Origin of the sequence: Pantoea sp. SJZ147 (assembly GCF_007828605.1) — a bacterium.
Taxonomy (GTDB): Bacteria; Pseudomonadota; Gammaproteobacteria; order Enterobacterales; family Enterobacteriaceae; genus Pantoea; species Pantoea allii.
The window spans coordinates 288,778-332,870 of sequence record NZ_VIVB01000004.1 but is presented as its reverse complement, the minus strand read 5'-3'; the positions used below and the strand labels follow the sequence as shown (position 1 = coordinate 332,870).

The window sequence follows — 44,093 nt, the reverse complement described above, 5'->3', positions numbered from 1 at the left end:
GCGAAGAGAACGAAGTTATCCGCGGGAGCTGCGAATAAGATCCCGGAAATATGCCGATAAAAAAAAGGCTGGTCACCTTAAGTGACCAGCATTAGGCCTTGGCCGGGTTTCCCTTATAACAGCGGTTTGTCACCGCGTTGCCACCACTTCAGCATTAAGCGTTCCAGGACATGCCCCGCGCTATGAGTCAGGCGATCAATCCTTGAACGGCGGCGCACATAGTTAACCCCGAGCACGGTAAATTTATCCATATGCTGAATAATAAGGTCGTCACTGGTAGAGATACGATCGACCAGGCCCAGCGTCAGGGCCTGGCGTCCGTACCAGTGCTCACCGGTTGCCACCTTGTCAATATCCAGTGACGGGCGCATTTCGTGCACGAACTGCTTAAACAGCAGATGCGTTTCATTCAGATCCTGCTGGAACTTTTCCCGCCCTTCTTCCGTGTTTTCACCAAACAGCGTCAGAGTGCGTTTATACTGACCCGCCGTATGTAGCTCAACATCAATGTCGTTACGCTTAAGCAGACGGTTAAAGTTGGGGATTTGCGCCACGACGCCAATCGAGCCGATGACCGCAAAAGGGGCGGAAACGATCTGGCTGGCAACACAAGCCATCATGTATCCTCCGCTGGCGGCCACTTTGTCAACGGCCGCGGTGAGGTTTAAGCCGGCATCCCGCAGGCGTTGCAGTTGCGACGCCGCCAGACCATAACCGTGTACCATGCCACCCGGGCTTTCCAGCCGTATTAGCACTTCATCACCCGGCTGAGCAACGGCGAGTACCGCAGACACTTCTTCACGTAATGACTTAACTTCGCTGGCATCGATACTGCCATTAAAGTCCAGAACGTAAAGCGTGGGTTTAGTGGTTTCCTGGTTGCCCTGCTTCGCTGCGCGTTTCTCTGCTTTGGCCTTTTGTTTTTCGGCCTTTTTATTGTTTTTTAACCACAGCTTTTGAGCCTGAGGTTTCATTTTCTCAAGCTGCAGCTCTTCTTTCATTTTGGTGTAGTCATCACCCAGTCGCGTCAGGCGGAGTTGCCCACTCTGATGACGTTTGCGCTGTGCGGCGTTAACAACAATCATTACGATAGCTGCAATGGCAATCACCACCGTCACCGCTTTTGCTAAAAACAGTCCATAACTCAAAAGAAGATCCATCGTGTCGCCTTATTAAACAGAGGATTACTGACAAACGGTTAGTTTAACTGGTTTATCCAGACCCGTCGCCTGAAATGCCAGCACCTGGCACAGAATGTACTTATTGCCAATTGCGTCATGGCATGAATTGAGGCATAAAGCGTGAAACCCTCACGTTGCGGGAGGCTCCCAACATGCACTATCAACCTAAAAATGATCTACTCGCGAATCGCCTGATTCTTGTCACCGGTGCTTCTGACGGCATTGGCCGGGAAGCGGCCCTGACCTACGCTCGCTATGGGGCTGAAGTCATCTTACTGGGCCGTAGCGCGGAAAAGCTGCAGCACACCAAAGAGGCGATTGGCCAGTTAAATCAGCGCCCGGCGCACGCGGTGGTATTTGATTTGTCTGATGCAACGCCAGAGCAGTGCCATCAACTGGCCGGGCAACTGGCGCAACAGTTTTCGCATCTGGATGGCGTATTACATAACGCCAGCATTTTAGGGGAAATCATGCCGCTGGCGGACCTTGATCCGCAGGTTTGGCAACAGGTCATGAAGATTAACGTCGATGCGACCTTTTTCCTCACCCAGGCCCTGCTACCGCTGCTGTTGAAATCAGAAAGTGGATCGCTGGTCTTCACCACCTCCAGCGTGGGCCGAACCGGTCGTGCGGGATGGGGCGCTTATGCGGTATCAAAATTTGCGACCGAAGGCATGATGCAGGTGCTGGCAGATGAATATAAAAACCACGCGTTACGCGTCAACTGTATCAATCCCGGCGGCACGCGCACAAAAATGCGTGCCAGTGCGTTTCCGCAGGAAGATGCCAGTAAACTTAAAACGCCTGCCGATATTATGCCGCTCTACCTCTATTTAATGGGTGACGACAGTCGCCGTAAAACCGGTATGAGCTTTGATGCTCAGCCGGGCAGAAAACCTGGAGCAGCTGAATAATGACGGACGAACGCCACCAGCAACGTCAGCAACGCTTAAAGGAACAGGTGGATGCCCGCATTGCCGCAGCCAGTGAAGTCAGAGGTATCCTGATGGTATTTACCGGCAATGGCAAAGGCAAAACCACCGCCGCTTTTGGCACCGCGTTACGCGCCTGTGGACATGGCAAGCGCGCCGCGGCCATCCAGTTTATCAAGGGTGAGTGGCCGAATGGCGAGCGCAACATGCTGGAACAGCACGGTGTTGCGTTTCAGGTGATGGCCACCGGCTTTACCTGGGAGACACAAAATCGCCAGACCGATACCGATGCCTGCCTTGCCGTCTGGCAGCATGCGAAGCGCATGCTGTGTGATAGCAGCCTGGATCTGGTGATTCTTGATGAAATCACCTACATGGTCAGTATGGATTATCTGCCCCTTGACGAGCTGGTCACTGCCCTAAAACAGCGCCCTGCTCAGCAAAGCGTGATTATTACCGGCCGTGGATGCCATCGCACCCTGCTGGATATGGCTGATACCGTCACGGAAATGCGGCCAGTGAAACATGCTTTTGACGCCGGTATTCAGGCCCAGCAGGGAATAGACTGGTAATCTTATTACATGCTATTCAGCAACGGTCGGACGGGGTGCCTGTCTGACCTGCATCTTTTCGGCATAAATCTGTAAACCTGATCGTCAGCCTGTCACCCGATCGTTACATGAGCCTCTTGCCCAATACCGTTAAACCCTCGTCCGTCGCACCTCAGAATTCCGCTTGCCACGAGCGCGCTGCTGGGTCGGTTTCGGCAAAAATGCGATCTCTGACGCGCCTGTTTACCCCAACCTGTCGGCCATAAACGTAAATTTTCGATTACACTTCACGCGCCCTTTCCAGTTCCGTTACCTGAAATTGACCGCCATGATTTACATCAGTCATTGATCACAATCACATAATGCCCGGTGAACGGCCGCAAAAACCGATCGGGATCACTCTTCCATGTTAAAAAAATGATAAAAAAAATTTAGCTTTAATATCATCTCTTTGTGCATGGTTAATCAAAACAAGAGGTTAACCATTAACACGCTAAGTAAATCCATAAATTATTATCTTGTTCGATAACAATTGAATAACTTTTGCCAATGAGAGGGCTGTTATTTTGCTGACCATACTGGGCTTTACGATGGTTGTTTGTTTCATGTACCTGATCATGACCAAACGCATGTCAGCGCTGATAGCGCTAATTCTTATTCCCACCCTGTTCGCTTTGCTGGGTGGTTTCTACCAGGGGCTGGGTGCCATGATGCTGGATGGGGTGAAAACCCTGGCACCTACAGGCGTCATGCTCACCTTCTCGATTCTCTATTTCGGCCTGATGATTGATGCTGGCCTGTTTGATCCACTGGTGCGTTTTATTCTTAAAATCGTGCGGGGCGATCCGCTTAAGGTGCTGGTTGGTACGGCGGTACTGACGCTGCTGGTCTCACTGGATGGTGACAGCTCAACCACCTATATGATTGCTATTGCCGCGTTCCTTCCCCTCTACCGTAAGCTGGGCATGAATGTGCTGGCGATGACCTGTCTGGTTAACCTTGCCAGTGGCATCATGAATCTCTCTCCCTGGGGCGGACCAACGGCACGTGCCGCTGCCGCGTTGCGAATTGACGCGCTCGACATTTTCATACCGATGTTGCCTGCCATTTTTATCGCCTGTGTTGCCCTTGTGGGCCTGGCCTTCATGTTTGGCTTGCAGGAGCGTAAACGCCTGGGCGTGATGAGCATCAGCGACCATCATCTGGATAATATTGAGTTGGGGCTGGGTGATGCTGAAGAGTGTGCAGCCAATCGTCGGCCTAAAATGTTCTGGCCAAACTTTGTTCTGACTACGGTGCTGCTGGTCCTGTTGGTTGTTGGTGCCATGCCCATTCAGATCCTGTTTATGCTGGCCTTCGCGATTGCGGTGATGCTGAACTATCCAACGCTGGAAGAACAAAAGGCCCGTATTGGTTCCCATGCCAGTAATGTGCTGGCCGTGACGGCGCTGATTTTCGCTGCAGGTATCTTTACCGGTATCCTTTCGGGAACCGGTATGGTGGATGCCATGGCGAAAAGCCTGTTGGCCTTTATTCCACACAGTTTTGGCCCCTATCTCGCCGTGTTTACCGCCTTAATCAGTCTGCCTTTTACCTTTTTTATGTCTAACGATGCCTTCTATTTTGGCATCCTGCCGGTGATTGCCCAAACGGCGGCCAGCTACGGTATTTCCGCAGAGGAAATTGCCCGGGCCTCCATTGTGGGTCAGCCTTTCCATTTACTGAGCCCGCTGGTTCCGTCGGTCTATCTTCTGGTCGGTCTGGCGAAGGTGGATATCGGTGACCACCAGCGTTTTGCCATTAAGTGGGGAATTTTAATCAGCCTGGTGCTGATGGCCGGTGGGTTAATTACCGGTGCGTTTCCGCTGTTTCACCGGTAAGCCGTTGTCACCTGAACAGTGAGAAAACACAAAAGCCGCAACGATGATCGTTGCGGCTTTTTTAATGAATCTGTTCTGACGTGCAAACCGATATCAGGTTGCGTTACGCTTACTGCCGGGATTACGGCGGGCAGGTCTGCCACTGGTCTGACTGTGGCGCTTCACGGCCCGACGGATCTGATTGGCCTTGGTACGGCGACGGTCTTTCTCGACAGCCAGTTTGGTGACGGTTTCATCATCCATCCCCACCATGTTACGCAGATAATTGACCGCAGACAGATCAAGCTCCATCCAGCCACCGCGTGGAATGCCTTTTGGCAACGTGATATCGCCATAACGAACACGCATCAGTCGGCTCACCTGGACGCCCACGGCTTCCCACAAGCGACGAACTTCACGGTTCCGTCCTTCGGTCAGCGTCACGTTGTACCACTGGTTGATACCTTCACCACCGGCAAAGCGCAGCGTTTTGAATGCGGCGGGGCCATCTTCAAGCTGCACGCCTTTGCTGAGCTGCCGAATTTTGTCGTCATCAACCTGACCAAATACGCGCACCGCATATTCGCGTTCCACTTCACGGCTGGGATGCATCAGGCGGTTAGCCAGTTCGCCATCTGTGGTAAACAGCATCAACCCGCAGGTATTGACGTCAAGACGACCCACGGCAATCCAGCGCGAACCGCGCAACCGTGGCAGTCGATCAAAGACCGTTGGACGCCCTTCCGGATCGCTGCGTGTGCAGAGTTCACCTTCAGGTTTGTAATAGGCCAGTACGCGGCAGACTTCCGTTGCAGATTCCGCAATAGAAACCAAATGACCGTCAATACGGATCTTCAGGGCTTTGCTGTTTTCGATGCGATCGCCAAGCGTGGCCAGCTTACCGTCAACGCTAACGCGTCCGGCAGCGATCATCGTTTCAATTTCACGACGCGAACCGTGACCGGCGCGCGCTAAGACTTTTTGTAACTTTTCGCTCATGGAGCTACCTCATTGTCGCCTTCCCAGGCGTCGGATGGATTAGGAATTAAACCTTAAAAATCAATGGGTTATATTTTCCTGTTGGCCCCATTATACAGGATGTCCCTCGTAATGTAACCCGTATTATGGCGTTGCCCTGATACGCACCGCGGGCAGGCAGCTATCCTGATGGAATCCACCTTCTGCAGCGCTGGCGCGCATTCGTCTGGCAACAGGCCCTGCCAGATATCAGCGGCAGGCATAATTATAATAATGAACGCGCTGTACTTAAAGAATCGAGATTATCCTCGCCATCAACAGGACATGTTGTGAAGCACAAAGCATCAGGAAACGCTTTATAGCTTCACGTTTCATCAATTTTATCTGCCTTATTGTGGTGAAATGGCGCACTGATGACCGATAAATTGCCTCAACAGCAAAAAGTAACGCTTTGTTACTTAATTCAAGTTAATGTTTCACCGGCAGCAGTTTTAGATAATGTTGCCGTTAACCCTTCTTAGAGAATTCGCATTAAAAAGATTTGTATTTAATGATTTCTACGCTATAGGTTTATCGCGAAACATTAAAAGCCGAGTAAAAGTGTCGTAAGCAGCGCAAATATAGTGGTGAGAAAAGTTTATTTTTACAGGCGGAATGTCATTTGAGTTAATTTAAAAATACAGAAAACCACACTTAAGCCAAATATTTATTTTTTTAATCATCCGCAGGGTGAGCTTTGCACATTGACCGCACTTTACCGCCTCTTTCCGTCGCATCTTTACTCGATATTTCATAGAGTAACCAACAATAAAGTTGTACAAGAAAAAATATGTTGTACAATTTTAATTATTGCGGGATACTGTGCGAAATAATGCCATCTGACCGACTCACTTTTGGTCAGACCGCTGTGCCGATATTCGCTCTCTCATTACAATAAATTTACATTAAAAAAAATGGACTGGCGGCAATCTCAGCCGATAACCATTATACGACCTTTTTAGCAGCCCTAATCTAATAAGCATACAGACGACGCAACGTTTCAAACGGCGCTGTATGAAAAAGCCGCTAACTGGTTGTTATTAAATATATATACACCGGCGCATCAGGAATATTTGCGTTAATATGGCTCACGATGAGCTTTAATTTGCATGTCTTGAATCTTTACCAGGGATTTTACTGACATGCTCACCTGAAGACACCACTATGCAAAAACAGTTTGTGTGCGCAGCGTTATTGACGCTGGCTCTGAGCGGTTGTTCTGTGGGCCATACTGAGTACAGCCGTACGGCGATGCAGCACGTTGATATGAGCGTGACAGGCATCCCTACCATTCTTGGTTTAGGTACATTAGGCACCAGCATTCCTTTAACGCCCGACTACAGCCTGACCGCCGCTCACGTGGCAAAATTCGCTGTGCAGCGCGTGAAGTCTTATCACCCTTATTGCGATCTCGCGATTATTTATCATAAGAATCCGCCAAATACGCTAACTCAATTCCGCAGCACCGATATTGGCGATGCGGTAAAAATGTATGGATACAGCTATATTTCGGCGCTGCCCGTTGAGTCTAAAGGGGTAAATCTGGCGCGCACGGCGATACGTAATACCTGGAATAAAAGCCCGTGTATTGCGATGGCCTCTAATGCGGGAGTCGTCCAGGGCATGTCCGGCGGCGGCGTCTATAACAGCGACGATACGTTGGGTGGGGTTATCGTAGGTTACTCAGATGCAATTAAAAATGGCCGTAGCGGGAAAGTGATTTTAAAAGATGTTTCACTTTATATCCCTTACGGCCAGTTTAAAAACTGGTTACAGGCGACGATTCCCGTCACCCGTAAAACCTGAGTGGGTTACAGAAAAGGTTTCACATCTCCCACACCTTCACGGACGACTTCAGGTGCATCACTGGTGAGATCAATGACGGTGGTGGGCTGCTGTCCAAGCGTGCCACCGTCGATAATCAGATCGACCTGCTTGCCAATACGCTGTTGAATATCTTCCGGATCAGATTCCGTGAAGTCATTACCCGGCAGAATTAACGACGTCGACATCATGGGTTCGTTCAGCACCTCAAGCAGGGCAAGTGCTACCGGATTCGACGGTACGCGTAATCCAATCGTTTTACGCTTTTCATTCATCAAACGACGCGGCACTTCTTTCGTCGCCTTAAGAATAAACGTGTAATTACCCGGCGTGTTATTTTTAAGCAGACGGAAAGCGCTGTTACCCACCTGAGAATAAACAGACAGTTCAGATAAATCACGGCACATCAGCGTGAAATTATGATGACCGTCCAGCTGACGAATGCGACAAATTCGCTCCATCGCCCCTTTCTCTTCCAGCCGACAACCCAGGGCATAGCCGGAATCCGTTGGGTAAACAATCACGCCGCCTTTATTCAGGTACTCTACGGCCTGGTTAATCAGGCGCGGTTGTGGATTATCTGGATGAATATGAAACAGTTGACTCATAGAAACCTCTTATCCCCTTTCCGTACATTCCACTGCGGGTGCCAGTGCGGGAAAACGTTCCCAGACCGGTTCTACCGCCGCAGGTAGCCACAATTTGCGGCCCAGTTCAATCCACGGGCAGGGTTGATGAAAATCAGAACCTTGCGATGCAGCCAGATTGTTATCTCTGGCATATTGCGCTAACTGCGTGCGCTCAGCGGGTGCCTGCTGACATTGTGCGACCTCGATCGCATCCCCGCCAGCAGCGCTAAAACTGGCAATCAGGCGCTTTAGCCATTTTGCCGACAATCCGTAGCGTCCCGGATGTGCCAGCACGGCACAGCCACCAGAATGGTGAATCGCATCAATGGCTTGATTAATTGTACACCATTGCGGTGGGACGTAGCCGGTTTTGCCCCGCGCCAGATAATTTTTAAACACCTGCGCCATGTTATTCGCTTTGCCCAGATCGACCAGATAGCGGGCAAAATGGCCGCGCGTAATCATTCCCCCCTCGGCTAAGCGCTGCGCCCCTGCCAGCGCGTCGGGGATCTGCGCTTTATCCAGCCGTTCAGCAATGCGCTGTGCGCGCTCCAGTCGCGCCGTATACTGACCCGCAAGGAACTGGGTCATCACCGGATGTTGGATGTCGATGTTTAACCCGACAATATGAATTTCATGGTTTTCCCACAGCGTTGAAATCTCAACACCGGCTAAAATTTTTATGGGCAGTTGCTGATTCAGTACGGCCTGCTGCGCCTCAGGGATACCCGCGACGGTGTCGTGATCGGTAATTGCCAGCACCCCGACGCGCATGTCTACTGCGCGCTCAACCAGTGCCTGCGGCGACAACAATCCATCGGAAGCCCGCGTGTGACTATGAAGATCGTAAAGCGGAAAACGGGCGATATCGCTCAAAACAACTCCTGCTGGCTACTGATCGGGTCAGCATAATAACGATTTTATCGGCCACTGAAAAAGTGTATTGACATTTTTGTCACGAACCAGTTAACTAGTACACAAGTTCACCGCAGACGGGTATTTGATCATGAAAACTGTAATTACGCTTTTAATGGGTTGGTGGCGCAATGTTTCCCAGTACGGGCGACGTTGTCGTGCACACCTTGCGTAAACACTGTGCAGATACCTGAGCCCGCCTCCAAGCGGGCTTTTTTTTGGACGATATTCAGAGAAATCATCATGCTTAATGCAAAACCGACAGTGAAGTTAATTACCGGCAGCGCGCCCTATCGGGAAGATCCCGCCGCCGTTTTTCATCAGTTATGCGGCGCTCGCCCGGCGACACTGCTGCTTGAATCCGCAGATATCGACAGTAAAGAAAACTTAAAAAGCCTGATGATTGTTGACAGCGCCCTGCGCATCAGCGCATTAGGAAACCGTGTCACTTTACAGGCCCTGTCTGACAATGGCCGTGCGCTGCTGCCGCTGCTGGATGACGCTCTGCCCTCTGAAATCATCAATGAACCTCGCCCTGACGGGCGTGTTCTGACATTTACCCCTGTGCAGGATCAGCAGGATGAAGACTCACGCTTACGCGCCCTGTCGGTGTTTGACGCACTGCGTCTGATTCCACAGTTGGTGAATTCCCCAAGCGAAGAGCGCGAAGCCGTGTTTGTCGGCGGCCTGTTTGCCTACGATCTGGTGGCAGGCTTTGAAGATTTACCAGAACTCAGCAGTGAGCAACGCTGTCCCGACTACTGCTTTTACCTGGCGGAAACGCTGCTGGTGCTGGATCACCAGGCGCGCAGCGCACGTCTGCAGGCCAGCCTGTTCTCGCCTTCTACCCACGAATTTCAACGTCTGCAACGACGCATTGAACAGTTGCATGGACAGATGTTACAACCTGCACCGGCGCTGCCCGTTCAGCCTGTCGAAACGATGACGCTGACCGTCAGCCAGAGCGATGAAGAGTATTGCGCGGTAGTGCGTAAGATGCAGGAGGCCATTCGCATTGGTGAAATCTTCCAGGTTGTGCCATCACGCCGCTTTTCGCTGCCCTGTCCCTCTGCGCTCGCCGCTTATGACACGCTGAAACGCAGCAATCCAAGCCCGTATATGTTCTTTATGCAGGATCAGGATTTTTCACTGTTTGGTGCCTCGCCCGAAAGCTCGTTGAAGTACGAGGCTGCGTCTCGTCAGATTGAAATTTACCCCATTGCCGGCACCCGACCACGCGGTCGGCACGCTGACGGTTCGCTGGATCGCGATCTCGACAGCCGTATCGAGTTAGAAATGCGCACGGACCACAAAGAACTGGCCGAGCACCTGATGCTCGTCGATCTGGCGCGCAATGATTTAGCCCGTATCTGCCGTCCCGGAAGTCGTTATGTTGCCGACCTGACGAAAGTTGACCGCTATTCCTTTGTAATGCATCTGGTCTCGCGGGTTGTGGGCACGCTGCGCGATGACCTGGACGTGCTACATGCCTATCGCGCCTGCATGAATATGGGCACCCTGAGCGGTGCGCCTAAAGTCCGGGCGATGCAGCTGATTGCAGACGCAGAGGGCACACGACGCGGGATCTACGGTGGCGCTGTGGGCTATTTCACCGCCAACGGTGATTTAGATACCTGCATCGTAATCCGCTCAGCCTATGTAGAAGATGGCGTAGCCACCGTGCAGGCCGGAGCCGGTGTGGTGCTGGATTCGGACCCTCAGGCTGAAGCAGATGAAAGCCGTAACAAAGCCCGCGCCGTATTGCGCGCGATTGCCACTGCTCACCACTGCAAGGAGATTTTCTGATGGCTGACATCCTGCTGCTGGATAACATCGACTCATTTACCTACAACCTGGTCGATCAGCTTCGTACCTTCGGGCACAACGTGGTGGTGTACCGTAATAACATGCCGACATCGCTGTTGATCGATCGACTGCAAAGCATGAATAATCCGGTGCTGATGCTGTCCCCGGGGCCCGGCGCGCCAAAAGAGGCGGGCTGTATGCCAGAGCTGCTGCGCGCGATGCGCGGAAAGCTGCCGATTATCGGCATTTGCCTGGGTCATCAGGCGATTGTGGAAACCTATGGCGGTCATGTCGGTCAGGCCGGCGAAATTCTGCATGGCAAAGCCTCTGCCATTCGTCACGATGGTGAAGCGATGTTTGCCGGGCTCAGCAATCCCCTTCCCGTTGCCCGTTATCATTCGCTGGTTGGCAGTAACACGCCGGACGAATTAACGGTGAATGCCAGTTACAACGGCATGGTCATGGCGGTCCGCCACGAAAAAGATCGTGTGTGCGGATTCCAGTTCCATCCCGAATCCATTTTAACCACTCAGGGCGCGCGTCTGCTTGAACAGACACTGGCCTGGGCGCTGGCGAAGTAACAGGGAGAAAAGTATGAATACGATTCTGGAAAAACTTTACCAGTCGCAGATCCTGACTCAACACGAGAGTCATCAACTGTTCAGCGCCATTATTACTGGTCAGCTTGAACCGACTCAACTGGCAGCGGTTCTGATTGCTATGAAGGTGCGTGGCGAAAACCCCGAAGAAATCGCCGGAGCTGCCAGTGCCTTACTGGAAGATGCCAAACCCTTTCCACGCCCGGATTACGCCTTTGCCGATATTGTTGGCACCGGCGGCGATGGCAGTAACAGCATTAACATCTCGACCGCCAGCGCCTTTGTCGCAGCAACCTGCGGGCTGAAAGTCGCGAAACACGGCAACCGCAGCGTATCAAGCAAATCAGGATCGTCTGACCTGCTGGCTGCGTTCGGTATCAATCTGGATATGCCTGCCGAGCTGGCACGTAAAGCGCTGGACGATCTGAATGTCTGTTTCCTGTTTGCACCGCAGTACCACACGGGTTTTCGCCATGCCATGCCGGTGCGCCAGCAGTTGAAAACCCGCACGGTATTTAACGTGCTCGGGCCGCTGATTAATCCTGCCCGCCCGCCGCTGGCCGTGATTGGGGTTTACAGCCCTGAACTGGTGCTGCCCATTGCGCAAACCCTGAAAGTGCTGGGCTACCAGCGCGCAGCGGTCGTGCATGGTGGCGGAATGGATGAGGTGGCGCTACACGATGTCACCCATGTGGCTGAGTTGCGTGAAGGTGAGATTACCCGCTATCAGCTCGGCCCGGAAGATTTCGGCTTTGGCTTCCATCCTAAAGAGGCTCTGGCAGGCGGCACGCCGGAAGAAAACCGTGACATTCTTACACGTTTACTCCAGGGTAATGGCGAGCAGGCCCATGAGGAGGCGGTTGCCGTAAATGTGGCGATGCTGCTCAAAGTGTTTGGTAATGAAGATCTCCGTGAAAATGCACAGCGTGCGCTCAATGCCATCCGTAGTGGTCAGGCCTATGAGCGCGTGGTGGCTCTGGCATCAAGAGGATAATCATGCAGGGTACAGTGTTAGATAAAATCGTGAAAGACAAAGCCATTTGGGTTGAGGCACGTAAGCAGCAGCAACCCCTGGAGAGTTTCCAGCAGCGCATTACGCTTTCCAACCGTAGTTTTTATGACGCACTGCAGGGCACCCGCACTGCCTTTATTCTGGAATGCAAAAAAGCCTCTCCATCCAAAGGGCTGATTCGTGATGATTTTGATCCCGAGATGATAGCCGGGGTTTATCGCCACTATGCATCTGCGGTTTCCGTGTTGACCGATGAGAAATATTTTCAGGGTGACTTCGCCTTTTTACCTGTCGTCAGTGCGGCCATAACGCAGCCTGTGCTGTGCAAAGACTTTATTATCGATCCTTATCAAATCTATCTGGCACGTTACTATCAGGCCGATGCCATCCTGCTGATGCTGTCAGTGGTGGATGACGAGCAGTATCGTCAGCTTGCTGCGGTTGCGCACAGTCTACAGATGGGCGTGCTGACCGAAGTCAGTAACGAACAGGAGCTGGAACGCGCCATTGCGTTGGAAGCGAAAGTGGTGGGCATTAATAACCGCGATTTACGTGACCTGTCGATTGATCTGAATCGGACACGCGAACTGGCACCGCGTCTGGGCCAGGGCATCACCGTCATCAGCGAGTCAGGCATTAACAACTATCGTGATGTCCGTGAATTAAGTCATTTCGCCAATGGTTTCCTTATTGGCTCTGCATTAATGGAAGAAGACGATCTTCATGCGGCAGTGCGTCGTGTCACCCTGGGCAGCAACAAAGTCTGTGGTTTGACCCGTCCTGAAGATGCCTGCGCCGCCTGTGATGCGGGCGCCCTTTTTGGTGGGTTAATCTTTGTCGAGGGTTCGCCGCGTCAGGTTGATACCGATAAAGCGCGGGCGGTCATCGCAGGCGCGCCGTTGAAGTATGTCGGTGTGTTCCGCAATGCAGCAATAAGTGACATTGTCACTAAAGTCACTGCGCTACAGCTCAGCGCCGTGCAGTTACACGGTGATGAAGACCCCGCCTATGTATCTGCGCTTTATCAGGCCTTGCCTGAACAGGTACAAATCTGGAAAGCGCTGAGTATCCAACATGCCCTGCCTGAGCGTAACTGGCCCCATGTGGATCGTTATGTCTTTGATAATGGCAACGGCGGCTCGGGCCAGACGTTTGACTGGTCACTGCTTCAGGGCCAGGACCTCAAGAATGTCATGCTGGCGGGCGGCCTGAGTGCCGATAACTGCGTGGAAGCCGCGCAGCTTGGATGTGCAGGACTGGACTTCAATTCGGGTGTGGAAAGCGAGCCAGGTATTAAAGACGCCAGCAAAATTGCCGCCGTATTCCGGACGCTTCGCGCCTACTGATTGACCGGGCCCGTGTTGTGGCGGGCCACAAAAAAGGATAGCAAAACATGACCTTACTCAATCCCTATTTTGGCGACTTCGGCGGCATGTATGTGCCGCAAATTTTGATGCCAGCGCTAAAACAGTTAGAAGAAGCCTTTGTTAGCGCGCAGAAAGATCCTGAATTTCAGGCTGAATTTACCGACCTGCTGAAAAACTATGCGGGCCGTCCCACGGCGTTAACCCTGTGCAGCAACCTGGCAAAAGGGACAAAAACCCGCCTGTATCTGAAACGCGAAGATCTGCTGCACGGCGGTGCGCACAAGACTAACCAGGTTTTAGGTCAGGCACTGCTGGCGAAACGCATGGGCAAGAATGAGATCATCGCCGAAACCGGTGCAGGTCAACATGGCGTTGCCTCTGCGCTCGCCTGTGCGTTACTGGGCATGAAATGCCGTATCTATATGGGTGCTAAAGACGTGGAGCGTCAGTCGCCGAACGTCTTCCGTATGCGCCTGATGGGTGCCGAAGTGATTCCGGTACACAGTGGTTCAGCCACGCTGAAAGATGCCTGTAATGAAGCGCTACGTGACTGGTCAGGCAGCTATGAAACCTCGCACTATATGCTGGGCACCGCTGCCGGCCCGCACCCCTTCCCGACGATTGTGCGCGAATTTCAGCGCATGATTGGTGAAGAGACCAAAAAACAGATTCTGGAAAAGGAAGGTCGCCTACCGGATGCGATTATCGCCTGTGTTGGCGGCGGTTCCAACGCCATCGGTATGTTTGCCGACTTTATTGACGAAGAAGGTGTCAAGCTGATTGGCGTTGAGCCTGCGGGACACGGTATTGAAACGGGTGAACACGGTGCGCCACTGAAGCATGGCCGCGTCGGCATTTATTTCGGTATGAAATCACCGATGATGCAGACCGACGAGGGGCAGATTGAGGAGTCGTACTCAATTTCAGCCGGGCTTGACTTCCCTTCTGTTGGCCCACAGCACGCCCATCTCAACAGCATTGGTCGGGCCGACTATGTGTCAGTCACCGACAATGAAGCGCTTGCTGCCTTTAAAAAGCTGTGCCGCGCCGAAGGCATCATTCCTGCGCTGGAGTCGGCTCATGCCCTGGCGTATGCCCTGAAGATGATTGAGGCAGAACCGGAAAAAGAGCAACTGATTGTGGTGAACCTTTCCGGTCGCGGGGATAAAGATATCTTCACCGTTCACGATATTCTGACTGCGCAGGGAGAAATCTGATGGAACGTTATGATCAACTGTTTACGCGTCTGGCGGCGAAGAAAGAAGGCGCACTGGTGCCCTTCGTCACGCTGGGCGATCCTTCACCCGCGCTGTCATTACGGATTATTGATGCGCTGGTAGAAGGTGGGGCTGACGCGCTTGAACTGGGCATTCCTTTTTCCGATCCGTTAGCGGATGGGCCAACCATCCAAAGCGCCACGCTACGGGCATTTGCGGCCGGTACCACGACGGCACAGTGCTTTGAAATGCTGGCAGCTATACGTCATAAATATCCTGAATTACCGATTGGCTTACTGATGTATGCCAACCTTGTATTCAGCAACGGTATTGATGAGTTCTATGCGCGTTGTGCCCAGGCTGGAGTTGACTCAGTGCTTGTGGCAGATGTGCCTGTGGAAGAATCAGCGCCGTTCCGCCAGGCTGCGATGCGACATGGCATTGCGCCAATTTTCATTTGCCCACCTAACGCCAGCGATGAGCTGCTACGTGAGATTGCCTCTCACGGGCGCGGTTATACCTATCTGTTATCCCGTGCCGGCGTCACCGGGACTGAGAAGCGGGCCAGCCTGCCGCTGGATCACCTGATTGCAAAGCTACGTGAATATCACGCCGCGCCACCGCTACAGGGCTTTGGGATTTCCGAACCCTCACAGGTCAAAGAATCGCTCGCGGCGGGGACTGCCGGTGCGATTTCCGGCTCGGCTGTGGTCAAAATTATTGAGCAGCATCAGGCCGAACCCGAGGTGATGCTGGATGCCCTGAAAACCTTCATTGGTAACCTGAAAGCCGCTACCCGCTAATCGCCTTCATGCCTTACCGTCCGGTAAGGCATGATTTCCCTGTTTTTTTTCATTACCGGTTTGCTAATTTCGGATTTCCTGCACCACAATTAACAGGCGCCGTTATGGTAACGTCGCATCCAATTTGTGACAGGGAGAGAAGCAATGAAATGGTTTAAAGTGCTGGCAAGTGCCATGGTCGCGGCTGTTGTTGCATTAACACTGAGCGCCTGTGCGCCAACGCCAACTAAAGAAGGCACCGGCGGTTATATTGATGACACTGTCATCACGACCAAAGTGAAAGCAGAACTGTTAAAAGATGAGTCGCTGAAATCGACTGAAATTAACGTTGAAACCTTTAAGGGTAAAGTGCAGCTCAGCGGTTTTGTCAGCTCGCCGCAGATGGCTAACCATGCAGTACAGGTTACCCGCAGCGTGGCCGGCGTAAGATCCGTCGTCAATAACATGCAAATTAAATAACGCCGTATCCATCACACGAAGGGCCACTTTTCAGTGGCCCTTTTTTTATCAGAAGCGGTAACCTGCCCCGAAGAAGAATACCCAGGGATCAACGCGCATATGGATGTTCTGCTGCTGATCGCCGGCTTTGAATTTCACGTCAGTATCAATATCCATGTACCACAGAGACGCGTTCAGCATCCAGTCACGGTTGATCTGATAATCCAGCCCGACCTGACCGGCTACGCCCCACGAATTTTTCAGACTCAGATCGCTTAAGCCCGCATCACGTCCGGTCTGGTTAAAATCCGCATCATAAAAGGTGGTGTAGTTCACCCCCACGCCGACATAGGGACGGACCTTACTCTGGCTGTCAAAAAAGTAGTACTGTGCCATCAACGTAGGCGGCAGCTGTCTTACCGTCGCCAGGGTGCCGGTTGGGCCAAGCCCCACTTTATGACGAAACGGCGTGGCGGCCAGAAGCTCGACGCCAATATTGTCAGTAGCCATATAGGTAAAGGTTAGGCCCAGCTGGGTGTCATTGCTGGCGCTAAAGGACCCCATTCCCAGCACATTGTCCGAACCTTCGGTGGGGCGAACGGTAGCACTCCCTGCACGCACAAAGAAATCGCCAGCCTGATGGGCCAGCGCAAATTGCGGTAACGCAAGCGCCAGCAGCATGGCGCATTTAGCCAGTTTCATGTTCACTCCTGTGAGAAATTAAATGCCTGCACTGAATTATTTTTGCCCGCACAGATTTAGCGCGATTCTTTGGTAAATGCATCTAAATCAACTTAGAAAAATGATTTAAAAAACAATGAATTGATTCAAGTCAATTTTACACCTGCTGCTGCAGGCTAAATATCTCTTGCCGAAATAATATCGCCGCATTACTTTGCTCTTCTTTCCTGACTATTTTGGTTCGATGCCTTAGAGGTGGCGGGCGATCAAATGAGCGAAAATATCAATCCTTGTATTAGCTGTGGTGCCTGCTGTGCCCACTTTCGTGTCTCTTTTTACTGGGCTGAAGCCGATGATGCCGGCGGTCTGGTGCCCACAGAACTCACCGAGCCGTTGAGTCTGTTGATGCGGAATATGCGCGGAACGAACGATCGCTCACCGCGCTGCGTCGCCCTTAAAGGCGATATTGGCGGCTGCGTTTCCTGCGGTATTTATGAGAACCGGCCCTCACCCTGTCGTGAGTTTGACATGTCCGGGGAACAGGGTGTCTGGAATGAAGGTTGCGATCGGGCCAGAGCACGGTATGGCCTCCCCGCACTTTTTCACCCATCTTTACCTGTTATGACAGAAAGTTATCCGGTTGCGGGTGCCAGCGAGCCCCCAGAACATGTACAATCGCCGGGTTAATTAACCCGGTTCTTTCAAGGAGAGTACATGTCTATCACGGCAAGCTCGTTATACCGTGACACTGGAAATTTTTTTCGTCATCAATTGTTCACCCTGGTGTTAATGTCGCTGTTGACCGCGTTTGTGACGGTCATGCTGTTGCATGTTTTAACGCCCGGTGAAGATCAAATGGCGATCTTGCAACAAGGCGAGATAAGCAGTACGTCGCTGTTTGACCTGGTGCAGAGTATGACACCCGAACAGCAACAGGTGCTGCTCCGCGCCTCTGCAGCCGGGACGTTCGCGGGCCTGGTGGGGAATACGCTGCTGTTAGGCGGTATGCTCTGCCTGATTCCGTTAGTCTCTTCAGGCCAGCGTGTCAGTGCACTGCGTGCGATAGGCGCTGCCGCGCCCTTGCTGCCGAAGTTACTGCTGCTGACTTTTTTAGTCACCTTAGTGGCGCAGCTGGGTTTTATGGTGTTGGTGGTGCCCGGCGTATTGCTGACTATTGTGCTATCACTGTCGCCGATTATTCTGGCCAGTGAAAAACTCGGTGTTATCGCCTCGATGCGCGCCAGCATGCGGATGGCATGGAAAAACGTGAAGCTGATTGCCCCTGCCATTATCCTGTGGTTACTGGCGAAGCTTGCCGTAATGTTTTTCTTTACCTCATTGACGGTATTACCTATAAACGTTTCAACGGTCATTTTCACCGCTATAGGTAACCTGGTTTCCACTCTGTTAGTGATTTATTTGTACCGGCTTTATATGCTGTTACGTTGATTGTCCGTGCGCCGCCCGGCGCACTGGCTGGAAAGGCAGCCTTAACTGGAATGACTATGAAGCAGCTACTCGACTTTCTTCCCCTTGTTGTTTTCTTTATTTTTTACAAGTTGTACGACATTTTCGTGGCGTCGGGCGCACTGATTGTCGCAACCGGTCTGGCACTGGTGGCGAGCTGGGTGCTGTATCGCAAGCTCGAAAAAATGACCATCTTTACCTTCGTTCTGGTGGCGGTATTCGGCACCCTGACGCTGGTTTTCCATAATGATGAGTTTATCAAATGGAAAGTCACGGTTATTTACACCCTGTTTGCGCTGGCGTTACTGTTTAGCCAGTGGTTTATGCAGCAGCCGTTAATTCAGACCATGCTGGGTAAAGAGCTGGAGCTGCCTGAGCACGTCTGGCGTAAACTCAACATTGCCTGGGCACTGTTCTTCTTGATTTGTGGTCTGGCGAACATATATGTTGCATTTTGGTTACCCCAGTCATTCTGGGTTAACTTTAAAGTGTTTGGACTGACCGGCCTTACGCTGCTTTTCACGCTCCTGAGCGGCGTCTATATCTGGCGTAAGATGCCGCAACAAGAACAAAAATAATCCTGTTGCCCGTGTTAGCGGGCAGCGTTTCTCTTACGATGACATAAGAAACCAGAGCAATGGACGATAAACATAAATTGCCCCAGGGCGAAATGGTGATGCGCACCCTGGCCATGCCAGCGGATACCAATGCCAACGGCGATATCTTTGGTGGCTGGTTAATGTCACAAATGGATATGGGTGGCGCGATTCAGGCTAAAGAGATTGCCGAAGGCCGTGTTGTTACCGTTCGCGTCGATGGCATGACGTTTTTAAAACCCGTCGCGGTGGGCGATGTCGTCAGTTGCTATGCGCAATGTATTCGAACCGGCAACAGTTCGATGACGATCAACGTTCAGGTGTGGATTAAGAAAGTCTCTTCTGAACCGATTGGGCAGACCTACTGTGCCACCGAAGCAGTGTTTATTTATGTCGCTGTCGATAACGAAGGACAGCCTCGCCAACTGCCCGCAGGACGGGATAATCAGTCATTCCCTTCCTGATTAAACGATGCATCTACAATCCCGCTAACAGCCCGTTCGCGGTGAGCGCTTGTCACGTGTAGATCGCTCACCGCTGCATCACTTTCGCCCCCGGCGTCACTCGATGCTGGCCCCGCCATTAATTTTGAACACAATATTCATCGTCAAACCGCTGCCCGGCTTACCACTTTGATAACGCCACGTCCGCATAGCCTGTTTAACGGTGCGCTCAAACATGTTACGCGGCTCAGCAGAAAGAATGTCGATATTATCGACCCGACCATCGCTATCCACGTCAAATTTCACCCTGACGCGTCCTTCGATACGTAATGCCGCAGCCCGAGGCGGATAAGACGGCTTACTGATATTAAGCGCTTTAGGCCCGGTGGATACGCTCTGCGTCGGTGCTGCCGACGGCGTACTTTTCGGGGCCGTTGTGGGTTTACTTTGCGTTGCAGGCGCATCCTGCTTAAACGGGTTCGCCTGCGGCTTCACGTCCTGACGCGGTTTAACTTCGCGTTTTGGCTGTTCGTGCCTGGGCTCTGGCTTAGGTTTCGGCTTAGGTTTAGGTTGCGGTTTGGGGATCGGCACGGGCACGGGCTTCGGCGGCTCTGGTGCGGGTTGAGGCTCCGGCACGGGCTCCGGTTCTGGCTGGGGTTCCGGTTGCGGCTCGGGTTGAGCGACTGCAGGTTCAGGCTGAACGTCCGGTGCAACCATGGTCACGCTAATCGGCTGTGATGCCTTGGGCAACTCAATGGTCTGATGAAAAGACGCATAGAGAATCCCGCCAATGACTGCACCGTGCAGCGCAACAGACAAGATCATAGCAACAGGCGAGCGTTTAGGTAAGGGCATAGTCAGCGTGGTCATAACAATCGCAGTAATGAAATGAAGCCCCGATTTTAAATGCAAATAGCAATCAGTTTCAATAACCTCCTTATGATGCGGCTAAAAAAGCCTATTTAGCCCAATATGCTGCGTAGGTCATTGACGCAAGGTTTCGTTTGCACTCTACTTAACTATCACTTACCGTGTTGCAAAATTTAAGAGTTAATGGGAGCGCCCAATTGCTTTACGTCATTTATGCTGAAGATAACGCCGATTCTCTGGAAAAACGCAACGCCGTGCGCCCCGCTCACCTGGCACGTCTGAAGTTGTTACATGAAGAAGGTCGGTTAATCGTTGCCGGGCCTATGCCTGCGGTGGACAGTAACGATCCTGGCGTTGCTGGGTTTACGGGCTCTACCGTGGTCGCTGAATTCCCGTCACTGGAAACGGCGCAGGCCTGGGCGGCAGACGATCCCTATATCGCCGCAGGCGTTTATAAGCAAGTCAGTGTGAAGCCCTTCAAGCGCGTTTTCTGATTCGACTCCCATGCAAAAAAGCTTCCGGGCAGCCGCTCTGAAGCTTTTTTTCGAGATGATGTTTTATGCAAGCGATCATTTTGACCCTGTTACTGGTCATCACGCTGTTAGTCGGGGCGGCGCTCTGTCTGTGGCACAAACACGGCTGGCGTAGTAAAAAACACCTGATTGTGATGCTGATTGTTCTGGCCGCCGCGGTACAGTTGATCAACGTAAAATTATTGATGACCGGGCAGTAGATTTATCAGCCGCTCAACGCGGCTGAATGATTACAGATTTTGCGTGATAAACAGAATCGAGCGACGTTGCTGCTGCGCCAGTTGATGGCGAATCCCGTGAATACGTTTATAGCGACGTGACTGCCCTTCCAGCCAGCGCGAACGTCGGCGCTGTACCTGACGCAACATTCTCCAGCGGGCAACTTCGTTTCTGCTTTTTCTCATTACGTCCTCTCTGACACCAAACTCACGCGCAGGCATTATAAAGATCTCTGAGCCAATGCCAAATCGGATCTTTCATCGAAAAGCCGTTATTATTAAGGGTTTCGCTCCCCTGCATCTCCACGTAAACTTCTCAAACTCAAGCGCGAACAGGATGTCCACTTAATGACCACGTTTTACACGCTTATCAGCTGGTTGTTGTTGTTTGGTTACTGGTTGCTGATCGCCGGCATCACGCTGCGCATCCTGATGAAGCGACGGGCCGTGACCTCAGCCATGGCATGGCTGCTGATTATCTTTATTCTGCCGCTGGTGGGCATCATTGCTTATTTATCCTTTGGTGAACTGCATTTGGGGAAACGCCGTGCTGAACGGGCGCGTACCATGTGGCCGTCCACCGCCCGCTGGCTGAATGATTTAAAAAAGCGCACCGAAATTTTTGCAACGGATTACAGCGACGTTGCGCGCGCTTTATTTCAATTGTGCAATAACCGCCAGGGCATTGCGGGCGTAAAAGGTAATCAGCTACAGCTACTGACCAGTTCTGATGACGTGATGAAGGCGTTAATTCGCGATATCCAGCTGGCGCGTCATAACGTCGAGATGGTGTTCTATATCTGGAATCCGGGCGGTCTGGCGGACGAAGTGGCCGAGTCGTTAATGGCCGCATCACGCCGTGGCGTTCACTGCCGGCTCATGCTTGACTCTGCGGGGAGCGTTGCGTTTTTCAGAAGCCCGTGGGTGGGCATGATGCGTAACGCAGGCATCGACGTTGTGGAGGCGCTCCAGGTCAGCCTGCTGCGTGTATTCCTGCGCCGCATGGATTTACGTCAGCATCGTAAAATGGTGCTGATTGATAACTATATTGCCTACACGGGCAGCATGAATCTGGTTGATCCGCGCTTCTTTAAACAAGAGGCTGGCGTGGGTCAGTGGGTTGATCTGATGGCCCGAATGGAAGGTCCGGTATCGACGGCGATGGGGATTGTCTATAGCTGTGACTGGGAGATTGAAACCGGTAAACGTATTCTGCCGCCGCCGCCCGACCGCAATATCATGCCGTTTGAGCAGGAAAGTGGCCACACCGTGCAGGTTATCGCTTCCGGCCCTGGTTTTCCGGAAGACTTGATTCACCAGGCGCTGCTTACGGCAGTTTATTCAGCACGTGAGCAGTTAATCATGACCACGCCCTATCTGGTGCCGAGTGATGACCTGCTTCATGCTATCTGCACGGCGGCGTTACGCGGAGTCAACGTGAGTCTTGTGGTGCCCCTTCATAATGATTCTCTGCTGGTCGGCTGGGCAAGCCGCTCATTTTTTGGCGAGCTACTTGAGGCTGGCGTGAAGATCTATCAGTTTGAAGATGGCCTGCTGCATACCAAAAGCGTGCTGGTGGACGGTCAGTTGAGCCTGGTCGGCACCGTCAATCTGGATATGCGTAGTTTGTGGCTGAACTTTGAAATTACCCTTGCCGTGGATGATGCCGGATTTGGCAGCGATCTGGCCTGTGTGCAGGACGACTATATTGCCCGTTCGCGCCTGCTTGACGCTAAACGCTGGGCAAAACGTGCCTGGTGGCAGCGGATTGTCGAACGACTGTTTTACTTCTTTAGTCCTTTACTGTAAAACGAGCGAAATTACGAACTGCCCTTAGATAAACGGGACTGAGAATGGATCTAAACAACCGCCTGACAGAAGACGAAACGCTGGAACAGGCCTATGACATTTTTCTTGAACTGGCAGGCGACAATCTTGATCCTGCCGATATCATTCTGTTCAATCTGCAGTTTGAAGAGCGCGGTGGCGCAGAGCTGTTCGATCCGTCAGATGACTGGCAGGATCATGTGGATTTTGATTTGAATCCTGACTTTTTCTCAGAAGTGGTGATCGGTCTGGGTGAAGCGGACGGCGAGCCAATTACGGATGTCTTCGCGCGCGTACTGCTGTGTCGCGAAAAAGATCACAAGCTGTGCCATATTTTATGGCGTGAATAGCTGACAGATGGCAAATAAACGCCGGGCAAATGCCCGGCGTTTTGCTTTATAGCGGGTCCACCTTCAGGCAGGACACCGCGTGACGGAAACTGCCTTCAAGCAGCGGTCGGGTCTTCGCACACTCCGGGCCGGCAATCGGGCAACGCGTACGGAAGACGCATCCAGAGGGCGGATTAATCGGGGACGGTAATTCCCCTTCCAGAAGCTGAATCTGCTTATTTTTCTCCAGATCCGGATCGGGGATCGGCACCGCCGACATCAGCGCTTTGGTGTAAGGATGCTGCGGATTGGTGTACACCTCATCGTAAGTGCCCAGCTCAACGGCATGTCCCAGATACATCACCAATACGCGATCGGAGATATGTTTCACCACCGCCAGGTCATGGGCGATAAAGATCAGCGACAGCCCCATTTCACGCTGCAGTTGCTGTAGCAGGTTAACCACCTGCGCCTGGATAGAGACGTCCAGCGCCGACACCGGCTCATCGCAAATGATCAGCTTAGGCTCAAGTATCAAGGCGCGCGCGATGCCAATACGCTGGCACTGCCCGCCAGAGAACTCGTGAGGATAACGGTTGATCAGGTTAGGCAGGAGCCCGACCTTCATCATCATGGTCTTGACGCGATCTTTGATATCCTGGCGCGACAGCTCCGGGTGATAAGTGCGTAACGGCTCTGCGATGATATCGCCGATGGTCATACGTGGGTTTAACGAGGCCAGCGGGTCCTGAAAAATCATCTGGATATCGCTACGCGCCTTGCGCCACTCTTCCTGGCTCTGTCCCAGCAGGTTGCGTCCCAGCCAGGATACGCGGCCCTCTGTGGCCTTAACCAGGCCAATAATGGCACGCGCCAGCGTAGACTTGCCGCAACCTGATTCACCGACAACGCCCAGCGTTTCGCCCTCATACAGGCGCAGGCTGACCCCATCGACGGCCTTAAGGGTTTTTGGCGGCTGCCAGAACCACTGCTTGCCATCTTTGATATCAAAATGGACTTTCAGATCGGCGATTTCAAGTAAGACTTTTTTCTCTGCCAGGCTGCTCATACGAGTTCCTCCACCGGCTTAAAGCAGGCGCGTAAACGCCCTTCTGCAAAAGGTAACAGCGGCGGTGCTTTAGAACAGATATCCATGGCATGAGGACAGCGCGGCTGGAACGGACAGCCCTGCGGCAAACGCAGCAGGTTAGGCGGATTCCCGGGAATAGTCGTCAGGCTTTCCCCTTCTGCATCCAGCCTTGGGACGGCGTTCAGGAGGCCAATAGAGTAAGGATGGGCTGGCTGATAAAAGACATCGCGCGCACGGCCATATTCCATCGTGCGTCCAGCATACATCACCAGCACTTTGTCGCAGATCCCCGCGACCACACCCAGATCGTGGGTAATCATGATGATCGCCGTATTGAACTCGCGCTTGAGTTCATTCAGCAATGTCATAATCTGCGCCTGAACCGTCACGTCCAGTGCGGTCGTGGGTTCATCGGCAATCAGCAGCTTAGGACGACACATCAACGCCATCGCAATCATTACACGCTGGCGCATCCCGCCTGAAAACTCATGGGGATACATTTTCATGCGTTTACGCGCTTCCGGCATTTTTACCGCATCCAGCATTTTTATCGACTCTTCAAATGCCTGGGCGCTGCTCATGCCTTTATGCAGCTTCAGCACTTCCATTAACTGCTCGCCAACCCGCATATAGGGGTTCAGTGAGGTCATGGGGTCCTGAAAGATCATGGCGATTTGCTCGGCACGCAGTCTGTTCAGCTGTTTTTCAGGCAGGTTAAGGATCTCCTTACCGTTAAACAACGCCGATCCGCCGATACGACCATTGCTGGCCAGCAGCCCCATCAGCGCAAACGCGGTTTGGGATTTGCCTGAGCCCGACTCGCCCACAATGCCTAAGGTTTCCCCCGCGCGCAGTGAAAAGTTGAGATCGTTAACCGCCGTCACGTCACCATCGTGGGTGCCAAAAGTGACGCGTAAATCTTTGACATCAAGCAGCAGTTCGCTTCCCGTGCGTGCAGCCTGAGAAGGCTGAAATTCATGAATAGTCATCGGGAAACTCCTTAACGATCTTTGGGGTCGAGGGCATCACGCAGGCCATCGCCAATAAAGTTGAAACAGAACAAGGTGACAACCAGGAAAACCGCCGGGAACAGTAACAGCCACGGCGAGACTTCCATGGAGTTAGCACCATCGCTAAGCAATGCGCCCCAGCTACTCAAGGGCTCCTGGGTTCCCAGCCCCAGGAAGCTCAGGAAAGATTCAAACAGAATCATACTGGGTACCAGCAGCGAAGCGTAAACCACCACCACACCCAGTACGTTAGGGACGATATGGCGCGTCACAATTTTCCAGGTGGAAACGCCACCGACATGCGCGGCTTCGATAAACTCTTTACGTTTCAGGCTTAAGGTCTGACCACGCACGATACGCGCCATGTCCAGCCAGGAAACCATACCGATAGCGGCAAAAATAAGCAGGATATTGCGGCCAAAGAAGGTCACCAGCAGGATAACGAAGAACATGAACGGGAAGGAGTTAAGGATTTCCAGAATACGCATCATCACGGAATCCGTTTTCCCCCCGAGGTAACCGGCGATTGAACCGTACAGGGTGCCGACGATGACGGCGATCAGGGCGGCGGCAATCCCGACCATCAGGGAAATACGCCCCCCAATGGCGACGCGCACCAATAAATCGCGCCCTGATGAGTCAGTGCCGAACCAGTGACCAGAGGTCGTATCCGGCGGTGATGACATCATTCCCCAGTCTGTATCGAAATAGGAGAACTGTGACAGCATAGGCGCGAAAATCACAAACAGCGTGATGAGCATCAGCACCATCAGGCTAATTAACGCGGCACGGTTATGGATAAAACGACGTCGGGCATCCTGCCACAGGCTACGCCCTTCGACTTCCAGTTTTTCACTGAATGCATCAAGAGCTTCGCTATTTTTCTTACTTAACATCATGGCGAACTCCAGAATCAGTAGCGGATTTTCGGGTCGATTACGGCGTACAGCACATCGACAATCGCGTTAAACAGAATGGTTAATAACCCCACCAGAATGGTCAGGCTCAGCACCAGTGAGTAATCACGGTTCAGCGCACCGTTCACGAACAGCTGACCAATGCCCGGCAACCCGTAGATGGACTCAATGACCATAGAGCCGGTGATGATGCCGACAAAGGCCGGCCCCATATAAGAAATCACTGGCAACAGCGCAGGCTTCAGTGCATGACGTAATACGATACGACGCAACGGCAAACCTTTCGCACGCGCGGTACGAATAAAGTTGGAGTGCATAACTTCAATCATCGAGCCGCGGGTAATACGCGCGATACTGGCGATATAGGCGAGTGAGAGCGCCACCATCGGCAGCAGCATGTAGTTCCATTGTCCGCCGTTCCAGCCCCCGCCGGGGAGCCACTTAAGCGTGATAGCGAAAACCAGAACCAATAGCGGTGCGACCACGAAACTGGGTATCACCACGCCGGTCATTGCCACCCCCATCACAACATAATCCCACAGGCTGTTTTGTTTCAGCGCCGCGATTACGCCGGCCGTTACCCCCAGCACCACCGCCAGAATAAAGGCGGCAAGACCTAGCTTGGCAGAAACCGGAAACGCATGACCGACCAGGTAGTTCACCGAATAATCTTTGTATTTAAACGAGGGACCAAAATCGCCATGCGCCAGTTGAATAAGATAATCAACATATTGCTTGCCGATAGGATCGTTGAGGTGATATTTCGCCTCAATATTTGCCATGACCTCTGGCGAGAGCGTGCGCTCGCTGGTAAAAGGACTGCCGGGTGCTAGGCGCATCATAAAGAAGGAGATGGTAATCAGAACGAAAAGCGTCGGAATTGCTTCAAGCAATCGACGCAGGATGAATTTTAACATTGCCGTACCTACCAGGCTGGTGCTTCACATTGCATTAAAAAAAGTACAGGCGGCGCGCGACGCGCCGCCGCTGTTCTTGGTATATGTTCTGTTAGTGCTTGATGATATACAGGTTTCTGTCTGCTACGTTATCCAACGGGTCCTTGCCGGTATAACCCCCAACATAAGGTTTTACCAGTCGGGTATTGACGTAGTAGTAAAGCGGAACGATAACCGAATCTTTATCCAGCTGCTGCTCGGCTTTCTGATAATCAGCCGCGCGTGCCTTGTCGTCACCCGTGGCCAGTGCGTCTTTCATTAGCTTGTCGAACGCAGGGCTCTTATAGTGCGCCGTGTTGTTACTGCTGTCTGACAGCATGGTGTTCAGGAATGACGTTGGTTCGTTGTAATCGGCACACCAGCCAGCACGGGCCACGTCAAAGTTGCCCTGATGACGCGTATCCAGGAAAGTTTTCCACTCCTGGTTTTCCAGCTTCACTTTCACGCCCAGGTTTTTCGCCCAGATTGAAGAGGCAGCGATAGCCAGCTTTTTATGCAGATCAGACGTGTTATACAGCAAACTAAAGGTCAATGGTTTTTCTGGCGTATAACCCGCTTCAGCCAGCAATTTTTTCGCTTCAGCATTACGTTTATCCTGTGACCACTTAAACCAGTCTGGCGGCAGTAATTCGATACCATCGGTTGCCGGCGGCGTGTAGCTGTATGCCGGTTTCTGGCCCTGAGCCAATACCTTATCTACGATGATGTCACGATCAATACCCAGTTTCAGGGCAGCACGCACGCGCGGATCGGTAAATGGCGCTTTCTGGTTGTTAATTTCATAATAGTAAGTGCACAGATACGGATCGACATGCAGTTCTTTACCGTTATCACGCTGAAGTTTCTTAAACAGCTCAATCGGCAGGTTGTTATAGGTCATATCGCTGCCGTTATCGGAGAAGTAGCGGTTAACGTCGCTGACTTCAGAAGAGATGGGCAGGAAGGTCACTTTATTCAGCACGGTATGGGCGTTATCCCAGTATTCAGGGTTGCGCACAACGGTAATACGTTCGTTGATCACGTGTGATTCAAGTTTGAAAGCACCATTCCCTACCCAGTTTTCAGGTTGGGTCCATTTATCACCGAATTTCTCCAGTGCCGCTTTATTAACGGGCGACATAGACGGGTGAATGAGTAATTTATAGAAATAAGGAACGGGCTCGCTCAGAGTGACTTCCAGCGTATGGTCATCAATCGCTTTTACACCCAGCTCAGACGGTTTTTTCTTACCGGCAATGATGTCATCGATATTTGCCAGGTGACCATATTGCAGATAGCTGGCGTAAGGTGAGGCAGTTTTGGGATCTGCCAGACGCTGCCAGCTGTAGACGAAGTCTTGTGCCGTTACCGGCTCACCATTCGACCATTTGGCATTTTTACGCAGATGGAAGGTCCAGACCTTAAAATCTTTATTGTCCCAGCTTTCCGCTACGCCCGGGATTGGGTGGCCATCCGTATCACTAATCACCAGACCTTCTAACAGGTCACGGCTGACGTTAGACTCTGGCACGCCTTCAATTTTATGCGGGTCCAGTGACTGGATTTCGCTACCGTTTCCTTTAACCAGCTCCTGCTTCGCGGCCAGTTCAACCCCAGCAGGTACCGTGGCTGCCATAACGCTGTTCGCTGTGAACGCACTCATCGCTGCAAAGACGCTGGCAGCAATCAGGGTTTTCTTCGTGATGTTGTTCATTCATAACTCCAGTTTTTTATTTTCACTGAGGGTATTTGCGACCTCAGCGTTCCCCGTATTCGGGTCCCCGGTGTTTGCCTGCCGGGGAGTATTGACCCTGTAGTGTGGTCTGCACGGTCACGCCCTTCCCGGCTGTGCCGCCGGTTAAGCGCGTGACTCAGTGTTGTTTAATAAAATAATATTTCAGATCTGTCATGTCCTGCGGATCGTGGCCGGTAAACCCGCCAATCCAGGGTTTGACCAGTCGCACACTGACGCGATAGTAAACTGGCACAATTGCTGAGTCTTTGTCGAGTTGTGTTTCAGCCTGCTGATACAATAATGCGCGATCGGCTTCATTCTCAGTTGTTAATGTTGCGGCTAACAGGCGATCGTATTCCGCGCTGCGGTAAAACGCCGTATTGGTCGACGACTGACTCTGGAACATATTGAGGAAAGTAGAGGGCTCATTGTAATCCGCACACCACGTGGCGCGAACCACGTCATATTGTGCCTGATGACGTGTTTCCAGCAGGGTTTTCCATTCCTGATTTTGTAACGTCACCTGCGCGCCCAGGTTGCGTTGCCACATGGACGCGGCGGCGATAGCCTGGGTTTTGTTTTGATCCGAGGTGTTATAAAGCAGCGTAAACCGCAGCGGGTTTTTATCGTTATAACCGGCCTCGGCCAGCAATTTTTTCGCCGCGTCATTTCGTTGCGGCTGTGACCAGGCCATCCACGCAGGCGCAGCTAATTTTGCGCCTGCGGTATAAGGCGGTGTAAAGCTGTAGGCAGGAATTTGCCCCTGTCCCATAATTTTATTGGCGATGATGTCGCGATCCAGCGTCATTTTGATGGCCGCGCGAACGCGCGCATCGGTAAACGGCGGTTTTTTATTATTAATTTCGTAATAAAAGGTGCAGAGCAGCGGACTGACTTTCACTTCATCGCCGATGTCTTTACGCAATTTAGCGAACATGTCAGGCGGAACCGCGCTGTTGGTCATATCAATGCCACCGCTACGATAACGATTGATATCGCTGTTTTCCGAGCTGATCGGTAAAAACGTTCCTTGCTCAATGACGGTCTGGCGGTTGTTCCAGTAGCGCGGATTACGCTTCAGGACGATTTTTTCATTCACTACCCAGTCGCTCAGCGTATAGGCACCGTTGCCGATGTAGTGGCCGGGTTGTGTCCATGCTTCGCCCCACTTTTCAATCGCAGGTGCATAGACGGGCTTCATCGCGGTGTGCGCCAGCATTGCCACTAAATAGGGCACCGGCTCGGTTAAGGTAACCTGCAGATGGCGGTCATCAAGGGCTTTTACTCCCAGTTGGTCTGGGGCGGCTTTACCGGCAAGAATCGCCTCAACATTGGCAATGTGCGCAGCCTGCAAATAACTGGCATAAGGGGAAGCCGTTTTAGGATCGGCAAGACGACGCCAGCTATAAACGAAATCCTTTGCCGTCACCGGCTCACCGTTGCTCCATTTAGCATTGTCGCGCAGCGTAAATGTCCAGACTTTGCCCTGCTGATTTTGCCAGCTTTCGGCAACGCCCGGCACGACCTTGCCATCATTATCCGTGTTAACCAGCCCGTCCAGCAGGTTGAGGATGATGTTCGACTCCGGCACACCTTCTGTCTTATGCGGGTCAAGTGAGGCCACTTCTGATCCGTTATTAATGACGATTTGTTGGTTTGCGGACAACGCGACATCTGATGGCACAGTCGCGGCACTGGTGGGTAAAACTGTCATAGTTAATGCTAAACAAGCCAGATAGTGCTGCGTGTTCATTTACCAACCCTTGTTAAGTGCCAACTTTTATTCTGCCATCCCGTCATCAATAAGGAATAAATCTTATTGTTTGGACATTCGGGAAAACTTTATCGATGCGCCGAAAATTAGCAGATGCCGTTGAGGGGCGCCAAAACTAAATAGCTAAAATGTTACCTGATTCTCTTTTATCATGAGATTTTTCCCAGAGGAAGTGTTAATTTTCGCCATAAAAATAGCTTAACAGACTGATTAATAAACAGACTCATCGATTTGATGGTAATTTAACCAAAAAATAACAATCCAGCCGTTTGACTGTGTTGTTGTAGGGTTATTTCACCTCGCCCCATCATTTAAAAACGCTTTTTGGGACGTATACCAGCATTAATCATGCCAACTTAGGCAGTTAAAGCAGAATGTAATGTGAAAATAGTGACAGGGTGGGAATGCGGGCAAGGAGTGGGTGCAGGAAGCTATTAGTGGAAGTGATAACTGCTGAGGGATATGAAGACAGATAAATAATTGCATTAAAATGGTGCAAAACAGCCGGGATTTGCACCAAATTAGCGCGCTTCTTATTATTTATTTTTAAATAAGTGCCTTTTATCCGACCAGACCGGGAAAAATCGCTTTAATCCCGGTAACGACAAATTCAATCCCCAGGGCCATTAACAATAACCCCATGATACGGGTGATGACGTTAATACCGGTCTGCCCTAACAACCTGACCATCAAGGGAGCAGCGCGGAACAGTAACCAACAGCTGAAGGCGAAAATGGCAATTGCCACGGTAAAACCCAGCAGGTTAAGCCAGTTATGGTAACGGGTACTCCAGACGATGGTCGAACTGATCGCGCCAGGGCCAGCCATTAACGGCAGCGCCAGCGGAACCACGCCGACACTTTCCCGAATGGCCGTCTCCGATTTTTCCTGCTTGTTTTGTTTATCCTCGCCTAACTTTCCGCTGATCATCGACATGGCGATCGTCACAACCAGAATACCGCCTGCAATGCGGAACGAATCGATAGAGATACCAAAAACATGCAGGATCGCATCGCCTAAAAACAGTGAGGTCCAAAGAATAATCGCCACGGCGAGATTTGCCGTCAGATTGGTTTTATTGCGTTCAGCCACGCCCTGATAACGGGTCATGCTGATAAATACCGGAATGATGCCAATGGGGTTAACCAGTGCAAACAGGCCTACGAAAAACTTGATATAGCCAGACAGATCTAATAGCGCAGGATTCACGGTTGACTCCACATCCCAGATGAAAAAACGCGCCTAATGTAAGGGAAAAATGCCCTGGGCGCCAGATGACCTGTTAGTTATTTATTCTGTTAATTTACTTACACTTTAGCGCGTTCTACCAGCCATTAAATATCCTGCGGTAGATGTTACTTTTATTACGGTCTTTTTACTTCGTCGTATGGCTGTGATCCCAGGCTGGCTGAAAGGTGTCAGCCGCGATCTAAATTGATCTGAATCATCATTGGTCTCCCCCAAACCAGGTACTCTTTGCCTGTCAGCAACGCGTGTCTCACGTTTAAACCGCAAGAAAGCGCTTTTAGTAAACAATTGAAAACTTGCTGCTTTACTCCCGAAATGGTTGGCGTTTGCATCATAACTATACTCAGGGACTCAGGCTTGTTTACTAAAAAAGTTTAACTTCCTCAGGAGAGCACAATGGCCGTTACTAATGTCGCTGAACTCAATGCACTGGTTGAACGTGTAAAAAAAGCCCAGCAAGAATTCGCCAACTTTTCTCAACAACAGGTCGATGCCATCTTCCGCGCCGCTGCGCTGGCCGCCGCCGATGCCCGCATTCCCCTCGCTAAAATGGCGGTCGCAGAATCCGGTATGGGTATTGTTGAAGATAAAGTTATCAAAAACCACTTTGCTTCTGAATATATCTATAACGCTTACAAAGATGAAAAAACCTGCGGCGTGCTGCAAACCGATGACACTTTTGGCACCATCACGATTGCTGAACCCATCGGCCTGATTTGCGGCATTGTTCCCACAACCAACCCCACGTCGACCGCTATCTTCAAAGCCCTTATCAGCCTTAAAACCCGCAACGGTATTATCTTCTCACCTCACCCTCGCGCCAAAGACGCAACCAATAAAGCGGCGGATATTGTACTGCAGGCTGCCATCGCTGCTGGCGCGCCTAAAGACATTATCGGCTGGATCGACGCGCCTTCTGTTGAACTGTCCAATCAGCTGATGCATCACCCCGATATCAACCTGATTCTTGCTACAGGTGGACCCGGCATGGTTAAAGCCGCGTACAGTTCAGGAAAACCGGCTATTGGCGTAGGGGCGGGTAACACGCCGGTGGTGATTGATGAAACCGCCGATATTAAGCGCGCCGTCGCGTCCATTCTGATGTCGAAAACGTTCGACAACGGCGTGATCTGCGCCTCTGAGCAGTCTGTCATCGTGGTGGACTCCGTTTATGACGCCGTGCGTGAGCGCTTCTCCAGCCATGGCGGCTATCTGCTCAAGGGACAGGATCTCAGTGCCGTACAAAATATTATTCTGAAAAACGGCGGGCTTAACGCCGCCATTGTCGGTCAGCCCGCGGTGAAAATTGCAGAGATGGCTGGCCTCAGCGTTCCGGCAGAAACAAAAATCCTGATTGGTGAAGTTGAACGGGTCGATGAATCAGAACCTTTTGCCCATGAAAAGCTGTCGCCGACACTTGCGATGTACCGTGCTAAAGATTATGAAGATGCCGTCAGCAAAGCGGAGAAACTGGTGGCGATGGGTGGCATTGGTCACACCTCCTGTCTTTATACCGATCAGGACAATCAGACAGAACGCGTGCACTACTTTGGCGACAAAATGAAAACGGCCCGCATTCTTATCAATACTCCGGCCTCTCAGGGCGGCATTGGTGATTTGTACAACTTTAAACTCGCCCCCTCTCTGACATTGGGCTGTGGTTCCTGGGGTGGTAACTCCATTTCTGAAAACGTTGGACCTAAACATCTAATCAATAAGAAAACCGTAGCCAAGCGAGCTGAAAATATGTTGTGGCATAAACTTCCAAAGTCCATTTACTTCCGTCGTGGCTCTTTACCCATTGCCCTGGAAGAGATCGCTACCGACGGGGCAAAACGCGCGTTTGTGGTGACAGACCGCTTCCTGTTCAATAATGGCTACGCCGATCAGGTTACCCGCGTCTTAAAATCCCACGGTATCGAAACCGAAGTGTTCTTTGAGGTTGAAGCGGACCCTACATTAAGCATCGTGCGCAAAGGCGCAGAACAAATGAACAGCTTTAAACCCGACGTCATTCTGGCGCTGGGCGGTGGTTCCCCGATGGATGCGGCCAAAATTATGTGGGTCATGTATGAACATCCGGAAACCCATTTCGAAGAGCTGGCGCTGCGCTTTATGGATATCCGCAAACGTATCTATAAATTCCCGAAAATGGGCGTGAAAGCACGGATGGTGGCGATTACCACCACCTCCGGTACCGGTTCTGAAGTGACGCCTTTTGCGGTAGTAACGGATGACGCCACCGGGCAGAAATATCCGCTGGCGGATTACGCTCTGACGCCGGATATGGCCATCGTGGATGCGAACCTGGTCATGGATATGCCACGTTCACTCTGTGCCTTTGGTGGTCTGGATGCGGTAACCCATGCGCTTGAAGCCTATGTGTCCGTCCTGGCAAATGAATATTCCGATGGTCAGGCGCTGCAGGCACTTAAGCTACTCAAAGAGCATTTACCCGCCAGCTATGCAGAGGGGGCCAAAAATCCGGTAGCCCGTGAACGTGTACACAATGCCGCTACCATTGCCGGTATAGCTTTTGCCAATGCCTTCCTGGGGGTTTGCCACTCAATGGCGCATAAGCTGGGCTCGGAGTTCCATATTCCTCATGGACTGGCTAACTCGCTGCTGATTTCCAATGTCATCCGCTATAACGCCAATGACAATCCGACTAAGCAAACCGCATTCAGCCAGTACGATCGTCCGCAGGCACGTCGTCGTTATGCTGAAGTCGCGGATCACCTGGGTCTGACGGCTCCGGGCGATCGTACCGCGCAGAAAATCGAAAAACTGCTGACGTGGCTGGACGAAATCAAAACCGAACTGGGTATCCCGGCCTCAATTCGTGAAGCCGGCGTTCAGGAGGCCGATTTCCTGGCGAAAGTGGACAAACTGGCCGAAGATGCCTTTGATGACCAGTGCACTGGCGCTAACCCACGCTATCCGTTAATTGCCGAACTGAAACAGCTGATGCTTGACAGCTATTATGGCCGCAAATTTGTGGAGCCTTATTCAAGTGCCGCTGAAGCGGCAATGGATCAGCCGGTCGGTAACAGTAACGCGGCGAAGAAAGCTAAAAAAGCCTAATCAGGTTAATGCCCGGTAATACGGGCTGTAAAACCCCTTGTCTGGCACGCGCCTCAAGGGGTTTTTTATTGCAATTATTGTACTGTTATGCAGAACGTCGTCGCTCTCCTGGCTAGCGCGATGATCGCGATGACGAATGATAACGGTGTCCTGAACCGGACTTATCGCTTATTTGGGGCTATGCAACGCGACAGGCTTGAGGCCTTAACAGAGAAAGGTCTGGCAAACCGCAGCGAATCCATTGAGTGACGTCATCAGTCGACGGGCGTTTGCGCGCCATGAATGGCCTGCAAACATCCCTGCTCTATCGCCTTCTTATAATGCTTACGGCATACCGAGATATAACGTTCATTTCCACCAATCACCACCTGTTCCCCTTCTCTGAAAGGTTTACCATCGCTGTCGAGGCGCAGCACCATGCCCGCTTTACGTCCGCAGTGACAAACCGTCTTCAGTTCAACCAGCTTATCTGCCCAGGCCAGCAGATACTGACTGCCGATAAAGAGCTCGCCAAGAAAGTCGGTCCGCAGCCCGTAGCACAGTACCGGAATATCCAGGTCATCCACCACGTCAGACAGCGCCTTAACCTGTTCACGCGTCAGAAACTGGCTTTCATCCACCAGAACACAATGCACAGGCTGGCGTGCATGCTCTTGTGCAATCTCTACATCCAGTTGGCTGTCAGCATTATACAGTACCGCTGGTGAGGATAATCCAATACGCGAACTGACCTTACCTGCGCCAAAGCGATTATCGATTTCCGCGGTATAGACCAGCGTTCGCATACCGCGTTCCTGGTAATTGTAAGATGACTGCAAAAGAGCGGTTGATTTACCTGCATTCATTGCTGAATAGTAGAAATAGAGTTGAGCCATGTGCGCCGTTTCTCAGATATGATGAAACTAAATAATGGCGATTTTACCATATCTGCTCCGTGATGCCGTGGTGATTTTCAGCATCTTCTGTTCAGATTAGCACCACTAATTGATAATATCGGGTTAATATGGCACGGCGATTTGTCTTGTTTAAGAGATAAATATTAAAGCACTTTCATGGTGAACCATTAATTTACCCTTTATGCGCAAGCGCATTTTCCGCTAAGCGCTTAATGTTCTCGTTGATTCACGGGTACAGCTGCCACAGTTATCAGGCCGAATTAATAATTCATTAAATTGCTTCTTTCCTCTTTTTAAGCTAAAAATTAATTTAATGTTGAAGTTATTTTTCTCCACCACTACTATTAGCGGGCAGAACAACTCTCCTATTAATTATTCAGAGATCAGGACAATGAGCGAAGCACTTAAAAATCTTAATAATATCCGCACGCTGCGTGCCCAGGCCAGAGAGTGTTCTTTGGAAACACTGGAAGAAATGCTGGAAAAACTTGAAGTCGTGGTAAATGAGCGTCGCGATGAAGAGTCACATTCCAAAGCAGAAAACGAAGAACGTGCGCGTAAACTTGAGCAATATCGTGAAATGCTGTTAGCCGATGGCATCGATCCCAATGAATTATTCGGCGCGCTGTCAGAATCAAAAAGTTCAGGCAAAGCCAAACGTGCTGCTCGCCCTGCAAAATATCAGTTTGTTGACGAAAATGGCGATGCTAAAACCTGGACAGGCCAGGGCCGTACGCCAGCAGCAATCAAAAAAGCCATGGAAGAACAAGGTAAGCAGTTAGACGACTTCCTGCTGTAATGAATGGCGTGTTTCGCTCTTTGTTGGCTTCACTTTAGCTATTTGATTACCAACACCAAAAAAAAGGAAGCGACTGCTTCCTTTTTTATTTTTCACACCGAGTAAAAATTACGGTACCAGTCAACAAAGCGTCTGACGCCTTCATCGACACCGGTTTGTGGTTTAAATCCAATGGCATTATATAACGCTGTCGTGTCGGCGCTGGTTGCCAGGACATCTCCGGGTTGCATTGGCATCAGGTTTTTATTAGCCGATATGCCAAGCGCTTTTTCAATCGCCTCAATATAGTGAATCAGACTCACAGGCTGGCTGTTGCCCAGGTTATAAACACTATAGGGGGCTGAGCTTGACGCGGCAGAACCCGTTTCAACGGTCCAGTTAACATCGGCTTGCGGAACCACATCCTGCAAACGAACGATCGCCTCGACTACATCATCAATATAGGTAAAGTCGCGCTTCATTTGCCCTTGGTTATACACATCTATCGCTTCACCGGCGAGCATTGCCCGAGTAAATTTAAACAATGCCATGTCCGGACGTCCCCACGGACCATATACCGTGAAAAAACGTAATCCGGTTGTGGGTAATTGATAAAGATGTGAGTAAGTATGCGACATCAGCTCATTGGCTTTTTTGGTCGCTGCATACAATGAAACCGGATGATCGACACTGTCCTCTGTTGAGAATGGCATCTTGTTATTTAAGCCATAAACCGAACTGGATGACGCATAGAGCAGATGTTCGATTTTATGATGGCGGCACCCTTCGAGTATATTCAGGTGCCCAATAACGTTGGCATCGGCATAAGCATGGGGATTTTCAATGGAATAACGTACCCCTGCCTGAGCGGCCAAATGAATAACGCGTTGAAAGTTGTGCTGTGCAAAAAGTGCGGCAATAGCCTGGCGATCGGCCAAATCGACTTTGATGAAGGTAAAAGATGGATTATCGCCGATGACATCAAGGCGAGCTTGTTTAAGGTTTACATCGTAGTAGTCATTCAGGTTGTCAATACCGACAACCTGGTGACCGGCGGCCAGCAGGCGTTGACTTACATGAAAGCCAATAAAGCCTGCTGCGCCGGTAACCAGAAAATTCATAAATCCCTCGTTAATCACACAGCCTGGATAGATGCTCCGCGGCCGATTGCATAATAAACGAAGCCGCGTTTGCTGATACGCTCTGGATCATACAGGTTACGCCCATCAAAAATCACGGGTTCTTTCAGTGCATTCTTAATAACGTCAAAGTCAGGTGCACGGAAGTTCTGCCATTCCGTACAAATCACCAGGCCGTCTGCACCGTGCAATGCCGCCTCTTTGGTACCCATCAGCTTCAAATCATCGCGATGACCATAGATGCGTTGCGCTTCATCCATGGCTTCGGGATCGAAGGCCTGAACGGATGCGCCAGCTTCCCATAAGGTTTCCATTAACACGCGGCTTGATGCTTCACGCATATCATCGGTGTTAGGTTTAAATGACAAACCCCACAGGGCAAACGTTTTACCCTTAAGATCGTCACCAAAGTGGCGTTTGATAAAGGTCGGCAGCTTGGTCTTCTGACTGTCATTGACGTCTTCCACCGCCTTCAACAGGCGTGGCGTATAGCCAATGGATTCAGCCGTACGAATAAGCGCCTGAACGTCTTTCGGGAAGCAGGAACCGCCATAGCCGCAGCCTGGATAGATAAAGTGATAGCCGATGCGTGAGTCAGACCCAATCCCCTGGCGCACTTTTTCGATATCCGCGCCTAAACGTTCTGCGAGATTGGAAATTTCGTTCATAAAGCTGATTTTGGTCGCCAGCATGCAGTTAGCCGCGTACTTAGTCAGTTCTGCACTGCGAATATCCATCAGGATCATGCGATCGTGGTTACGGTTGAATGGCTCGTACAGCTCACGCAACAGCTCCACAACATCGTCATTGTCCGTCCCTACGACGATACGCTCTGGGCGCATGCAGTCATTAACTGCCGCACCTTCTTTCAGAAACTCTGGGTTGGACACCACATCAAAGCTGATGTTGGCATCACGCGCCTTCAGGGTTTCTGTCATGACGGCACGGACGCGGTCAGCGGTTCCCACTGGCACCGTTGACTTATCAATGACGACTTTGTGATCGGTCATATGCTGAGCAATGGTACGCGCCACCGCAGTAACATATTTCAGGTCGGCCGAGCCATCTTCGTCAGGCGGTGTACCCACGGCGATAAACTGCATCACGCCATGATTCACGCCCAGTGCAGCATCAGTGCTGAACTTCAGACGACCCGATTCGTAATTCGACATTACCAGCGGCGTCAGACCCGGTTCAAAAATGGGGATCTTGCCTTGTTTAAGGTTTTCGACCTTCTTTTCATCCACATCAATGCAGAGAACGTCATGTCCGACTTCGGCCAACACCGCAGCCTGAACCAGACCGACATAGCCGATACCAAATACAGTGACTTTCATTGAGCTATCCTGTGTTTAAAATTACTTTTTATCGCTAACGGTTTTGTTGAGCCATTCTGTGAACTCTTTGCCCAACACCGGATGGCGAACACCATATTCAACGAAAGCCTGCATGTAGCCCAGTTTGTTACCACAGTCATGACTTACCCCTTTCAGGTGATAAGCTTCGACGGTTTCTTTATCCATCAGCATGGCGATAGAGTCGGTGAGCTGAACTTCGCCACCCGCACCTGGAGGCGTTTTCGCCAGCAGAGGCCAGATGTCAGCAGACAGAACGTAACGACCAACAACCGCGAGGTTAGATGGGGCCTCAGACGCTTTAGGTTTCTCAACCACGCCCACCATCGGTGCGCTGTCGCCAGGATTCAGTTCTGCACCCTGACAGTCCACAACACCGTAAGCCGTCACATCGCTGACTGGCTCAACCATGATCTGGCTGCGGCCGGATTCTTCATAACGGCTGAGCATTTCTGCCAGGTTATCTTTGGTTGGGTTAGATTCGTATTCGTCGATGATGACATCCGGCAGAATAACGGCAACAGGCTCATCACCGATCAATGGATGCGCGCACATAACGGCGTGGCCCAGACCTTTAGCGATACCCTGACGTACCTGCATGATGGTCACGTGCGGAGGACAGATAGACTGAATTTCGTCCAGCAGCTGACGCTTAACACGTTTTTCCAGCATGGATTCCAGTTCGAAACTGGTGTCGAAGTGGTTCTCAATGGCGTTTTTAGATGAGTGAGTAACCAGTACGATCTCATTAATACCCGCAGCAATACACTCGTTAACGACATACTGAATTAACGGCTTATCAACCAGCGGTAACATTTCTTTTGGAATCGCTTTGGTAGCAGGAAGCATACGCGTACCCAAACCAGCTACCGGAATTACCGCTTTCTTAACTTTGGTCTTATAGGCAGACATCAAAATACCTCTCTTATAGGCCGTTCAAGTTTTAATGCTTGATATGTCGGTTTAAATTCGGAAATGAGTATATCAGTTACTCGCGAACGGATTTATCCTGGAAGACATCTATCCGGAGAATTTAAGACTATTACCCAAGTGTAAAGCTAACTTCTGGCCCTGTCTTGCGGGCGATAATAAAACATTCATCAGGGTTTACTGATCAGACGATAACATGAGTCGTATGCGGCCTCCGGCCCCCCAAATATGGCATTGCCAGTCATCCGCACGCTGACTAATTTGGTTAGTATGTGTACTGCCCATAGTGCCAAGAGGTACACCGTTACTGAGTTGTATTTGATGGGCCTGAACATGCAAAGTGGCATTTAATCCCGCAGAAACCAGCACCAAATTTTTTAATCCGCGATGGTAATATCCCACCAGCAACGGAAACTGGCCGGTTAAGTTAGCCTGGCGCAGCAGTAAATTAACCTGTCTGAGCAAACTGCTCAGCTCCGGCAAACGCTGCTTTTGTCCTGATAACTGCTCTTGCAGTAATCCATTAAATAATGCGCGCAGGAGCAAAGCGGCCAAAACGCCGTTGTCGCCGGCGCGGGTGACATCAAGACAATAAAAGGCGAGGTCTTTATCAGAAAGCGCGGCAATATCCAGCACCAGACCGGGCTGCTCGGCCATTGTCAGTTGGCGATAATTAATTCGGCAGTTAGCAATACGTTGCTGGACAGGTGGCTGAAGCTCTTTAAGGAGTTTTGCTGCCGCTGACGGATCGCGAACCAGCGCATCCCAGTCCTGAAACAGCTGTTCGTCTTCCTCAACCTTTGACGTAAACATGGAAGGGTAAAGGCATTCGTAGACCGCCTCGCGGAAGCGCTCGAAGTTTTTTAACGGCTTGAGCAGCACATCCTGCACGCCAAGACGCAGCACCTGCGCGATATCGGACATATTTTCCGTGGCCGAAATGATCAGAATCGGCACGCTGTTCCCACGGCTACGGACATGCTCGACGAATTCGATGCCGCTCATGACGGGCATCTCCAGATCACAAATGACCAGCTCCACAGAATGCTGCTTAAGTTGCTCAATAGCCTGCAGGCCATCTTCTGCTTCAACCGTGACAGCACCCATGGACGACAGAAATTGGTTTAATAGCGAACGGAAAACGGCCTCATCTTCGACAATGAGTATCTTTTTGCCGATCAGTGGTTTTTCCATTCCATCCCCCTGCGTACCCGATAATTCAATAGTGGTTCATAAAACGCAGTTGCGCCTTTCAGAATAGACCGAAGTAACATCTGTGCGTGAACAACCAGATTATCTTCTACGGACCAGCGGTAATAATTCATCCATTTGTTTCTCAACGGCAACCTTCCCCGCCGCAATAGCTTCTTCAGCACGATGAAAGTCCAACGTGGATATTTGTGGACAAAACGGCTGGATGAGCACGTCGGGCGGATCGCCTGCCATCCGGTTTCGCTTCAGGCGATTTTCCAAAACCTGGATTGAAGTGGCCATGATCTCCATTGCACCCGGCATTTGTGATGCCCGTCGCTGGGTAAAACTGACCAGTCTCTGGCGCAACTTTCCGCGCCAGTCGAGATTGAGCGCAACCGCTGCGGCATGTTCCTCAGTACTTTGGGGCGTCAGCACCATTGAGTTGGGTTGCATGAGGTGCGCATCGTGCTGAAGATCCACGGCAATAACCACATCGGCTCCCAGTGCCCGAGTCAGTGAAACCGGTACCGGATTCACCACGGCACCATCTACCAGCCAATAACCATTGTAGCCGACCGGTGGCAATAAGCCTGGCATACTACAGGAAGCGCGCACGGCCTGATGCAATTCTCCCTCGGTGAGCCATAATTCACGTCCCGTGCTTAAGTTGGTCGCCACCACGCCAAAAGGCTTGTCACATGCCTCAAGCGCATTGTTGGTGATAAGCTGACGGACATGATTAAACACCCGCTCACCGCGCAGAAGTCCACCGCGCTGCCAGGAAAGATCCATTAAGCGGATGACATCCCAGTAGCTGAAGGCGCTGACCCATTTTTTCATGTGCGGCAGCCGATGATTGACATAAGCCGCGCCGACGAGGGCACCAATGGAACAGCCTGCGACGACATCGATTTCAATGCCTGCGCTTTCCAGCGCGTCGATGACGCCAATATGCGCCCATCCTTTGGCGGCACCGGAACCCAGAGCCAATCCAATCTTTTGTTTTCTCATCTTGCTCGGGTCCTGGCGTCAATACATAGCGTCACAAGCGTGGGTCGGATAAAGTAAACGATATCATCAACACCCACTGTTACTCACAGGAGAATATGTGTCCGAATCTTGCCCATGTTGTAGCGGCAAGCAGTATAGCCTATGTTGTCAGCCCTTTGTTAAAGGAACAGAAATTCCCTTATCAGCTGAACAACTTATGCGCTCTCGCTACTGCGCTTACGTTAAACACGACGTCGACTATTTAGTGTCGACCTGGCATCCCACCAGGTGCGATCCCGCGCTTGCCGGGCTGTTGTCTGAAAGTTTTGCTGGTACTGAATGGCTGAGCCTGAACGTCACGCACTGTGAGCCGGGACGTAATCAGGATGAAGCCTTTGTGACTTTTTTCGCCCGTTATCGTGAAAACGGGGTTAATCGGGCGATGTACGAGCGTTCACGCTTTCTTCGCGAGGATCAACGCTGGTACTATGTAGACGGAATAACGCCCGCCATTGGGCGTAACGATCGCTGTCCTTGTGGCGCCGATAAAAAATACAAGAAATGTTGCGGCTAAGGCAGTTGCCTGCGTAACGGTTTTACCCTTAATGCTTTGACAGGACTCTGATTGAGATGCAAGCGCAAACCATGCAAAGAAAAGTTTTACGAACCATTTGTCCCGATGCAAAAGGTCTGATCGCCAAAATCACCAATATTTGTTACAAGCACGAACTGAATATCGTGCAAAACAATGAGTTTGTTGACCATCGCACCGGCCGTTTTTTTATGCGCACAGAGCTGGAAGGGATTTTTAACGATACGACCCTGCTGGCCGATCTCGACAGTGCCCTTCCACAAGGTTCCGTACGTGAACTGCACAGCGCAGGTCGTCGCCGTGTGGTTATTTTGATCACTAAAGAAGCGCACTGCCTTGGCGACCTGCTGATGAAGAGTGCATTTGGCGGTCTGGATATGGAAATTGCCGCCGTCATCGGTAATCACGATACGCTGCGTTCGCTGGTGGAGCGTTTCGATATTCCGTTTGTCCTGGTCAGCCATGAAGGTTTGTCACGTGAAGAGCATGACAACCGTATGGCAGAAGAAATTGACCGTTATCAGCCAGATTATGTGGTGCTTGCCAAGTACATGCGCGTGCTGACGCCGGGTTTTGTGCAGCGCTATCCCAATCAGATCATTAACATTCACCACTCATTCCTGCCGGCTTTTATCGGCGCGCGGCCTTATCACCAGGCTTACGAGCGTGGCGTTAAAATCATTGGGGCGACAGCGCACTATGTGAATGACAATCTTGATGAAGGCCCGATCATCATGCAGGACGTCATCAACGTCGATCACAGCTATACGGCAGAAGAAATGATGCGTGCCGGACGCGACGTCGAAAAAAATGTCCTGAGCCGCGCGTTAGATAAAGTATTAGGTCAGCGCGTGTTTGTTTACGGTAACCGCACGATTATTCTTTAACCGCCACGGCGCTGGATTGGCTGACATTCCAGCGCTACGGGTAAAAAGTGGACAAACGGTTCACCATTTGCCAGTCGGCGCTTTACAGTCCTGGCGCATTTGGTATGATGCGCCCCGCTTCAGAGCACAACAATTCAGTCCCTGGTGGGATTCCCGAGCGGCCAAAGGGAGCAGACTGTAAATCTGCCGTCACAGACTTCGAAGGTTCGAATCCTTCTCCCACCACCATCTGAATCTGCTGCCTGAACACACATATCATCCCCGGTGGGATTCCCGAGCGGCCAAAGGGAGCAGACTGTAAATCTGCCGTCACAGACTTCGAAGGTTCGAATCCTTCTCCCACCACCATCTCGAATATTCTCCTGATCTGCCCAAGATAATCTCAATCACCATTTTCTTCGGGGAGAGGGATGAGAACCTTCGAC

Annotated in this window: 42 protein-coding genes, 2 tRNA genes, 1 pseudogene and 1 other annotated feature; of the genes and pseudogenes, 25 read left to right on the top strand and 20 right to left on the bottom strand. The window is 51.4% G+C overall.

All coding sequences use genetic code 11. From position 1 onward, the window contains the following. Nucleotides 1–113 precede the first annotated feature (113 nt). Complete coding sequence (sohB, locus tag FBY13_RS08690; protein WP_145393966.1) at nt 114–1,160, bottom strand: protease SohB; 1,047 nt, start codon at nt 1,158–1,160, stop codon at nt 114–116. 173 nt (nt 1,161–1,333) lie between these two features. Here sohB and FBY13_RS08685 point away from each other — a divergent pair, with 173 nt between their 5' ends. From FBY13_RS08685 to FBY13_RS08675, 3 genes are all read left to right on the top strand, one after another. Further along, complete coding sequence (locus FBY13_RS08685) at nt 1,334–2,095, top strand: YciK family oxidoreductase (RefSeq protein ID WP_096010526.1); 762 nt, start codon at nt 1,334–1,336, stop codon at nt 2,093–2,095. Then, entirely contained in the window at nt 2,095–2,685 is a 591-nt protein-coding gene (gene cobO, locus FBY13_RS08680) for a cob(I)yrinic acid a,c-diamide adenosyltransferase (RefSeq protein ID WP_145393965.1), read from the top strand. The genes FBY13_RS08685 and cobO overlap by 1 nt, the downstream gene beginning before the upstream one ends. A gap of 545 nt (nt 2,686–3,230) precedes the next feature. Continuing rightward, nucleotides 3,231–4,544, top strand: coding sequence for a CitMHS family transporter (locus FBY13_RS08675; protein WP_109716418.1), 1,314 nt, complete (start codon nt 3,231–3,233; stop codon nt 4,542–4,544). Between the two features lie 93 nt (nt 4,545–4,637). Here the strand turns inward: FBY13_RS08675 and rluB are convergent, their stop codons facing one another. Then, nucleotides 4,638–5,522, bottom strand: a complete 885-nt coding sequence (rluB, locus tag FBY13_RS08670; protein ID WP_145393964.1) for a 23S rRNA pseudouridine(2605) synthase RluB — start codon at nt 5,520–5,522, stop codon at nt 4,638–4,640. A gap of 1,182 nt (nt 5,523–6,704) precedes the next feature. On the opposite strand from rluB, the gene FBY13_RS08665 reads away from it, so the two are divergent. Further along, on the top strand, nt 6,705–7,346 hold the full coding sequence (locus FBY13_RS08665; RefSeq protein WP_063879776.1) for a hypothetical protein: 642 nt from the start codon (nt 6,705–6,707) through the stop codon (nt 7,344–7,346). A 5-nt stretch (nt 7,347–7,351) separates the two neighbouring features. Here the strand turns inward: FBY13_RS08665 and FBY13_RS08660 are convergent, their stop codons facing one another. Further along, nucleotides 7,352–7,972 (bottom strand): L-threonylcarbamoyladenylate synthase, encoded by a 621-nt coding sequence (locus FBY13_RS08660; RefSeq protein ID WP_063879777.1) that lies wholly within the window; start codon nt 7,970–7,972, stop codon nt 7,352–7,354. Nucleotides 7,973–7,981: 9 nt separating this feature from the next. Beyond that, complete coding sequence (locus FBY13_RS08655) at nt 7,982–8,869, bottom strand: PHP domain-containing protein (protein ID WP_096010523.1); 888 nt, start codon at nt 8,867–8,869, stop codon at nt 7,982–7,984. 154 nt (nt 8,870–9,023) lie between these two features. Next, nucleotides 9,024–9,128, top strand: a sequence feature (Trp leader region). A 23-nt stretch (nt 9,129–9,151) separates the two neighbouring features. On the opposite strand from FBY13_RS08655, the gene FBY13_RS08650 reads away from it, so the two are divergent. The 6 genes and pseudogenes from FBY13_RS08650 to FBY13_RS08620 all read left to right on the top strand — a co-directional run bounded on the left by FBY13_RS08650 (nt 9,152) and on the right by FBY13_RS08620 (nt 16,171). Beyond that, a complete protein-coding gene (locus FBY13_RS08650; protein ID WP_096010522.1) occupies nt 9,152–10,714 on the top strand; it encodes an anthranilate synthase component 1 in 1,563 nt (520 codons plus the stop codon). Beyond that, nucleotides 10,714–12,307, top strand: a pseudogene (gene trpD, locus FBY13_RS23700) (bifunctional anthranilate synthase glutamate amidotransferase component TrpG/anthranilate phosphoribosyltransferase TrpD). Before FBY13_RS08650 ends, trpD begins: the two are co-directional and overlap by 1 nt. 2 nt (nt 12,308–12,309) lie before the next feature. Next, entirely contained in the window at nt 12,310–13,671 is a 1,362-nt protein-coding gene (gene trpCF / locus FBY13_RS08635) for a bifunctional indole-3-glycerol-phosphate synthase TrpC/phosphoribosylanthranilate isomerase TrpF (protein ID WP_145393963.1), read from the top strand. Between the two features lie 47 nt (nt 13,672–13,718). Beyond that, the gene (trpB, locus tag FBY13_RS08630; protein ID WP_063879783.1) at nt 13,719–14,909 is read left to right on the top strand and encodes a tryptophan synthase subunit beta; all 1,191 of its coding nucleotides are present in this window, start codon (nt 13,719–13,721) and stop codon (nt 14,907–14,909) included. Continuing rightward, the gene (gene trpA / locus FBY13_RS08625) at nt 14,909–15,712 is read left to right on the top strand and encodes a tryptophan synthase subunit alpha (protein WP_063879784.1); all 804 of its coding nucleotides are present in this window, start codon (nt 14,909–14,911) and stop codon (nt 15,710–15,712) included. The genes trpB and trpA overlap by 1 nt, the downstream gene beginning before the upstream one ends. 144 nt (nt 15,713–15,856) lie before the next feature. Continuing rightward, entirely contained in the window at nt 15,857–16,171 is a 315-nt protein-coding gene (locus tag FBY13_RS08620; RefSeq protein ID WP_014605729.1) for a BON domain-containing protein, read from the top strand. Between the two features lie 48 nt (nt 16,172–16,219). Here the strand turns inward: FBY13_RS08620 and ompW are convergent, their stop codons facing one another. Then, nucleotides 16,220–16,852 (bottom strand): outer membrane protein OmpW, encoded by a 633-nt coding sequence (ompW, locus tag FBY13_RS08615; protein WP_096010519.1) that lies wholly within the window; start codon nt 16,850–16,852, stop codon nt 16,220–16,222. Nucleotides 16,853–17,101: 249 nt separating this feature from the next. Between ompW and FBY13_RS08610 the strand changes: the two genes are divergently transcribed. From FBY13_RS08610 to yciA, 4 genes are read left to right on the top strand one after another with little or no spacing between them, the layout of a single operon-like run. Further along, complete coding sequence (locus FBY13_RS08610; protein WP_063879786.1) at nt 17,102–17,518, top strand: YkgJ family cysteine cluster protein; 417 nt, start codon at nt 17,102–17,104, stop codon at nt 17,516–17,518. 27 nt (nt 17,519–17,545) lie between these two features. Continuing rightward, nucleotides 17,546–18,280, top strand: a complete 735-nt coding sequence (locus tag FBY13_RS08605; protein ID WP_063879787.1) for a YciC family protein — start codon at nt 17,546–17,548, stop codon at nt 18,278–18,280. A gap of 56 nt (nt 18,281–18,336) precedes the next feature. Continuing rightward, complete coding sequence (locus FBY13_RS08600) at nt 18,337–18,876, top strand: septation protein A (RefSeq protein WP_063879788.1); 540 nt, start codon at nt 18,337–18,339, stop codon at nt 18,874–18,876. 59 nt (nt 18,877–18,935) lie between these two features. Next, on the top strand, nt 18,936–19,358 hold the full coding sequence (gene yciA, locus FBY13_RS08595) for an acyl-CoA thioester hydrolase YciA (RefSeq protein ID WP_063879789.1): 423 nt from the start codon (nt 18,936–18,938) through the stop codon (nt 19,356–19,358). A 96-nt stretch (nt 19,359–19,454) separates the two neighbouring features. Here yciA and tonB read toward each other — a convergent pair whose 3' ends face one another. Then, the gene (gene tonB, locus FBY13_RS08590) at nt 19,455–20,207 is read right to left on the bottom strand and encodes a TonB system transport protein TonB (RefSeq protein WP_063879790.1); all 753 of its coding nucleotides are present in this window, start codon (nt 20,205–20,207) and stop codon (nt 19,455–19,457) included. A gap of 197 nt (nt 20,208–20,404) precedes the next feature. Here tonB and FBY13_RS08585 point away from each other — a divergent pair, with 197 nt between their 5' ends. Both FBY13_RS08585 and FBY13_RS23420 read left to right on the top strand, forming a co-directional pair. Further along, on the top strand, nt 20,405–20,701 hold the full coding sequence (locus FBY13_RS08585) for a YciI family protein (RefSeq protein WP_014605725.1): 297 nt from the start codon (nt 20,405–20,407) through the stop codon (nt 20,699–20,701). Nucleotides 20,702–20,766: 65 nt separating this feature from the next. Further along, entirely contained in the window at nt 20,767–20,940 is a 174-nt protein-coding gene (locus FBY13_RS23420; RefSeq protein ID WP_186440802.1) for a hypothetical protein, read from the top strand. Between the two features lie 30 nt (nt 20,941–20,970). On the opposite strand, the gene FBY13_RS08580 is transcribed toward FBY13_RS23420, so the two are convergent. After that, complete coding sequence (locus tag FBY13_RS08580; RefSeq protein WP_096010518.1) at nt 20,971–21,144, bottom strand: YciY family protein; 174 nt, start codon at nt 21,142–21,144, stop codon at nt 20,971–20,973. Between the two features lie 162 nt (nt 21,145–21,306). On the opposite strand from FBY13_RS08580, the gene cls reads away from it, so the two are divergent. Both cls and FBY13_RS08570 read left to right on the top strand, forming a co-directional pair. Further along, nucleotides 21,307–22,767: a cardiolipin synthase gene (cls, locus tag FBY13_RS08575; RefSeq protein WP_063879791.1), complete on the top strand. Its 1,461-nt coding sequence runs from the start codon at nt 21,307–21,309 to the stop codon at nt 22,765–22,767. 38 nt (nt 22,768–22,805) lie between these two features. Further along, a complete protein-coding gene (locus FBY13_RS08570; protein WP_208624999.1) occupies nt 22,806–23,135 on the top strand; it encodes an HI1450 family dsDNA-mimic protein in 330 nt (109 codons plus the stop codon). 46 nt (nt 23,136–23,181) lie between these two features. On the opposite strand, the gene oppF is transcribed toward FBY13_RS08570, so the two are convergent. The 7 genes from oppF to FBY13_RS08535 all read right to left on the bottom strand — a co-directional run bounded on the left by oppF (nt 23,182) and on the right by FBY13_RS08535 (nt 31,784). After that, the gene (oppF, locus tag FBY13_RS08565) at nt 23,182–24,183 is read right to left on the bottom strand and encodes a murein tripeptide/oligopeptide ABC transporter ATP binding protein OppF (protein ID WP_063879792.1); all 1,002 of its coding nucleotides are present in this window, start codon (nt 24,181–24,183) and stop codon (nt 23,182–23,184) included. After that, nucleotides 24,180–25,193, bottom strand: coding sequence for an ABC transporter ATP-binding protein (locus FBY13_RS08560; RefSeq protein WP_063879793.1), 1,014 nt, complete (start codon nt 25,191–25,193; stop codon nt 24,180–24,182). Before FBY13_RS08560 ends, oppF begins: the two co-directional genes overlap by 4 nt. Before the next feature lie 11 nt (nt 25,194–25,204). Further along, complete coding sequence (gene oppC / locus FBY13_RS08555; RefSeq protein WP_063879794.1) at nt 25,205–26,113, bottom strand: oligopeptide ABC transporter permease OppC; 909 nt, start codon at nt 26,111–26,113, stop codon at nt 25,205–25,207. Nucleotides 26,114–26,127: 14 nt separating this feature from the next. After that, the gene (gene oppB / locus FBY13_RS08550; protein WP_013025963.1) at nt 26,128–27,048 is read right to left on the bottom strand and encodes an oligopeptide ABC transporter permease OppB; all 921 of its coding nucleotides are present in this window, start codon (nt 27,046–27,048) and stop codon (nt 26,128–26,130) included. Between the two features lie 91 nt (nt 27,049–27,139). Further along, nucleotides 27,140–28,780, bottom strand: a complete 1,641-nt coding sequence (gene oppA, locus FBY13_RS08545; protein WP_109716429.1) for an oligopeptide ABC transporter substrate-binding protein OppA — start codon at nt 28,778–28,780, stop codon at nt 27,140–27,142. A gap of 157 nt (nt 28,781–28,937) precedes the next feature. Next, nucleotides 28,938–30,554 (bottom strand): ABC transporter substrate-binding protein, encoded by a 1,617-nt coding sequence (locus FBY13_RS08540; protein ID WP_063879796.1) that lies wholly within the window; start codon nt 30,552–30,554, stop codon nt 28,938–28,940. Between the two features lie 582 nt (nt 30,555–31,136). Continuing rightward, nucleotides 31,137–31,784, bottom strand: a complete 648-nt coding sequence (locus FBY13_RS08535) for a YchE family NAAT transporter (RefSeq protein ID WP_063879797.1) — start codon at nt 31,782–31,784, stop codon at nt 31,137–31,139. Nucleotides 31,785–32,219: 435 nt separating this feature from the next. Between FBY13_RS08535 and adhE the strand changes: the two genes are divergently transcribed. Together adhE and FBY13_RS23415 are read left to right on the top strand one after the other, a co-directional pair. After that, complete coding sequence (adhE, locus tag FBY13_RS08530; RefSeq protein ID WP_145393962.1) at nt 32,220–34,907, top strand: bifunctional acetaldehyde-CoA/alcohol dehydrogenase; 2,688 nt, start codon at nt 32,220–32,222, stop codon at nt 34,905–34,907. 87 nt (nt 34,908–34,994) lie between these two features. After that, on the top strand, nt 34,995–35,156 hold the full coding sequence (locus FBY13_RS23415) for a hypothetical protein (RefSeq protein ID WP_186440801.1): 162 nt from the start codon (nt 34,995–34,997) through the stop codon (nt 35,154–35,156). Between the two features lie 5 nt (nt 35,157–35,161). Here the strand turns inward: FBY13_RS23415 and tdk are convergent, their stop codons facing one another. After that, the gene (tdk, locus tag FBY13_RS08525; RefSeq protein ID WP_063879799.1) at nt 35,162–35,782 is read right to left on the bottom strand and encodes a thymidine kinase; all 621 of its coding nucleotides are present in this window, start codon (nt 35,780–35,782) and stop codon (nt 35,162–35,164) included. A gap of 412 nt (nt 35,783–36,194) precedes the next feature. On the opposite strand from tdk, the gene hns reads away from it, so the two are divergent. Beyond that, nucleotides 36,195–36,602, top strand: a complete 408-nt coding sequence (gene hns / locus FBY13_RS08520) for a histone-like nucleoid-structuring protein H-NS (RefSeq protein ID WP_063879800.1) — start codon at nt 36,195–36,197, stop codon at nt 36,600–36,602. 92 nt (nt 36,603–36,694) lie between these two features. Here hns and FBY13_RS08515 read toward each other — a convergent pair whose 3' ends face one another. The 5 genes from FBY13_RS08515 to rssA all read right to left on the bottom strand — a co-directional run bounded on the left by FBY13_RS08515 (nt 36,695) and on the right by rssA (nt 42,210). Continuing rightward, nucleotides 36,695–37,702: an NAD-dependent epimerase gene (locus tag FBY13_RS08515; protein ID WP_063879801.1), complete on the bottom strand. Its 1,008-nt coding sequence runs from the start codon at nt 37,700–37,702 to the stop codon at nt 36,695–36,697. Between the two features lie 14 nt (nt 37,703–37,716). Beyond that, on the bottom strand, nt 37,717–39,057 hold the full coding sequence (locus FBY13_RS08510; RefSeq protein WP_096010514.1) for a UDP-glucose/GDP-mannose dehydrogenase family protein: 1,341 nt from the start codon (nt 39,055–39,057) through the stop codon (nt 37,717–37,719). 21 nt (nt 39,058–39,078) lie between these two features. After that, complete coding sequence (galU, locus tag FBY13_RS08505; protein WP_063879803.1) at nt 39,079–39,987, bottom strand: UTP--glucose-1-phosphate uridylyltransferase GalU; 909 nt, start codon at nt 39,985–39,987, stop codon at nt 39,079–39,081. A 195-nt stretch (nt 39,988–40,182) separates the two neighbouring features. After that, nucleotides 40,183–41,199: a two-component system response regulator RssB gene (gene rssB / locus FBY13_RS08500; protein WP_063879804.1), complete on the bottom strand. Its 1,017-nt coding sequence runs from the start codon at nt 41,197–41,199 to the stop codon at nt 40,183–40,185. A gap of 99 nt (nt 41,200–41,298) precedes the next feature. Then, nucleotides 41,299–42,210 carry a patatin-like phospholipase RssA gene (gene rssA, locus FBY13_RS08495; RefSeq protein WP_063879805.1) on the bottom strand — a complete coding sequence of 304 codons (912 nt, stop codon included), beginning with the start codon at nt 42,208–42,210 and terminating at the stop codon, nt 41,299–41,301. 97 nt (nt 42,211–42,307) lie between these two features. Between rssA and FBY13_RS08490 the strand changes: the two genes are divergently transcribed. The 4 genes from FBY13_RS08490 to FBY13_RS08475 all read left to right on the top strand — a co-directional run bounded on the left by FBY13_RS08490 (nt 42,308) and on the right by FBY13_RS08475 (nt 44,016). Further along, nucleotides 42,308–42,763 carry a YchJ family protein gene (locus tag FBY13_RS08490; protein ID WP_096010513.1) on the top strand — a complete coding sequence of 152 codons (456 nt, stop codon included), beginning with the start codon at nt 42,308–42,310 and terminating at the stop codon, nt 42,761–42,763. Between the two features lie 56 nt (nt 42,764–42,819). Continuing rightward, the gene (gene purU / locus FBY13_RS08485; protein ID WP_063879807.1) at nt 42,820–43,668 is read left to right on the top strand and encodes a formyltetrahydrofolate deformylase; all 849 of its coding nucleotides are present in this window, start codon (nt 42,820–42,822) and stop codon (nt 43,666–43,668) included. A 143-nt stretch (nt 43,669–43,811) separates the two neighbouring features. Continuing rightward, nucleotides 43,812–43,896 (top strand) — tRNA-Tyr (locus FBY13_RS08480). Nucleotides 43,897–43,931: 35 nt separating this feature from the next. Further along, nucleotides 43,932–44,016 (top strand) — tRNA-Tyr (locus FBY13_RS08475). Nucleotides 44,017–44,093 lie beyond the last annotated feature (77 nt).

What these genes read in the sequence shown, in the direction of transcription:
- galU (WP_063879803.1), bottom strand. Translation starts at nt 39,987, where the DNA reads ATGTCTGCCTATAAGACCAAAGTTAAGAAAGCGGTAATTCCGGTAGCT.
- sohB (WP_145393966.1), bottom strand. Translation starts at nt 1,160, where the DNA reads ATGGATCTTCTTTTGAGTTATGGACTGTTTTTAGCAAAAGCGGTGACG.
- FBY13_RS08610 (WP_063879786.1), top strand. Translation starts at nt 17,102, where the DNA reads ATGAGCGAAAATATCAATCCTTGTATTAGCTGTGGTGCCTGCTGTGCC.
- cobO (WP_145393965.1), top strand. Translation starts at nt 2,095, where the DNA reads ATGACGGACGAACGCCACCAGCAACGTCAGCAACGCTTAAAGGAACAG.
- FBY13_RS08660 (WP_063879777.1), bottom strand. Translation starts at nt 7,972, where the DNA reads ATGAGTCAACTGTTTCATATTCATCCAGATAATCCACAACCGCGCCTG.
- FBY13_RS08540 (WP_063879796.1), bottom strand. Translation starts at nt 30,554, where the DNA reads ATGAACACGCAGCACTATCTGGCTTGTTTAGCATTAACTATGACAGTT.
- FBY13_RS08600 (WP_063879788.1), top strand. Translation starts at nt 18,337, where the DNA reads ATGAAGCAGCTACTCGACTTTCTTCCCCTTGTTGTTTTCTTTATTTTT.
- FBY13_RS08510 (WP_096010514.1), bottom strand. Translation starts at nt 39,057, where the DNA reads ATGAAAGTCACTGTATTTGGTATCGGCTATGTCGGTCTGGTTCAGGCT.
- tonB (WP_063879790.1), bottom strand. Translation starts at nt 20,207, where the DNA reads ATGACCACGCTGACTATGCCCTTACCTAAACGCTCGCCTGTTGCTATG.
- FBY13_RS08665 (WP_063879776.1), top strand. Translation starts at nt 6,705, where the DNA reads ATGCAAAAACAGTTTGTGTGCGCAGCGTTATTGACGCTGGCTCTGAGC.
- FBY13_RS08685 (WP_096010526.1), top strand. Translation starts at nt 1,334, where the DNA reads ATGCACTATCAACCTAAAAATGATCTACTCGCGAATCGCCTGATTCTT.
- FBY13_RS08560 (WP_063879793.1), bottom strand. Translation starts at nt 25,193, where the DNA reads ATGACTATTCATGAATTTCAGCCTTCTCAGGCTGCACGCACGGGAAGC.
- purU (WP_063879807.1), top strand. Translation starts at nt 42,820, where the DNA reads ATGCAAGCGCAAACCATGCAAAGAAAAGTTTTACGAACCATTTGTCCC.
- rssA (WP_063879805.1), bottom strand. Translation starts at nt 42,210, where the DNA reads ATGAGAAAACAAAAGATTGGATTGGCTCTGGGTTCCGGTGCCGCCAAA.
- cls (WP_063879791.1), top strand. Translation starts at nt 21,307, where the DNA reads ATGACCACGTTTTACACGCTTATCAGCTGGTTGTTGTTGTTTGGTTAC.
- FBY13_RS23420 (WP_186440802.1), top strand. Translation starts at nt 20,767, where the DNA reads ATGCAAGCGATCATTTTGACCCTGTTACTGGTCATCACGCTGTTAGTC.
- tdk (WP_063879799.1), bottom strand. Translation starts at nt 35,782, where the DNA reads ATGGCTCAACTCTATTTCTACTATTCAGCAATGAATGCAGGTAAATCA.
- trpCF (WP_145393963.1), top strand. Translation starts at nt 12,310, where the DNA reads ATGCAGGGTACAGTGTTAGATAAAATCGTGAAAGACAAAGCCATTTGG.
- FBY13_RS08620 (WP_014605729.1), top strand. Translation starts at nt 15,857, where the DNA reads ATGAAATGGTTTAAAGTGCTGGCAAGTGCCATGGTCGCGGCTGTTGTT.
- rluB (WP_145393964.1), bottom strand. Translation starts at nt 5,522, where the DNA reads ATGAGCGAAAAGTTACAAAAAGTCTTAGCGCGCGCCGGTCACGGTTCG.
- FBY13_RS08605 (WP_063879787.1), top strand. Translation starts at nt 17,546, where the DNA reads ATGTCTATCACGGCAAGCTCGTTATACCGTGACACTGGAAATTTTTTT.
- FBY13_RS08515 (WP_063879801.1), bottom strand. Translation starts at nt 37,702, where the DNA reads ATGAATTTTCTGGTTACCGGCGCAGCAGGCTTTATTGGCTTTCATGTA.
- FBY13_RS08650 (WP_096010522.1), top strand. Translation starts at nt 9,152, where the DNA reads ATGCTTAATGCAAAACCGACAGTGAAGTTAATTACCGGCAGCGCGCCC.
- trpB (WP_063879783.1), top strand. Translation starts at nt 13,719, where the DNA reads ATGACCTTACTCAATCCCTATTTTGGCGACTTCGGCGGCATGTATGTG.
- FBY13_RS23415 (WP_186440801.1), top strand. Translation starts at nt 34,995, where the DNA reads ATGCAGAACGTCGTCGCTCTCCTGGCTAGCGCGATGATCGCGATGACG.
- rssB (WP_063879804.1), bottom strand. Translation starts at nt 41,199, where the DNA reads ATGGAAAAACCACTGATCGGCAAAAAGATACTCATTGTCGAAGATGAG.
- FBY13_RS08580 (WP_096010518.1), bottom strand. Translation starts at nt 21,144, where the DNA reads ATGAGAAAAAGCAGAAACGAAGTTGCCCGCTGGAGAATGTTGCGTCAG.
- oppB (WP_013025963.1), bottom strand. Translation starts at nt 27,048, where the DNA reads ATGTTAAAATTCATCCTGCGTCGATTGCTTGAAGCAATTCCGACGCTT.
- yciA (WP_063879789.1), top strand. Translation starts at nt 18,936, where the DNA reads ATGGACGATAAACATAAATTGCCCCAGGGCGAAATGGTGATGCGCACC.
- oppC (WP_063879794.1), bottom strand. Translation starts at nt 26,113, where the DNA reads ATGATGTTAAGTAAGAAAAATAGCGAAGCTCTTGATGCATTCAGTGAA.
- ompW (WP_096010519.1), bottom strand. Translation starts at nt 16,852, where the DNA reads ATGAAACTGGCTAAATGCGCCATGCTGCTGGCGCTTGCGTTACCGCAA.
- oppA (WP_109716429.1), bottom strand. Translation starts at nt 28,780, where the DNA reads ATGAACAACATCACGAAGAAAACCCTGATTGCTGCCAGCGTCTTTGCA.
- adhE (WP_145393962.1), top strand. Translation starts at nt 32,220, where the DNA reads ATGGCCGTTACTAATGTCGCTGAACTCAATGCACTGGTTGAACGTGTA.
- trpA (WP_063879784.1), top strand. Translation starts at nt 14,909, where the DNA reads ATGGAACGTTATGATCAACTGTTTACGCGTCTGGCGGCGAAGAAAGAA.
- hns (WP_063879800.1), top strand. Translation starts at nt 36,195, where the DNA reads ATGAGCGAAGCACTTAAAAATCTTAATAATATCCGCACGCTGCGTGCC.
- oppF (WP_063879792.1), bottom strand. Translation starts at nt 24,183, where the DNA reads ATGAGCAGCCTGGCAGAGAAAAAAGTCTTACTTGAAATCGCCGATCTG.